Origin of the sequence: Bartonella sp. AC158YNML, assembly GCF_042196725.1 — a bacterium.
In the GTDB taxonomy this organism is placed as follows: Bacteria; Pseudomonadota; Alphaproteobacteria; order Rhizobiales; family Rhizobiaceae; genus Bartonella.
The window spans coordinates 57,672-115,342 of sequence record NZ_JBHIQU010000008.1 but is presented as its reverse complement, the minus strand read 5'-3'; the positions used below and the strand labels follow the sequence as shown (position 1 = coordinate 115,342).

42 protein-coding genes and 1 pseudogene (2 of these 43 cut by a window edge) are annotated in these 57,671 nt (G+C 35.9%); 19 read left to right on the top strand and 24 right to left on the bottom strand.

Going from position 1 to position 57,671, the window contains the following annotated elements; genetic code table 11:
* The 4 genes from ACFIM1_RS06170 to sodC form a co-directional block, all read left to right on the top strand.
* Window positions 1–701, top strand: the 3' portion of a protein-coding gene (locus ACFIM1_RS06170) for a UbiH/UbiF family hydroxylase (protein ID WP_375609477.1). Its footprint begins 526 nt before the window's first position; the window shows 701 of its 1,227 coding nt (coding positions 527–1,227); its start codon lies beyond the left edge, outside the window; its stop codon occupies window positions 699–701.
* A gap of 1,110 nt (window positions 702–1,811) precedes the next feature.
* On the top strand, window positions 1,812–2,156 hold the full coding sequence (locus ACFIM1_RS06165) for a hypothetical protein (protein ID WP_375608363.1): 345 nt from the start codon (window positions 1,812–1,814) through the stop codon (window positions 2,154–2,156).
* Complete coding sequence (locus ACFIM1_RS06160; RefSeq protein ID WP_375608364.1) at window positions 2,134–2,490, top strand: hypothetical protein; 357 nt, start codon at window positions 2,134–2,136, stop codon at window positions 2,488–2,490. Before ACFIM1_RS06165 ends, ACFIM1_RS06160 begins: the two co-directional genes overlap by 23 nt.
* A gap of 384 nt (window positions 2,491–2,874) precedes the next feature.
* Window positions 2,875–3,402 (top strand): superoxide dismutase [Cu-Zn] SodC, encoded by a 528-nt coding sequence (sodC, locus tag ACFIM1_RS06155; RefSeq protein WP_375609476.1) that lies wholly within the window; start codon window positions 2,875–2,877, stop codon window positions 3,400–3,402.
* Between the two features lie 637 nt (window positions 3,403–4,039).
* Here sodC and ACFIM1_RS06150 read toward each other — a convergent pair.
* The 10 genes from ACFIM1_RS06150 to ACFIM1_RS06105 form a co-directional block, all read right to left on the bottom strand.
* A complete protein-coding gene (locus ACFIM1_RS06150) occupies window positions 4,040–4,978 on the bottom strand; it encodes a COG2958 family protein (protein WP_375609475.1) in 939 nt (312 codons plus the stop codon).
* Window positions 4,979–5,404: 426 nt separating this feature from the next.
* Window positions 5,405–8,155 carry a DEAD/DEAH box helicase gene (locus ACFIM1_RS06145; protein ID WP_375609474.1) on the bottom strand — a complete coding sequence of 917 codons (2,751 nt, stop codon included), beginning with the start codon at window positions 8,153–8,155 and terminating at the stop codon, window positions 5,405–5,407.
* A gap of 22 nt (window positions 8,156–8,177) precedes the next feature.
* Window positions 8,178–9,818, bottom strand: a complete 1,641-nt coding sequence (locus tag ACFIM1_RS06140) for a site-specific DNA-methyltransferase (RefSeq protein ID WP_375609473.1) — start codon at window positions 9,816–9,818, stop codon at window positions 8,178–8,180.
* A gap of 22 nt (window positions 9,819–9,840) precedes the next feature.
* A complete protein-coding gene (locus ACFIM1_RS06135; protein ID WP_375609472.1) occupies window positions 9,841–11,481 on the bottom strand; it encodes a site-specific DNA-methyltransferase in 1,641 nt (546 codons plus the stop codon).
* 83 nt (window positions 11,482–11,564) lie between these two features.
* Entirely contained in the window at window positions 11,565–11,966 is a 402-nt protein-coding gene (locus tag ACFIM1_RS06130) for an SUF system Fe-S cluster assembly protein (RefSeq protein WP_273787976.1), read from the bottom strand.
* On the bottom strand, window positions 11,959–13,203 hold the full coding sequence (locus ACFIM1_RS06125) for a cysteine desulfurase (RefSeq protein WP_375606859.1): 1,245 nt from the start codon (window positions 13,201–13,203) through the stop codon (window positions 11,959–11,961). Before ACFIM1_RS06125 ends, ACFIM1_RS06130 begins: the two co-directional genes overlap by 8 nt.
* A gap of 10 nt (window positions 13,204–13,213) precedes the next feature.
* A complete protein-coding gene (sufD, locus tag ACFIM1_RS06120; RefSeq protein ID WP_375606858.1) occupies window positions 13,214–14,476 on the bottom strand; it encodes a Fe-S cluster assembly protein SufD in 1,263 nt (420 codons plus the stop codon).
* 11 nt (window positions 14,477–14,487) lie between these two features.
* Entirely contained in the window at window positions 14,488–15,243 is a 756-nt protein-coding gene (sufC, locus tag ACFIM1_RS06115; RefSeq protein ID WP_375606924.1) for a Fe-S cluster assembly ATPase SufC, read from the bottom strand.
* A gap of 159 nt (window positions 15,244–15,402) precedes the next feature.
* The gene (sufB, locus tag ACFIM1_RS06110; protein WP_375606857.1) at window positions 15,403–16,914 is read right to left on the bottom strand and encodes a Fe-S cluster assembly protein SufB; all 1,512 of its coding nucleotides are present in this window, start codon (window positions 16,912–16,914) and stop codon (window positions 15,403–15,405) included.
* Window positions 16,915–17,053: 139 nt separating this feature from the next.
* Window positions 17,054–18,229: a cysteine desulfurase family protein gene (locus ACFIM1_RS06105; RefSeq protein ID WP_375609471.1), complete on the bottom strand. Its 1,176-nt coding sequence runs from the start codon at window positions 18,227–18,229 to the stop codon at window positions 17,054–17,056.
* Window positions 18,230–18,389: 160 nt separating this feature from the next.
* Here ACFIM1_RS06105 and ACFIM1_RS06100 point away from each other — a divergent pair, with 160 nt between their 5' ends.
* The 3 genes from ACFIM1_RS06100 to ACFIM1_RS06090 all read left to right on the top strand — a co-directional run bounded on the left by ACFIM1_RS06100 (window position 18,390) and on the right by ACFIM1_RS06090 (window position 21,343).
* Window positions 18,390–19,070, top strand: coding sequence for an alpha/beta hydrolase (locus tag ACFIM1_RS06100; protein ID WP_375606855.1), 681 nt, complete (start codon window positions 18,390–18,392; stop codon window positions 19,068–19,070).
* Between the two features lie 320 nt (window positions 19,071–19,390).
* Window positions 19,391–20,644, top strand: a complete 1,254-nt coding sequence (gene tyrS / locus ACFIM1_RS06095; protein WP_375606854.1) for a tyrosine--tRNA ligase — start codon at window positions 19,391–19,393, stop codon at window positions 20,642–20,644.
* A gap of 213 nt (window positions 20,645–20,857) precedes the next feature.
* Window positions 20,858–21,343, top strand: coding sequence for a peroxiredoxin (locus ACFIM1_RS06090; RefSeq protein ID WP_375608374.1), 486 nt, complete (start codon window positions 20,858–20,860; stop codon window positions 21,341–21,343).
* A gap of 193 nt (window positions 21,344–21,536) precedes the next feature.
* Here the strand turns inward: ACFIM1_RS06090 and ACFIM1_RS06085 are convergent.
* The 4 genes and pseudogenes from ACFIM1_RS06085 to ACFIM1_RS06070 form a co-directional block, all read right to left on the bottom strand.
* Window positions 21,537–21,965: pseudogene (locus tag ACFIM1_RS06085) on the bottom strand (hypothetical protein); the annotation flags it as partial.
* 462 nt (window positions 21,966–22,427) lie between these two features.
* Window positions 22,428–23,556 (bottom strand): peptide chain release factor 2 gene (gene prfB / locus ACFIM1_RS06080; RefSeq protein ID WP_375606852.1). Its coding sequence is split into 2 segments (ribosomal slippage): window positions 22,428–23,486 and window positions 23,488–23,556, totalling 1,128 coding nucleotides; the frame shifts between segments, so codons are not numbered across the junction.
* A 167-nt stretch (window positions 23,557–23,723) separates the two neighbouring features.
* The gene (locus tag ACFIM1_RS06075; protein WP_375609470.1) at window positions 23,724–26,189 is read right to left on the bottom strand and encodes a penicillin-binding protein 1A; all 2,466 of its coding nucleotides are present in this window, start codon (window positions 26,187–26,189) and stop codon (window positions 23,724–23,726) included.
* Window positions 26,190–26,360: 171 nt separating this feature from the next.
* Window positions 26,361–27,590, bottom strand: coding sequence for an N-acetylmuramoyl-L-alanine amidase (locus ACFIM1_RS06070; RefSeq protein ID WP_375609469.1), 1,230 nt, complete (start codon window positions 27,588–27,590; stop codon window positions 26,361–26,363).
* A gap of 606 nt (window positions 27,591–28,196) precedes the next feature.
* On the opposite strand from ACFIM1_RS06070, the gene ACFIM1_RS06065 reads away from it, so the two are divergent.
* On the top strand, window positions 28,197–30,827 hold the full coding sequence (locus ACFIM1_RS06065; protein WP_375609468.1) for an Rne/Rng family ribonuclease: 2,631 nt from the start codon (window positions 28,197–28,199) through the stop codon (window positions 30,825–30,827).
* Between the two features lie 74 nt (window positions 30,828–30,901).
* On the opposite strand, the gene ACFIM1_RS06060 is transcribed toward ACFIM1_RS06065, so the two are convergent.
* The gene (locus tag ACFIM1_RS06060) at window positions 30,902–31,513 is read right to left on the bottom strand and encodes an invasion associated locus B family protein (RefSeq protein WP_375608379.1); all 612 of its coding nucleotides are present in this window, start codon (window positions 31,511–31,513) and stop codon (window positions 30,902–30,904) included.
* 636 nt (window positions 31,514–32,149) lie between these two features.
* Between ACFIM1_RS06060 and ACFIM1_RS06055 the strand changes: the two genes are divergently transcribed.
* Together ACFIM1_RS06055 and ACFIM1_RS06050 are read left to right on the top strand one after the other, a co-directional pair.
* On the top strand, window positions 32,150–33,364 hold the full coding sequence (locus ACFIM1_RS06055; RefSeq protein WP_375606660.1) for an NADP-dependent isocitrate dehydrogenase: 1,215 nt from the start codon (window positions 32,150–32,152) through the stop codon (window positions 33,362–33,364).
* 115 nt (window positions 33,365–33,479) lie between these two features.
* Window positions 33,480–34,907 carry an MFS transporter gene (locus tag ACFIM1_RS06050; protein WP_375609467.1) on the top strand — a complete coding sequence of 476 codons (1,428 nt, stop codon included), beginning with the start codon at window positions 33,480–33,482 and terminating at the stop codon, window positions 34,905–34,907.
* Between the two features lie 44 nt (window positions 34,908–34,951).
* On the opposite strand, the gene ACFIM1_RS06045 is transcribed toward ACFIM1_RS06050, so the two are convergent.
* The 7 genes from ACFIM1_RS06045 to ssb form a co-directional block, all read right to left on the bottom strand.
* Window positions 34,952–36,151, bottom strand: coding sequence for an MFS transporter (locus ACFIM1_RS06045; protein WP_375606662.1), 1,200 nt, complete (start codon window positions 36,149–36,151; stop codon window positions 34,952–34,954).
* Between the two features lie 1,295 nt (window positions 36,152–37,446).
* Window positions 37,447–38,565 carry a tRNA guanosine(34) transglycosylase Tgt gene (gene tgt / locus ACFIM1_RS06040; RefSeq protein WP_375609466.1) on the bottom strand — a complete coding sequence of 373 codons (1,119 nt, stop codon included), beginning with the start codon at window positions 38,563–38,565 and terminating at the stop codon, window positions 37,447–37,449.
* 2,393 nt (window positions 38,566–40,958) lie between these two features.
* Complete coding sequence (locus ACFIM1_RS06035; RefSeq protein WP_375606665.1) at window positions 40,959–41,471, bottom strand: peptidylprolyl isomerase; 513 nt, start codon at window positions 41,469–41,471, stop codon at window positions 40,959–40,961.
* Window positions 41,472–41,489: 18 nt separating this feature from the next.
* Window positions 41,490–42,083 carry a peptidylprolyl isomerase gene (locus tag ACFIM1_RS06030; protein ID WP_375609465.1) on the bottom strand — a complete coding sequence of 198 codons (594 nt, stop codon included), beginning with the start codon at window positions 42,081–42,083 and terminating at the stop codon, window positions 41,490–41,492.
* Window positions 42,073–42,591: a pantetheine-phosphate adenylyltransferase gene (coaD, locus tag ACFIM1_RS06025; protein ID WP_375606667.1), complete on the bottom strand. Its 519-nt coding sequence runs from the start codon at window positions 42,589–42,591 to the stop codon at window positions 42,073–42,075. Before coaD ends, ACFIM1_RS06030 begins: the two co-directional genes overlap by 11 nt.
* Window positions 42,592–42,615: 24 nt before the next feature.
* Window positions 42,616–45,399, bottom strand: a complete 2,784-nt coding sequence (gyrA, locus tag ACFIM1_RS06020; RefSeq protein ID WP_375609464.1) for a DNA gyrase subunit A — start codon at window positions 45,397–45,399, stop codon at window positions 42,616–42,618.
* Window positions 45,400–45,640: 241 nt separating this feature from the next.
* On the bottom strand, window positions 45,641–46,147 hold the full coding sequence (gene ssb, locus ACFIM1_RS06015) for a single-stranded DNA-binding protein (protein ID WP_375609463.1): 507 nt from the start codon (window positions 46,145–46,147) through the stop codon (window positions 45,641–45,643).
* A gap of 330 nt (window positions 46,148–46,477) precedes the next feature.
* On the opposite strand from ssb, the gene uvrA reads away from it, so the two are divergent.
* The 4 genes from uvrA (at window position 46,478) to ACFIM1_RS05995 (ending at window position 52,955) form a co-directional block, all read left to right on the top strand.
* Window positions 46,478–49,393 (top strand): excinuclease ABC subunit UvrA, encoded by a 2,916-nt coding sequence (uvrA, locus tag ACFIM1_RS06010; protein ID WP_375694509.1) that lies wholly within the window; start codon window positions 46,478–46,480, stop codon window positions 49,391–49,393.
* Between the two features lie 1,052 nt (window positions 49,394–50,445).
* Complete coding sequence (locus ACFIM1_RS06005) at window positions 50,446–50,784, top strand: P-II family nitrogen regulator (protein WP_375606671.1); 339 nt, start codon at window positions 50,446–50,448, stop codon at window positions 50,782–50,784.
* 59 nt (window positions 50,785–50,843) lie between these two features.
* On the top strand, window positions 50,844–52,253 hold the full coding sequence (gene glnA, locus ACFIM1_RS06000) for a type I glutamate--ammonia ligase (RefSeq protein ID WP_375606672.1): 1,410 nt from the start codon (window positions 50,844–50,846) through the stop codon (window positions 52,251–52,253).
* Window positions 52,254–52,409: 156 nt separating this feature from the next.
* Entirely contained in the window at window positions 52,410–52,955 is a 546-nt protein-coding gene (locus tag ACFIM1_RS05995; RefSeq protein WP_375606673.1) for a hypothetical protein, read from the top strand.
* 375 nt (window positions 52,956–53,330) lie between these two features.
* On the opposite strand, the gene ACFIM1_RS05990 is transcribed toward ACFIM1_RS05995, so the two are convergent.
* Window positions 53,331–54,113, bottom strand: coding sequence for an ATP12 family chaperone protein (locus ACFIM1_RS05990; protein ID WP_375694508.1), 783 nt, complete (start codon window positions 54,111–54,113; stop codon window positions 53,331–53,333).
* A gap of 941 nt (window positions 54,114–55,054) precedes the next feature.
* On the opposite strand from ACFIM1_RS05990, the gene ACFIM1_RS05985 reads away from it, so the two are divergent.
* Window positions 55,055–55,342, top strand: a complete 288-nt coding sequence (locus tag ACFIM1_RS05985) for a hypothetical protein (RefSeq protein ID WP_375694506.1) — start codon at window positions 55,055–55,057, stop codon at window positions 55,340–55,342.
* A 40-nt stretch (window positions 55,343–55,382) separates the two neighbouring features.
* Window positions 55,383–55,538 carry a hypothetical protein gene (locus ACFIM1_RS05980; protein WP_375608388.1) on the top strand — a complete coding sequence of 52 codons (156 nt, stop codon included), beginning with the start codon at window positions 55,383–55,385 and terminating at the stop codon, window positions 55,536–55,538.
* On the opposite strand, the gene ACFIM1_RS05975 is transcribed toward ACFIM1_RS05980, so the two are convergent.
* Entirely contained in the window at window positions 55,532–55,735 is a 204-nt protein-coding gene (locus ACFIM1_RS05975; RefSeq protein ID WP_375609460.1) for a hypothetical protein, read from the bottom strand. The two genes, ACFIM1_RS05980 and ACFIM1_RS05975, sit on opposite strands and share 7 nt — an antisense overlap.
* 32 nt (window positions 55,736–55,767) lie before the next feature.
* On the opposite strand from ACFIM1_RS05975, the gene ACFIM1_RS05970 reads away from it, so the two are divergent.
* The 3 genes from ACFIM1_RS05970 to ACFIM1_RS05960 all read left to right on the top strand — a co-directional run.
* Window positions 55,768–56,286 (top strand): hypothetical protein, encoded by a 519-nt coding sequence (locus ACFIM1_RS05970; protein WP_375609459.1) that lies wholly within the window; start codon window positions 55,768–55,770, stop codon window positions 56,284–56,286.
* 235 nt (window positions 56,287–56,521) lie between these two features.
* Window positions 56,522–57,469 (top strand): DMT family transporter, encoded by a 948-nt coding sequence (locus ACFIM1_RS05965; protein WP_375694504.1) that lies wholly within the window; start codon window positions 56,522–56,524, stop codon window positions 57,467–57,469.
* A protein-coding gene (locus ACFIM1_RS05960; RefSeq protein ID WP_375694502.1) for an acetyl-CoA carboxylase biotin carboxylase subunit family protein crosses the window boundary here: on the top strand, window positions 57,466–57,671 show its 5' end (the start). Its footprint extends 1,057 nt past the window's final position; only the first 206 of its 1,263 coding nucleotides appear in the window; its start codon is at window positions 57,466–57,468; its stop codon lies beyond the right edge, outside the window. Before ACFIM1_RS05965 ends, ACFIM1_RS05960 begins: the two co-directional genes overlap by 4 nt.

Genomic DNA, 57,671 nt, shown 5'->3' with positions numbered 1-57,671 from the left:
TAAGTGTCAAACAGTGGAATTATCCACAAAAAGCACTTGTTCTCAACTTTTCTCATGAGTTTTCTCATCAAAATACATCAACTGAATTTCATACAGAACACGGTCCATTTACACAGGTTCCACTACCAGGACGAAGATCTAGTCTTGTATGGGTTGTTCATCCTTCCCTTGCTGAAGAATTATTGAATATAGAACCAAAAACAATTGCAAAAATGATCGAAAACAAAATGCAATCAATGCTTGGAAAGCTAAGCTTAGAAACATCAATTCAAGCATGGCCGCTTTCAGGGCTTCTTGCTCATCATTTTGCTGCTAACCGAACAATTTTAGTCGGTGAAGCCGCTCATGTTTTCCCCCCTATTGGAGCACAGGGATTGAATTTAGGATTGCGTGATGTCCAAACTTTAATTGATATTTTACCCAATAAAATATCCAACTCTAACACTGAAATGATTGTTGCACATTATAACAAATGCCGCAAACCAGATATATTAATCCGAAGTGGAGCTGTTCATACACTGAACTCTGCTCTACTTTCTCATATGTTTCCTGTTCATATCGTACGAAGTGTTGGGCTTGGTCTATTACATAATTGCTCGCCATTACGTAATTTATTTATGCGCGAAGGAATGTATCCAGGTTACGGATTCAAGGAAATTATGCAAATATTTCCAACAAAATCGCCTAAACAGCTCTATTGAAAAATAATGGATAATAACGTAAAATGAATGCCATTTTGTGTCTAACTTACTAATGAAAACTAACTAAATAGAAATAAATGCATAATATATAAATAACCCAATAAATAATTATTTTTAATAATGCGTTTTGAAAATAAATTTATTTAGTAAAAAAACAATATTCTACTATACATTTTTTGGTGTCAATTCTTTAGAAGGGTAATTATGCATAACAAAAATGAATTGTTTAATTCTTTAAAAGTTAATATCATTTAGAGTATCTTTACAGCTTTTGTAAAAAATTCATACGAGAGTGTTCATTTTATTAATTTATGCACTTGTTTAAAGCAAAATCTGACACCTAAAGCCGTTTCGCAATGACACCCCTGTAATGATGATATAAAAGGAAAGCTGTTAAACATTATCATTTTTACACTTATCAAGGAACAAGCTGGCACACATTATATTATTATGTGGCCATCCTCTACTATTTTTCCCCTTATATTTGAGAGCCTTTCTAAGAATCACTTTAATATTTATTCCTTTATAGCTTTTTACTCATACGCAAGCCTCTTTTATGATTTTCATTCTTCAGAATAAAAACAGATTTGAATGAGAGAATTATACGATATTCGTGACGCTTATTTAACATACAAAACAATGAATTATCATTATAAATCTATGTGTTATCAATGAGCAATAATAAGCAATATAATCTCTCTATAGTTTAATATTGCGTTTTGGAGCATATCTATTACTGATGTGATAAATATCATTTATTTTCAAGTTGTTATTAAACATTTAAATTTCAGTGCTATTTTATTTTTTATACTGTTTTTTTCTAATAAAATAATAAATTATATTAAAGCTATAAATAATATTTATTTTAATTTATGTAATAATATATATTATTAGTATAATATTCTTATATATCATCTTTTTAAATAATATTAATAATATTTATTTCAATATTATAAATTATTAATAATAAATAATAAAAAATATTTTTATTTAATCAATAAATTTTTATAACTTTTTGTTATTAAGTATAATATTAAAAATAAAACCATCTTGGGAACCTATTAGCAATACAAAGGTTAATAAAGTGTTGTTTCAACAGCAGGTGACAAGATGAAACTAAATAACTTTTTAAAATTAAGTGTTTTTATTATGATGATTGTATCTGTCTCGTTGATAGTCACGACTTCAATCAGTGACGTTTTTCACCTTCCTTATTGTCAAACCTTTACCTATACCTCTACTCAAAATATCACTAAAATAGGTCAGAATTCATTTACTGCCTCACAAATTAAAAACTGTCTTATGCAAAATGGTTTTGAGAATATTAAACGATTACGTTTAGATGACAAAGGTATCTGGCGAGCTTTAATAAAATTTAAAAACTCTCATTTTCTCGTATCCATTGATTATTCAGGAACCGTTACCATTCAAAATGAAAGAAAAAAATATGATTGATTTTAAAACTTACAGCTCTGTTTCTTTTCATAATTATAAGACAAATTTTTTCAAAAATTGCTGGCATTCCATTAAAGAATTTGCTTTCATCGGGGTATTAAATGGTAGCCTATCAGGAGCAATCGCAGCAGCTCTTGCAGCTTATGGTTATATTGCTCTTCCAGGATTTGGTCCAGTTATTGCAATGGGTATAGGGGTAGCACTTTCTGCCGGAATGATAATAGGAGCACTGATAGGATTAGGAATGGGGGGGAGTGTCGGTATATGCTGTATTTTATGGGAGAGTTATATGAACCATAATAGTCCTTTCTCTTATAAATTTCACAATGAATAGAAAAGTTCTCATTTTTGATGAAAAGATCATCATATTATAAATGAAATAATAGCTAACTTATTAAAATTCCTTATTTAATTTCTTATTATACCTCAAAAAGTAGATTTTTTTAAAGCATCTCTTGAAGAAATGTAAGTGAGATATAATTATCCACCTATAAACGCTACATTATTTGTAAATAAATTTTATAAATAAAAAAATGAGATATATGTTCAGAAATATACTTTAATTTATTTACTATTTCTAAAAAGTAATATTTATTTATGAAGTATTTTTCTAAAAATCAACTTTAGTAAATTATAAATATATCCAATTAAGCATAATATAGAATTAATAATTATTTTTATAGCTAAAAATTATTTAAATTAAATATAAAGGTATTTTATGAGAAAAATATTATTATCATTATTCGTTTTTATGGCATTTTTAATTCATAAAAACTCTGCATTAGCGATATCGACACAAGTAAATATTTATAAACTAGAAGCTAATAATTCTAAAAAGGCTATTGGTAGCATTAAAATTGAAGAAAATACATACGGTTTAGTTTTCATACCCAATTTATCTACTTTACCAGAAGGGATGCATGGTTTTCATGTACATGTAAACCCTTCATGTGATACAAAAGATGGCATAATAGGTGGAAGCGCGGGTGGACATTATGATCCAGAGCATACTGGGAAACACTTAGGACCCTATAATATCAATGGTCATCTTGGTGATTTACCGGCACTTTATGTTGATAAGCAAGGAAATGCCGTAATGAGCGTTCTTGCTCCACGATTAAAAACAATCTCTGAAATTAAAGGGCGCTCATTAATAATTCATTTAGGAGCTGATAATCAATCAGATAAACCATTACCGCTTGGCGGAGGTGGAGCACGTTTAGCGTGCGGTATTATTGAAAAATAAATAGAATATTATGTTACACACACTCTCTTGAGCATAAGATATGATAGAAATTTATTTTTTAAATCCATTTCAAGAAATGAAATAAACTATGTGAATATTTTATAAAATTGATATTTCTTTTTAAATATTTAATGCAGAGAATAAAGAACTTAATAATAATCAGAACGAACAGAAATCGGAAACAAGGAAAGAGCAGAATAAATTTTCTGTAAGAAACTTCAGTATAAGGAGGAAATTTTTTCAATGCTTGATGTTATGTTAAACAGAAACAACAAAGTTTAATTTTACTTTCTACAATACAAAATATGTAATGAATTATAATCATTAAATCTAGTATCTAATGGGATCACATCTCTTGCACAAAATAGAACACTCCAAACAGAATTTCCACACGCCCCTTCCCTATCGCCTCTCTCGTGAGATGCACGAAAACAACCTTGATTGATTAACACCAATATAAGATAGTTTAAAATGATTGAATGCTATGATATTCAGAATTCTCATTTAAGTCAAAAATACCAATTATCATTATAAATCAATGTATTACCTAAATATAATCATCAAATAAAACCATGAAAGTAATTTTTTATCACTCTACAAAAAGAGCCTTTAAACAATAGAGCTTTTTTAATACTCCTCATGGATCCGTATGATCCCAATCCAATGGACGCATTTCACCAGTTTGATAAAATTGACGAATGAGTTTAATATAATCAAGAAAGTCTTTATTTTCTACCACTAATCTATTAGCAGTATCCCAATCAATATCACTACGTTCTTTCGCTGGAATTATGATCTCACTCTCGGAAGAATTTTCTTTATCAAGCCTTATAAATCCAATTCCATGCAAACTTGAAAGCATCCGAAGCTCTTTTAATGTATCAATACCTTCAATTTCACTAGCAACTAAATAGCTCAAATTAGCCCATGAAGAATTGCTAACTGTTTGAAAAAATGCTTTCCGTAAATTTGAACGATTAATGAGAATTTTAACTTCAAAAGACCAAAGCTTTGTCTTTTTATCAAAATATTGCAAAATACAGTCTTTGATTTCGCGATTCCATTCCCTGCTTAAATCTTGCATCCCTACGAGATCTGGATAAAGCCATTTATTGCCGCCCGCACCATGTTTATTACGAGAACATTTCTCATTAATGCGTTTGCTGTAAACAGCAAGCTCTGTCCATAAAAATTTAGATAATAACGGATAAAGATCATGCTCTTTAACAGAGCCATCTTCTGGCCTATAATCTACATTGTCCTCTGCTGCATCAATTTCAGCGCTATCTGTTTGTTTAGTAAAATAATACTGCCGCGGTCGTCCTTCAGTGGTTTTAATTTCTGGATAACGCTTTTGTAATTGAGAGCGCAGAGACCCTATTTCAGCAACAATTTGCTGAATAAGAGCTGCATCACTATGAAGGGGAGAGATTATTGCCGTTGAACGCTTTTGTTTTTGGCGGCATTTTTCTGGATAATTCTCAAATATCCATTGAGCAATTTCTCGAGCTGTAAATTTTTTTGTCGGGTTTTTCTTTAAAAAATTAAAAACAGTGTTTGTTAAATTCAAAGTCATATGTAAAGTAGCCTACTTTTATCTTCTGGATATTCCATTATATTCAGATATTTCAAAAGAGAACACAACAAACTGTCTATTTTTTTTGAAAAAAGCTGTCTATAAAATTAAAATATTTTTTCTGAATTTGTGACTACAAATTCAAGGTTTTGTTTCATATAAAGAAAGTAAGCTTCTATTTTTATCAAAAATCATAAATGGGCTGAAAATCCCCATAAAAAAGCATAATATTGTATAATTTCCCTATAAATTTTTCCTTTTACTTTAAGTTAGTTAGAAAAAAATAATAATTTCATGATTTAAGAATTAGCTCATATTCTTAAATTAATGGTGCAACAGGGAACAAAATTAAAAATAATATTCAAACATTTGATTATTTCTCGCATCGACCAGTTAAAAAACTTATGTTTTTTTTAAAGCAAAAAGTTATGTGCTCTCAAGTATAGATTCTGAAATGGTAAATTCTGCACACAAACCTTCAAAACTACTATTTGCTTTAATAGCATCATGGGGAATAAGAACATAATACCATTTTTTACCACCGTAAGTAGCTGCATAATGCGTTGCATGACAACACCATTGAACTGCAGCTTGTTTCTTTTTTAAAACAATAGCGTTTTGTATTTCAGAAGCTTTTTTAGGTTCACAAAGATATTTGGCATCCTTCGTTTCTACAACAAAATCTGGTTCATAGGCTGATCCTTTATCATATTCTATCTTGAAAAAACCTCGAGCGGGTTTCATCCATTTCAATACTTTTGCATCGTCTTCTAATATTTGAGCAAATCGTAATTCCCCTTCTACTGAGTCAAACTTTTGCAAAGGATAACAACATTTCCTAAAGCCGCTGAATATAAGTTTCTTAATGTCTCTTTTAATGGCAGGAATATTACGAAAATCAATAGGAGATGTTCCTTGCGGCAAAACATAATGGATAGGTGTTAAAGTTGTAAAACCTCGTGTAACTTTAATCTCATAATCTTTTTGTGTTTCCCATTGATGTTTTCTTAATTGCGCAACAATAAAAGTATTAATCTTATGCTGATAGTGAATTAATACGTTCTCAACAGCTATATCATTGGGTAAATAAGATTGGAAATGCTCTACCATCTGACAAGCCAATTTTCGTAATAATGGCGTATGGCTATCATAATCGATAAAATCATTATCAATAAAACCACGAATGATGTAATTTTCAAGATGAGGTTCTTTAATATATTTATCTTTAGAAGTGAGAAAAATGCTTTTATGGGTACGCAATTCTCGAATTAAAAGTTCTTTACTAACAGGTTGCAAATTTAAACTTTCTAGATTCTCCAAATCAAAATCAGAAAAACCATAAGTAACCTCACGCGAAGGAATGAGTACAATATTAGGAATATCTATGATCAGTTCTGGTAATTGTTTTGTCAGAATTGTAACCACTTTTGACACAAGAGACTTTTGTGCTAGCGGTATAATACTCATAATTTTATTATTCATTTTTTCTTGTATCGGTGCAGAACAAAGCATTTGAGAACTTGGTAAATTATCATTCTCTTTAATAATATCCCATGCGATAGCAGCAATTTCTTGTTCTTCAGAGGTTAATGTGGGTGAATCTGTATTACGTAACATGATACCGTGTAAATCAGATGTTCCATTTATATCGGAATGACGTGTTACTATCGTTTTTATAAATAAAGCTTCTGCTTGACTTGGAACTGCCACTATATCCGATTTTTCAGAGGATATATCACCCCCTGTTCCAATCTCAATATGCTTTTTTATAATTGAATTCGGATCGTTCGCACGATCAATAATATCTTGAAAACGATCATGCGCAATGATTGTTAAACGATCAATAGATTCTATGCCTGTTCTATGCCCATAAGGCAAACGCAATCCACGCCCAATTGTTTGTTCTGTTAAAATTTCTGAAGCCGATGCACGCAACGGTACGATAGTATAAAGATTGCTAACATCCCATCCCTCCTTTAATTTATTAACGTGAATAACAATTTCTGTTGGCTCATGAGGATTCTCAATCACAATGAGTTTTTGAATATTTTGATCTTCCTCTATATTTGACTGTTTTGTATGAATCTCTATAACTTTTCCCTTATAAGCTCCTGCAAAAAAATCATCTGATTCCAATAAATCACGCAATTTCTGTGCATGATTTGTATCTTGAGCGACAACTAAAATAAAAGGCTTAACAAATTTTTTGTTATAATCTTTGGCATAGGCAATTAAATCTGCTTTCACGTTTTCATGGGCATGAATTGCATCTTGTAATTTAATATGTTCTAATTGTTCAGATGTATAATTTTGAAGATGAAAGTCTTTACGTGTAGCAACAGCAGGCTCTTTTACAAAACCATCTCTCATAGCCTCTGCAAGTGAATAACTGTAAACAACATTTTTAAAATCTACAGGTTTTGCACCTATTGTTTTCGGTGTCGCTGTAAGTTCTATTCCTAAAACAGGTTTTAACTCATTAATTGCTGCTGCACCAGCAGACGCTCGATAACGATGCGCTTCATCCATTAACAAAACTAAATCAGGAAGATTTACGAGATAATCAAAATAACTTTCACCAATCGTTTCTTGTAAGCGTTTAATTCGCGGAATACTAGATTTTAGTGTGCCTTTTTTATTATCCGTTGTATTAATTTTAGAAATATTAAAAATATTGATAAAGGCCGTATCCCGATTTTCAAACAAACGTTTTTGTCCGTAATAGTGGTGTTCATCAGCGCGAATACCTTTACCACTTTCATAATCTTCACCTGTAATAATAATGGGTCTATTTGCAATGAATTCACTTATTCCACTGAAAACATACTTCGGACGTTGAGGACTAAAATCCTGTTTTAATTTTTCATAAATAGTCAAGTTTGGCGCTAAAACAAAAAAATGTCGGCTACGACCTGTTAAATAAAGATAGCTAATAAAAGCTCCCATAAGTCGCGTTTTTCCAACTCCCGTTGCTAAGGCAAAACAAAAAGAGGGAAAGCTTCGTTCAAAATCTTGTACAGAAGGATAGAGACTTTTTATTATTTCTAATTTCGAAACTAAATCAGCATTTTTAGAAAGCTCTATATTTTCTAAAATTTTCACCAAAATATTTAATGATTCACGTTGAGGATCACGCAACGATAAGCGAGCTGAAATCCTTTTTTCAACACTGTTCATAAAAAACTCCGCTTTTTATATATTATTCAAATAGATCTAATTCTTGTTGCGCAATATCTTTATCTTTGTCGCTTTCTTTTACCACAATCATTGGTTCAAGATTGGCTACATTTAAACTATAATCATCCCTTCCCCATTCGCATTTTTCCAATACTGCACGGGGGATTTTTGTAAGTGTAAGATTCTCAAAGGATGATGATTTTGTATCAAAGGCTGTACAACAAATCAGCAGGGTCCGATGAGAGCCCACTTCTTCGCTCATGATACGGAGTTGTTCATGGGTCATGGCGCTCGTTGTGACATAAATATAATCCGTTTCCGTTGAATATCCCTGCATCCAATAATGATTTTCATCCGGCGCATAGGTAAATCCCATATGTTTGCACATAGCTTCTGAAAGCATCGCAGCATTATATTCGCGACTAATAATCCATTGTCCCCATGGATCTTTCTGCAACAGAGAAGGTGCAAGGCGATAATAGCGAAATCCACCGCCACCTTGCCAATTGATACTTTTAGAAATTCCCCCTTGATCAGTTCCATCAATTACTTGTTTTAAACGAGGAATAATGTGCGTATGACAATGTTCACCAAGTTCAATCATAATCCACTTGCGGCCCATTTTATGAGCAACAGCACCGGTCGTACCAGAACCAGCAAAGGAATCCAAGACAAGATCACCAGGGGTGGTGGCAAGTTGAATGATGCGTTCCATTAATCGCTCAGGTTTAGGAGTTGTAAAAACATTATCAGAATTAAAGGCTTTGACTTCTTTTTTGGCGTCTTGGTTGTGCCCTACTTCCGTATAGGGCCAAATCGTCATTGAAACCATGCCATTCTTTACTTCTGATAAAAAACGTTTGATTCTTGGTACTCCGCCATTATCTGTTCCAAACCAAATGCGATTATCCTCTAACAGCTTGGCAAACTTTTCTTTACTAACCCGCCAACTAGCCCCAGCGGGAGGCATAACTTTGCGTCCAGAAGGTGTAATGATTTCATAAATATCCTTAGGTGTTACTCTTTTCGCAGACAGATTATCCGATTGCCATAACCCACGAGGATCATTATCAGGATTTTTATAGCGCGCATCCATATCGCTTGAACGAGGAAGTAAATTAGGACGCCAAATCGTTTTATCTTTGGCATAAACCATTATAAAATCATGGTTATCGGAAAGCCATTTTGTATCATTCTGTGGGGCATATTTCTTTTGCCAAATTATATTGTTGATGAAATTTTGGCGACCAAAAATTTCATCCATCATCACTTTTAGATAGGCTTGTTCATCATCATCAATGGAAATCCAAATACTTCCATCTTCCGCCAGTAAACGATGTAACAATTCTAGCCTGTCTCTCATAAGGCTGAGCCATAGGGAATGCTCCAAACCATCTTCATAATGTTCAAAGGCATTGCCTGTATTATAAGGTGGATCTATGTAGACACATTTTACCTTCCCCGTATATTCTTGCTCAAGTGCCTTGAGTGCGAGTAAATTATCACCAAAAATAAGTTTATTATCAAAAATATCCTGTGATGATATTTGATGCGCGGCATGATAAGATTTTTCAAGATCTTCTAACAATATACGAGGTTCCAGTTTGGGGCGTTTTTCTTTTCCAATCCAGTTAAGTTCTAATTTTTGTTTATTACGGCTCATTCGTAACCTGCCTCGTTGATATTTATCCAAATAGATCTAATTCTTGTTGCGCAATATCTTTATCTTTGTCGCTTTCTTTTACCACAATCATTGGTTCAAGATTGGCTACATTTAAACTATAATCATCCCTTCCCCATTCGCATTTTTCCAATACTGCACGAGGGATTTTTGTGAGTGTAAGATTCTCAAATGATGCTGTTTTTATATCAAAGGCTGTACAACAAATCAGCAGAGTGCGATGAGAGCCCACCTCTTCGCTCATGATACGGAGTTGTTCATGGGTCATAGCGCTCGTTGTGACATAAATATAATCCGTTTCCGTTGAATACCCCTGCATCCAATAATGATTTTCATCCGGCGCATAGGTAAATCCCATATGTTTGCACATAGCTTCTGAAAGCATCGCAGCATTATATTCGCGACTAATAACCCATTGTCCCCATGGGTCTTTTTGCAACAGAGAAGGTGCAAGGCGATAATAACGAAATCCACCTCCACCTTGCCAATTGACACTTTTAGAAATTCCCCCTTGATCAGTTCCATCAATTACTTGTTTTAAACGAGGAATAATGTGTGTATGACAATGTTCACCGAGTTCAATCATAATCCACTTGCGGCCCATTTTATGAGCAACAGCGCCGGTCGTACCAGAACCAGCAAAGGAATCCAATACAAGATCACCAGAGTTGGTGGCAAGTTGAATAATGCGTTCCATTAACCGCTCAGGTTTGGGAGTTGTAAAGACATTCTTAGAATTAAAAACTTTAACCTCTTTTTTGGCATCTTGGTTATGCCCTACTTCCTCATAAAGCCAAATGGTCATTGAAACCATACCATTCTTTACTTCTGATAAAAAACGCTTCAAAGAAGGAACATTGCTTCCTGTGGGGCCAAACCAAATACGATTATCATTCAATAATTCAAAGAATTTTTTTTTATTCATAGCCCAACTTCTACCATTAGGAGGCATTACCTTGCGTCCAGAAGGTGTGATGATTTCATAAATGTCCTTAGGTGTTACTCTTTTCACGGATAAATCTCCCGATTTCCAAGGACCACGAGGATCATTATCAGGATTTTTATAGCGCGCATCCATATCGTTTGAACGAGGAAGCAATTGAGGGCGCCAAATCGTTTTATCTTTGGCATAAACCATTATAAAATCATGGTTATCGGAAAGCCACTTTGTATCATTCTGTGGGGCATATTTCTTTTGCCAAATAATATTGTTGATGAAATTTTGGCGACCAAAAATTTCATCCATCATCACTTTTAGATAGGCTTGTTCATCATCATCAATGGAAATCCAAATACTTCCATCTTCCGCCAGTAAACGATGTAACAATTCTAGCCTGTCTCTCATAAGACTGAGCCATAGGGAATGCTCCAAACCATCTTCATAATGTTCAAAGACATTGCCTGTATTATAAGGCGGATCGATATAGATACACTTTACCTTCCCCATATATTCTTGTTCCAGCGCTTTGAGCGCGAACAAATTATCACCAAAAATGAGTTTATTATCAAAAATATCTTGGGTAGATACTTGGTGCGGAGCGTGATAAGATTTTTCAAGATCTTCCAATAAAATACGAGGTTCCAGTTTGGGGCGTTTTTCTTTTCCAATCCAAGTGAGTTCTAATTTTTGTTTATTATAACTCATGCGATCGCCCTTAAATTTAAACGCTTGTGAAAAGTAAACAGCTTATTCATGAATGGCTAGATTAGAGTCTCTTAACAATACTTTTAGTACCATCCGACAGCAATTTGAGCTTCTTCTGACATACAATCAGGTGTCCATGGTGGATCAAAAGTCATAGTGACTTCAACATACGAAACCCCTTCAACTGCACTAACTGCATTTTCTACCCACCCCGGCATTTCACCTGCAACAGGACATCCCGGTGCTGTAAGAGTCATTTCAATTTTTACTGAACGATCATCTTCAATATCAATACGATAAATCAGTCCTAGCTCATAAATATCAGCAGGAATCTCTGGGTCATAAACTGTTTTGAGAGCAGCAATAATATCATTTGTCATACGATCAATTTCGTCTGCTGGAATTGCTGATATGTAAGATTTTTTATTTTCGCTTACAGTTTCAACGGATTCTGTAGAATGACGCTCTTCAATTGATTCAGCCATTAAAAAATGTCCTTGTTTCTTGCAATGCTTCTACTAATTGATCTATATCCTCTTGAGTGTTATACATGGCTAACGATACGCGGCAAATAGATGCTAGACCAAAGCGCTGTAATAAAGGCTGAGCACAATGAGTTCCGGCGCGGATTGCAACTCCTCTTCTATCAATAAACATAGCGATATCATGGGCGTGAATCCCTTCAATTGTAAATGATATAATAGCTCCTTTATTGGGAGAATGACCATAAATACGCAATGACTCAACCATTTTAAGTTTTTCCTGCGCATAAGCTAAAAGGGACCTCTCATGGGCATGAATCGTGCTACAACCTTTCTCTTGTATATAATCAATAGCCGCTGCTAATCCAATAGATTCAACGATAGGAGGAGTGCCTGCTTCAAAACGGTAAGGAGGAGCATTATAAAAAACCTTATCGGTTGTTACCTCCTCGATCATTTCCCCTCCCCCTTGAAAAGGACGCATTTCTTCTAATCTATCTTCTTTACCATACAGAACACCAATACCAGTAGGTCCATAAAGCTTATGACCTGTAAAGACATACCAATCACAATCGAGATCTTGCACATCAACGGTTAAATGTACTGCCCCTTGAGAACCATCAACAAGAACCGGAATAGAATTTTGATGTGCTCGCTTAATAATCTCTTTAACAGGAGGCACAGTTCCTAATATATTGGACATATGCGTTATAGCAACAAGCCGCGTTTTTTCGCTTAAAGACTTTTGGAAATCTTCAATGTGCAGAACACCATTTTCATCGACAGGAACAAAAATAAGTTTAACACCTTTTTGTTCCCGAAGAAAATGCCAAGGAATAATATTTGAATGATGTTCCATAATCGTTAGAACAATCTCATCACCTTCCTTGAGTTTAGGCATAGCCCAACCATAAGCAACAGTATTAATAGCTTCTGTTGCATTTTTCGTAAAAACAATCTCCTCCGCTTTTTGTGCATTTAGAAAAACACGAACGGTTTCACGAGAATTTTCATAGGATTGCGTTGCTGCATTGGCTAAAAAGTACATTCCCCTATGCACATTAGCATAACTATAGTGATAATAATTATTCATTGCACTGAGTACTGATTGTGGTTTTTGGGCAGAAGCAGCACTATCAAGATAGGCTAATCGCTTTCCATAAACTTGATGGTGCAAAAGAGGAAAATCACGCCGAATTTCTTCTACATTATAAGTAAATGTTTGTACGTTATTTTCCATTTTTTCCACCTTAAACATTTTTTTCAAGCCATTTACCAATGATATTCTCCAAAATAATCTGAATATTATCTTGCTTGATGTCATCAATAAGCTCAGAGATAAATCCTTTAATTAAAAGTGCACGAGCCGTTTTAAATGGAATACCGCGCGCCATGAGATAAAAAAGATAATCATGATTAATATTAGCAACTGTTGCACCATGACCGCATGCAACATCATCAGCAAAAATCTCTAATTCAGGCTTTGCATTAAATTCTGCATCATCTGAAAGAATAAGGCTATTACAAGCCATGCGTGCATCTGTTTTTTGCGCTTTTTGAGAAACACGTATTATTCCTTGGAAAACACCAACAGCCTTATCTGTAACCACATTGCGTATAATTTCGGTTGATGTTGATTTTTCTTCCACGTGACGAACAGTCATTGTAAGATCACTATGTGTTTGTCCTGATAATAAATTTATGACGCGTAATTGAAAGTCAGATTCTTCTCCCTGTAATTCAATATCGATTTCTTGGCGATTTAATTGACTCCCTATATTAATGACATAAAGTGATAACTTCGCTCTTTGATCAAGAACAGCACAAAATCGACCAAATTGTGTAGAATTAAAATCACGATTGCGAATGAGAATCCACGTAACATCACTATCAGCAGCAACATTTAATGAAAATATTGAACTGACAAAGGTATCTTTATCATTGCCAACCTGATGTTCAATAAACATAACTTGACTATTTTTATCAACTTTTATATCCGAAAAAATATGAGATTGTCCCCCCATTTGTATATTTTGTAACTCAATGGGGATATTTAACTTTGTATTCTCAGGGATGTGAAAAAGCCAACCATCTGTAACAAAAGCTGTATTTAACTGTCCAATAAAATCTTCATCAGAAATGTTTTGATTTATCTGTAAAGAATTATCTTCTAATGCATCTGAAAGGCGTTTTACTGCAATATTGTCTATCTTTGACTCTATCGATGTTTTTCCATTGTTTATGGAGAAAACAGCACTTTCTGAAAGCAATGCATCAACCAATTGATTGTCTTGAACTTTTGAAAAATTGCTAATAGACTTCAGTAAGGTACGCAGATTGGTATAATGCCAACTTTCGATTTTACGGGAAGGAAGCCGTGTCGTTTGAAACTGCTCAATAGTTTTCTTGCGGATTTCCTGTACAGCTTTATCACCAGGTAAGTGGTTTACATACTGATTAAAATTACTGAGTATATTTTCTTCAACCGCTAACAAGTTTTGCTGTGCATTCATATTTAATAACCTCAAACCGCTTCCCTAATAAGATCAGCATACCCATTTTGCTCTAAATAAAGTGCTAAGGATTTATCACCGCTTTTGATAATTTGTCCTTTATAAAGAACATGTACCGTATCAGGAATAATATAATTAAGCAGCCGTTGATAATGGGTAATCACCAAAAATGAACGTTTTGAATCGCGAAGTTTATTAACACCATCTGCAACAATTTTTAGCGCATCAATATCTAAACCAGAATCCGTTTCATCTAAAATGCAAAGTGTAGGCTCAAGAAGTGCCATTTGTAAAATTTCAGCGCGTTTTTTTTCTCCACCTGAAAAACCTACATTTAATGGACGCTTTAGCATATCCATATCTATTTCAAGTTTGGCTGAAACTTCTTTAACACATTTTATAAATTCAGGAATTTTAAGTTCTTCGTCACCTCGCGCTTTGCGTTGAGAATTCATCGCAACTTTTAAAAATTCCATTGTTGCTACCCCTGGTATTTCCATTGGATATTGAAATGCAAGAAAAACACCATATGCAGCACGTTCTGCTGGATCCATTTCTAAAAGTGATTGTCCATTATAGAGAATATCTCCTTCTGTTATTTGATAATCATCACGACCAGCAAGCAAATAAGATAAAGTTGATTTTCCGGCTCCATTTTGTCCCATGATAGCGGCAACTTCTCCGTCTTGAACTGTCAAGTTTAAACCACGAATAATTTCTGTATCGGTTTCAGCAATACGGGCGTGCAAATTTTTGATCTCTAACATCATTTAATCCTGTTTTGGCTGTTTTTCAGATATCAATGCGTATTATTTTACCTTAGCATCCATCTACTTTTGTAATTACCATAGAGGTCATTTTTAGCATTATGTGCTACCGTTACAGCCTTGTTACATAAAGTCTTCTATTTATCTCATTAAATAAAATTATCCAACACTACCTTCAAGGCTAATACCAATAAGCTTTTGCGCTTCGACAGCAAATTCCATGGGAAGTTTTTGAATGACCTCTTTTACAAAACCATTTACAATTAATGCGATAGCTTCTTCTTCAGGAATTCCTCTTTGCATAACATAAAAAAGTTGGTCATCGGAAATTTTTGATGTTGTGGCTTCATGTTCAAACTGAGCTGTTGCATTTTTTGCTTCAATATAAGGAACTGTATGCGCACCACAATCATTCCCGATTAACAAACTATCACATTGCGTAAAGTTACGCGCATTTTGTGCTTTTCTATGCGCTGTAACTTGTCCTCGATACGTGTTATTTGAAAAACCAGCAGAAATGCCTTTGGAAATAATACGACTGGATGTATTTTTTCCTAAATGAATCATTTTTGTACCGGAATCAATTTGTTGATGACCGTTTGCAACGGCAATAGAATAAAATTCTCCACGCGCGTTCTCACCGCGCAGTAAGCAGGATGGATATTTCCAAGTAATCGCAGAACCGGTCTCAACTTGTGTCCATGAAATCTTAGAGTTATCACCTCGACAATCTCCACGCTTCGTCACAAAATTATAAATACCGCCCTTTCCATCTTTATCGCCAGGATACCAGTTTTGTACTGTAGAATATTTAATCTCTGCATTTTCAAGCGCAATAAGCTCAACAACAGCAGCATGAAGTTGGTTTTCATCACGTTGGGGTGCTGTACACCCTTCAAGATAAGAAACATAGGAATCTTCAGCGGCGATAATCAATGTTCGTTCAAATTGGCCAGTGTTGCGTTCATTAATCCTAAAATAAGTTGAAAGCTCCATAGGACAACGAACCCCTTTGGGAATATAAACAAATGAACCATCTGTAAAGACAGCTGCATTTAAAGCAGCATAATAATTATCACTTATAGGTACAACTGTTCCTAAATATTCTTTAATAAGCTCAGAATGTTCAATAATCGCCTCTGAAATAGAACAAAAAATCACACCAGCACGTGCCAGTTCTTTTTTGAATGTTGTTACAACAGAAACAGAATCAAAGACTGCATCAACAGCCACCTGCCCCGATACAGACATACTGTCATCAAAAGTGGAGGGATCAGACTGTTTTCTTACTCCTGCCAAAATCTCTTGTTCTTTAAGAGGAATGCCAAGTTTTTCGTACGTTGCTAATAACTCAGGATCCACTTCATCCAAAGATTTTGGTCCTGTATGATTTTTTGGAGCAGCATAATAATAAAGCTCCTGAAAATCAATTTTAGGATATTCAAGACGCGCCCAATGAGGCTCTTGCATTGTCAGCCAACGGCGGTAAGCTTTTAAGCGCCATGTTAGCATCCATTCAGGCTCATTTTTTTTAACGGAAATAAATTTGATAATATCCTCATTTAAGCCTTTTGGAGCTTTATCGGTTTCAATATTGGTTTCAAAACCATATTTATATTGGTCAACATCTATTTCACGTACTTGGCGTATCGTTTCTTGTACTGCCGGCATAAATTTTCTCCATTTTTTGGCGTCAAAAACCGGTAACTAAAGTCTTGTTTTTTACAAGATTAAAGTAAGCAAGTTATCTCCTAGGCTATAGGTAAAGTGCAAAAATTTCAATCAAACTTATTTTATTTTTAAAATAATTCTAATTTTTATAACTTTCTGATGATAAATCTTCTTCTTTTTTCCTGCTTATAATTTGAGAAAAAAACGACAGAAAATCATCAATATCTTCAGAAGTTGTACCACGCCCTAGCGAAATGCGAATGGCACCATTTGGAACATGATACCCCATTGCCTCCAACACTTTGCTTTGTTTTACTTTTCCCGAAGAACAGGCAGAACCAGCTGATACAGAAAACCCTTCTAAATCAAAAGCAATTTGCATCGTTTCAGCTTTTATATTTTTCACGGTAAAGTAAGTTGTATTTGGCAAACGTTGAACTCTTTTACCAAAAATTTCAACATTTTTACTTATTTTTTGTAGTCCATCTTCTAATTTATTGCGTAAATATATTAATTGTTTTCTTTCTTCTTGCGTGAAACAATCAGCCATTGCTGCTCCAAAAGCAGCTATAAGAGGCAATGCTTCTGTTCCTCCCCGTAAACCTTTTTCCTGTCCTCCCCCGACAATAAGAGGATGTGGAGTGAGAAGATTACCAAATGAAACAAAAGCACCTATCCCTTTAGGACCGCCAATTTTATGGGCAGACAGTATAAAAAAGTCTCCTCCTAGCTGATGAATATCAACAAAATTTTTATCTACATATTGTGTCAAATCAACAACAAGAGTGCCTCCTAAATCGCGAACAACAGCAGCTATTTCTTTTAATGGTTGAACAACACCAGTTTCACTATTTGCAGCTTGAATAGCAACAAGAGGTAAACCTTTTGTTTTATCGTGAGCCGCTAAGAGTGATGTTAATTTATCTTGTTGAATGAGCCCATCTTGATCAACAGCAATGACGCTTATCAACTCTTTAGAAAAACGTCCTCCCTCTGCAACAGAGGGATGTTCAGTCGCTCCAAGGTAAAGATGAGAAAATTTAACTTTTGCTTTCCCAATATTGTAAAAGGGTGTTAACAAAGTCATTGCAGCTTCACTCGCACCAGAGGTAAATACCACGTGATCTGGATCTGTTTTAAGATTTTCAGCGATTTGCCGACGGGCCTTTTGCAACAAAGTTTTAGCCGCACGCCCTTCCTTATGAACCGATGATGGATTACCAAATATCTCTAAAGATTCTAGTAGCGCCATCCGTGCCACTTTTTTGAGTGGTGTTGTTGCGTTATGATCAAAATATCGGCGTTTTATAACCATTTTACATCGCAATCATTAATCTTATGAATTGATTAAAAAAATAGCGCAATTTTCTTGAAAAGTGCACTAAAAAAAGAATATCTAATAATTATTTAAGAGATTCTATGGTAAAAGTCGACCAGGGTCAAAGAGAGCCTTTTATTGCATTAAGGAGCATTTTATGCCAGAAATTATTTTTAACGGTCCTGCGGGTCGGCTCGAAGGGCGTTATCAACCTTCACAACAAAAAAATGCACCCATTGCGATCATTTTGCATCCTCATCCCCAATTTGGTGGAACTATGAATCATAAAATTGTCTATGACCTCTTTTATATGTTCCAACAACGTGGCTTTACAACTTTACGTTTTAACTTTCGTGGTATTGGTCGTAGTCAAGGTGAATTTGATTATGGAATAGGAGAACTTTCAGATGCTGCTGCTGCTCTGGATTGGGTGCAAACACAACATCCAGACTCTAAAAATTGTTGGGTAGCAGGATACTCATTTGGAGCATGGATTGGTATGCAGCTTTTAATGCGCCGACCGGAAATTGAGGGATTTATCTCAGTTGCTCCTCAGCCTAATGTTTATGACTTTTCATTTCTTGCACCTTGTCCATCTTCTGGACTTATCATTCATGGCGGTATCGATAAAGTTGCCCCTCCAAAAGATGTTCAAATACTTGTCGATAAATTAAAAACACAAAAAGGTATCATCATCACACAAGAAATATTGGAAGAGGCTAATCACTTTTTCAGTGGATGTCATGAAGAACTTATTGAGCGATGTGCCCACTATTTGGATAACCATATCTCCAATGAACTTCTCGCTCCTCCTTCTGAAGTACTTTCACTAACTTAGGAAAATACGATAGATTTATAAAAAATTAGCAAAAATCGTCCCTGATCATAACAAAGTATTTTTTCAGTCTATATTAAAACTTTTCTAAATTTTATTTCAGGATAGAAATGAGAGTAACAGAATACCTTTTTTCTATTACTAAGAAGGCTCTTTTTTAGCGTAAAAAAGAAATAATACCTGTGTTATTATCTTTATACTACCAATATGTCTCTTTCTCTTGTGAGGTGTGCGTCAGTTATGATAGATAACACATTAATAACTTATTATATAATCGCCTGTTATATACAATAAATGCACTCTTAAATTAGGAAATTAAATCTGTGTTTGCCTTTAAATCTGATTTTTTACATATTATGAGCGAACGTGGTTTTATCCACCAAATTTCAGATGAAAAAGGCTTAGATGATCTTTTTTCAAAAGAAACTGTAAGCGCTTATACTGGATTTGATCCAACAGCATCAAGTTTACATGCTGGAAGTCTTCTTCAGATTATGATGCTTTATTGGTTACAAAAAACGGGTCATCGCCCCATTGCTTTAATGGGTGGAGGGACCGGATTGATTGGTGATCCTTCCTTCAAAGACGAAGCGCGACGCCTTCTGACACAAGATGATATTGCTGCAAATATTGATGGTATTAAAAAGGTATTTGCTAACTATTTGACATTCGGTGACCGAGAAACCGATGCTTGTATTGTGAATAATGCTGAATGGTTATGCAATTTAAACTACTTAGAATTTTTGCGTGATGTAGGAAAGCATTTTTCTGTCAACCGTATGTTGTCATTTGATTCTGTCAGACTCAGACTTGAGCGTGAGCACTCTTTGTCATTCTTAGAGTTTAATTATATGATTCTGCAAGCTTATGACTTTGTTGAACTTTATAAACGTTATGGGTTGCGTATGCAAATGGGCGGCTCTGATCAGTGGGGCAACATTATTAACGGAATTGAATTAGGGCATCGTTTAGGAACACCGCAATTATATGCGTTAACATCACCATTGCTGACAACCTCTTCCGGTGCCAAAATGGGTAAATCATTGAATGGGGCTGTATGGCTGAATGCGGATAAGCTTTCACCTTATCAATTTTGGCAATACTGGCGCAATACAGAAGATGCTGATGTAACACGATTTCTAAAGCTCTATACTCCATTACCGATGGATGAGATTCTTAAACTTTCTCTATTACAAGGAACTGAAATTAACGAAGCAAAAAAAATTCTTGCAACAGAAATTACAGCAATGTTGCATGGACGCGCTCTTGCCGATGAAGCTGCAGAAACGGCTCGCAAAACGTTTGAAGAAAAAACTCTGGGAGAAAATCTTCCAACTGTTGAAATTAATTCCTCAAAATTAAAAAAAGGTGTTGGATTGCTCACTCTTTTAGTACAAGCAGGACTTGCTAAATCTAATAGTGAGGCACGCCGACACGTTCAAGGTGGGGGCGTACGTGTTAATGATCAAATTATTGAGGATGAAACACACCTTATTATTGAAAAAGATGTGACAGCAGAAGGAATCATTAAACTTTCTTTCGGAAAGAAAAAACATATTTTGATCAAACCGCTATAATCTATTGATTTCTCATTCATTCTATATTTATATCCATGATATTGATCTTTCTTACGCTTTCTTCCCTCATTTTTTAATTTAATTCTTATGACAGAATAATTTTATATGATGGCGAAAAAGTCTTTAAAATAATTCTATTTTAGAGAGTTGAAACTTTATTCCTTCTCTGTATGCTAGTGATTCATCTTTGCGCTTAAAAAGAAAGATAAAAAAATGATAAACTCAATGAAAGGTACTCTTGCTCCTGATTTTAATTTACCACGCGATGGAGGAGAGACAGTATGTCTTTCTGACTTTAAAGGAAAAACTGTTGTTTTATATTTTTATCCCAAAGATGATACCAGTGGATGCACAAGCGAAGCGCTTGATTTTACAAAATTAAAGACAAAATTTGATGAAATTGGTGTTGTTGTTATTGGAATCTCTCCAGATAATGTAAAAAAACATGATAAATTTAAAGTAAAACATGAACTTGATGTTATCTTGGTTTCTGATGAAGAAAAAAGGACCCTTGAAGCTTATGGTGTTTGGGTGGAGAAAAGTATGTATGGACGCAAATATATGGGTGTTGAACGGAGCACTTTTTTAATTGATGCACATGGAATAATAACAGAAGAATGGCGCAAAGTAAGTGTATCTGGACATGCTGAGAATGTTTTAGCTGCTGCAACACTTTTACATAGTAATGGTGACTTGTAAAGAGAATGCTTGATTTATCTTAAAAAGCAAAAGTTTTCCTTCCCAATTGATATTAATTTTTCCAATGGTTTCAATTTTTATAATATATTGCTTTATAAGAACAACTGATTATTCTACATTTAAATTATCCTCCTGAATATCGTAAATTCTTCTTATTTTGAATGAATCAAAATCAATTCACTTGCATCCGTCATAGTGCAGCAGCATGTTTGAGACAACGATTGAAACGAAATGAGAGCTTTGTAAGCAGCGCCAGCTTTTGTATGCCAAATAAGAGCAAGATATTGTGTATCTCTGTTTGTGTAATCTCTGAAACGGAAATACAGCCTAATTGTGGGAGAATTAAAGCCGTAAATATAAAAACCATTTGCCACCTTTGCCATCATTCTTTAGTTCGGTTTTACGACTTTCAAAAGTCTCTAGAGCAATATCTTTTAAATAATGGAGATTGCTTATTATCTCACGCTTTTGTTTATTGCGTTCTTTAATAGGATCACGCCCCTCACGTAAAACAGAAGCGCCATTAGGGTGCACATTCACAAGCTTGTTTTAAAGAGACATCTGCCTCCAAAATCCATTTCACGACGACACCTCGTGAATGGTATAATGATAAATCTCCCATGAAATAATAAAAAATCCATTGAGCACCCCCATCTTTACGCTTGTGAAGAAACAAGCCGGCACCATCACACACTTTGCCAGCTCGTGGATGATTGAGATCGCTCCTAGTACTTAAGACAGTTCATAAGAGCCATTTTGAGTCCTTTTTTCTATAATTTTTATCCACACACTCATCCCGTTTGTTATGTGAAAGTAGTGATTTTGATTGATTCAACATAAACAAGTTTGAAATGAAAGAATCTTACGATATGCGGGATTCTCATTCAATAGGCAAAACAGTGAATTATCATTATAAATCAATTCGTTTATATAGCAGGATTGGCGTGTGAGAAAAAACTTGAAGAAAGGAAAAAAGAGAATACCTCTTTGAACCTCTCAAGTATCAAGAGCTACCGTAAATCACAACCTCAGTAAAATGAACAACTTAAGAAACAAATTTGCATCCTTGAAGGATGATATATAATTAATTAATATCTTCAATTTCTTTATCTTGTCCATAAATGCGTCGAGCAAGCGCTGCTTCTATAAATACATCTAAGTTACCATTAAGTACAGATTGTGGATCAGTATTTTCAATTCCTGTACGCAAATCTTTGACAAGCTGATAGGGTTGAAGAACATAAGATCTAATTTGATGTCCCCATCCGATTTCTGTTTTAGAAGATTCAGCAGCATTGGTTTCTTCTTCTCTTTTTTTAAGCTCTTCTTCATAAAGCCGTGCACGCAACATCGACCAAGCCGTAGCGCGATTTTTATGTTGAGAACGCTCTGTTTGACATTGAACAACAATACCCGTTTTTATATGTGTGATGCGAACGGCAGAATCTGTCGTATTAACATGTTGCCCTCCTGCTCCTGATGCACGATATGTATCAATCCGCACATCTGCCTCTGAAACATCAACCTCAATATTATCATCAATAACCGGATAAACCCAAATGCTTGCAAAAGAGGTATGGCGCTTTGCATTCGAATCAAACGGGGAAATCCGCACTAAGCGATGAACGCCTGATTCTGTTTTTAACATTCCATAAGCATTATGCCCTTTTACAAGAATAGTCGCTGACTTTATTCCTGCTTCTTCTCCATCATGAATTTCTAAAACTTCAACCTTCATTGCATGCTGTTCAGCCCAGCGCATATACATGCGTAAGAGCATAGAAGCCCAATCTTGGCTCTCAGTTCCCCCTGCCCCAGCATGAACTTCTAAATAGGTATCATTTGGATCCGCCTCTCCTGAAAGAAGCACATCAATTTGCTTTTTATCTATCTCACTTTTAAGATTACGTATTGAATTTTCTGCTTCAGCGATAATTTCAACATCACTTTCTTCTTCGCCCATCGCGATAAGCTCAATGCATTCTTCAAGAGTTTTTGTAAATGATAAAAGGCCATTAATTGAATCATCAAGACGCTGACGCTCACGCATCATATCCTGTGCTCGTTGCGCATCATCCCATAAGGATGGATCTTCCGCTTTTTGATTAAGATATTCGAGACGTTTTAGTGATTGATCCCAGTCAAAGATGCCCCCTTAGCAATTGAATTGCTTTCTGGATTTCATCAACTAATGTTTCTATTTCTGCTCGCATAATTTAACACCGTATTTTTTAATACTCTTTCTGGTTATGTCTCTTAGCATTTTATACAAATTTAAAAGCAGCTATCAGAAAATGGTAGGGTTTTATCATTCTATTTACGGAACCGACATTGTAAAAAATAGATAAAAACCATAACTCATGGCAAAAAAATTTATCGATTAATACAGCCCACCCGTCCCACTTTCAAGAGCTTTATTGACTTGTGGAGAAGTGGTTACTGCAGGAACACCTTCTTGAAAAGAATTCGTACTCCCAATGACTTGATAGATATCAGCAGGACCAGTCCCTGGTTTAAATGCTTCTATAATGACATCTTGATCTCCTCTTTCGGCAAGCATTCCTGTTTTTCGATTAATTGGCATTAAAATCATACCCTTTGGCATCTTAAAGGGAACATCTTGCTTCCCTTTAAGAGCATCTACCATAAAATCACCAAAAATAGGTGCAGCTAATGAACTTCCTGTTCCATTATATCCTAACGGAGCTGGTTGATCATAACCGACAAAAATACCAACGACAATGTCAGGAGTAAATCCCATAAACCAGACATCCTTAGAGTCATTGGTTGTTCCTGTTTTAGCGGCAATATGTCGATTAAGATAACGTAAACGTGCCGCAGTACCACGCTGAACAACCCCTTCCATCATCGATGTAATTTGATAAGCCGTCATAGGGTCAAGAACTTGATCTCGCTCATCAATCAATGTGGGCTCACTTTGATTATTCCATGAATTCGTATTACAATTTTCGCAAATACGATCATCATGACGATAAATTGTCTTCCCATAACGATCTTGAATTCTGTCTATCAGAGAAGGTTTAATAGAGCGTCCGCCATTGGCAATAACGGAATAAGCTGTAACCATCCGTAATACTGTTGTTTCACCAGCCCCTAAAGCCATGGGAAGATAAGGCTGCAATTTATCTACCACCCCAAAACGTTCTGCATATTCAGCGACAAGAGGCATTCCCATATCATTGGCAAGCCGTATTGTCATAAGATTACGAGAATGCTCAATACCGTAACGCAACGTTGAAGGTCCTGCAAAGGTACCACCATAATTTTTGGGTTGCCAAACTTCACCATTATATTGACGAACTTCTATGGGGCCATCTAAAACAACGGATGCTGGTGTATATCCGTTATCAAGAGCTGCTGCATAAACAAAAGGCTTAAAAGCAGACCCCGGTTGGCGGTAAGCTTGGGTTGCACGATTGAATTCAGATTCGGCAAAAGAAAATCCTCCCACCATAGCAAGAACACGCCCTGTATGAGGTTCCATAGCAACAATTGCACCTTCAACCTTTGGAATTTGTTGTAAACGATAAGTGTTGTTTGTATTGGATAGTTTTTCAACAAAAATGACATCCCCAACTTGCAGAACATGAGATAAGTTCTGAACAGTTTTTCGATAACCATTTTCTTTTACAACATGGAGAGCCCATTTTGAATCAGCTTCAGATAAAACAGCAATTTCCCGTTTTTGGGATAATATACCTGAAGCTTCGTGCTGTGGCTGTAAACCAATCTCTACTTTGTTGGGATTAGTAGAAAGAACAACAGCTAAACGCCATTCAGGAACATCACTTAGCCCTGTGATATTTGCAAGTTCTGTCCCCCAATCACCTTTCTCATCAATATGCGCATAAGCTCCACGCCATCCTTGCGCATGATCAAATCTAATTAATCCATTGTGCAAAGCACGTCGTGCAATAAGTTGTAAATGCGGATCAAGCGTTGTACGAATGGAAAGCCCACCTTCATAAAGTGTTTTAGCCCCATAGCGATGTATTAAACGACGCCGCACTTCTTCAGTAAAATAATCAGCCGCAAAAACATAGCTATCACTCCCACGTATTGTCGCTCCTAAAGGTTTAGCTTTCGCTTTTTCACCTTGTTCACGCGTTACATATCCATTTGCAATCATACGGTCTATAACCCAATTACGCCGTTCAATAGCACGTTGTGTATTCTTAAATGGATCATAATTTGCTGGTCCTTTTGGAAGAGCAGCCAAATAAGCACATTGTTCTAGCGTCAGATCATTAACGGATTTATTAAAATAAGTCAAAGAAGCTGCTGCTATACCATAAGTGCCACGACCCAGATAAATTTCATTGAGGTAAAGCTCGAGAATATGATCTTTTGAATAAGTTTTCTCAATACGCATTGCTAAAATAGCTTCCTTAAATTTACGTTCTAACGTTGTTTCTGAACTTAAAAGGAAGTTTTTAGCGACTTGTTGCGTTATAGTTGATGCACCCTCTGGACGTCTTCCAGAACCAATATTACGAATATTATTGATCAAAGCGCGAGAAAGCCCTTCGGGATCTAAACCAAAATGATGATAAAAATTCTTGTCTTCAGCCGAAACAAAAGCATCTATAACAAGCTTTGGTATTGATTGAATCGGCAAATAAAGACGGTGTTTTGTTGCAAACTCTGCCATAAGACGACCATCAGAAGCATGGACGCGGGTCATTACTGGCGGCTCATAAAGTGAAAGAACTTCATAATCAGGAAGTGCATTTGCTTGACCACTGGTCATAACACCCCACATTATTGCACCACAAAGTCCAATAGCAACAAAAAAACGAAGAAGATATCTTAAAAAAATCATCATAAAAACGGCTATCGCTTTCTTAAGAATTAATCAAAGAAAAAAATACGTTATACTTCAAACACACCAAGTGGATAACACCACAAGATTGAGATCAAGAGAAATTGTTTTCTATCTTTTATTTATACTAGGGTACACTAGAAGCCCCTATTGATACTCTATTTTCTCACAAATTTAAAGAGGCTGTATCATTTTCTGCCTATAATCAGCAAATTGACGAATAGAATGAGCAATAGAGGCTGCCATTTGTTTTCTCCAATGAGGATCATTTAATAACTTTTCGTCCTCTTTATTGGATAAATAACCTATCTCTATCAAGACTGAGGGTATATCTGAAGCTCTTAAAACTTGAAAATTAGCGTACCGATGTGGGTTATTAATCAAGTTAATATGATTCTTTGATAAACTCGAAATAACACTATTTGCAAAATTAACCGAAAATGTATGTGTTTCACGTCGTGTAAGATCCATCAAAATATCTGTAACTTCGAGCGTTTCATCTGCAGGCAAACCATCAAGCAAATCAACTTTATTTTCATTTTCAGCTAAAGATTTTGCAATGGCATCAGAGGCTTTGTCTGATATGGTATACACTGTGGCACCGCGAAGAGAATGTAGATCAATCGTATCCGCGTGAATAGATATAAAAAGATCAGCATCAAACTCTTGCGCTTTTTTAACTCTTTCACTTAGTCTTAAAAAAATATTGGAATCTCGTGTTAAAGCAACGGTAATATGAGAATCCTTTTGTAATTCGTCTCGCAATGCACGCGCAAAGTCTAAAGTCACATCTTTTTCTAAAATTCCAGTAACACCCCGTGCACCACCATCAATACCACCATGACCAGGATCAAGGACAACACGGAAATTATATGCTGGCATTAACTGTGTTTTTGTATCAAAATTGCTTCTTTGCTGTTTTTTTAATATCTCATCAAATTTTTCTTGTGTACTTTTACGAATATCAATCAGCAACTGCCATAAACCATTATTTAATTTTTTTACGACATTTTTTTCAACCACAAAAGCCGTTTTACTTGTCAAAATAATGCGTGAAGTCTGTATGTCAGAGAAAGCATAACGAACATCTGAAAGCATAACAGATAATGTATTCCGTTTCTTTAAAGGCGTATTTTGCATCGAAAAGTCAATTGTAGGTAAATTGATAACCAAACGTGCGGGCCTGTCCAAAATCTGTAAACGAACATTTGGTTTTGAATTAAAAACCGCAATAATACGCGTATGAACACTATCACCAATGGTTCGAAAATTAATAAGTCTCAGAGGATCTGCGGCTTGAACACTAGTTTGGAGTAGCAAAAAAGATAATAAAAAGTATGTGACGAGCACAATAATATCCCCATAAGCTGTTTTCAGCTTTTTGGTAAAAAAAACTTTTATCATAAGCAAAATACTCTACATTACCTTTGTAATAATTTATCTTGGTTACATAAAACGATACACCAATTTATCTCTATTTTTCAATAAAAGCTAAATAAACACCTCAAAATGGAATTAAGGTCATAAAGATATTATAATTATACATGATTTACATTGTTACTTGCCAAATTTACATTGTTACTTGCCAAACGCATGATATCAACATAAAAGAATATTTATGCTTCCTAGCTGATAATAGTCATCTAAATTATCTACAACTCATATTAAGTTGTCTTTAGAGGTTTTTTGTCTATTATGCGTTGAGACTTTTTTATGGATGAAAAATTTCTATGTTGTAACATTAGGATTGCATTACTTAAGATTCGTTGGTTCGGATATCCGAACTGTTTTAAAGATTATTTTACCGGAGACTTTTAAGAAATATGAGTCATAAAAAACAGATGGAAATAATGATGAGAAATGGTGTAAATGCAGTCATGCCTTTGCACGTGGTGTTCCGTCCTGTTTTTCTGGTACCTCCCTTTTATGGCAGACAGCCTTTTATGTTTACGAATAGTTATAGCATTCGTTTGAATAAAATTGTGCATGTCGCCTTCAGGATATTAACTTATGTCAAACAAAATGCTTATAGATGCCTCCCATCCGGAGGAAACACGTGTTGTTGTTGTTCACGGCAACAAAATTGAAGAACTTGATTTTGAATCAGAACATAGAAAACAGCTCAAGGGGAATATTTATCTCGCACGTATTACGCGTGTAGAACCGTCTCTCCAAGCAGCTTTTGTTGAATATGGTGGAAATCGTCATGGTTTTTTAACATTTTCTGAAATTCATCCTGATTATTATCAAATTCCTATTGCTGATCGCCTTGCTCTTCTTGAAGAAGAAGAAAAAGAAGCTGTAGGAGAAAATTCTATAGATACCTTTACGGAAGAAGCAACTAAAAATAAAAAACGCTCCAGAAGAACAAAAAAAAGTGAAAAAAACAATGTTATAGCAGCCGATATTGAAAATGATATCACATCTGAAGCGACAATAATTGATAATACAGAAGAAGTATTAAATATCGATGCCTCTTATGATGAGATCGAAATGGTCGGTGCTGAGGACATCCGCGAAGAATTCCCAACTTATCAAAAAAAACAAGGACGCCAATATAAAATTCAAGAAGTGATTAAACGACGTCAAATTTTGTTAGTACAAGTTATCAAGGAAGAACGTGGTAATAAAGGAGCTGCGCTTACAACATATTTATCTCTAGCAGGTCGTTATTCTGTTCTAATGCCCAACACAGCACGCGGTGGTGGTATTTCACGAAAAATTACGAATGTGCAAGACCGTAAGCGTCTTAAAGAAATCGTAAAAGAATTATCCGTTCCAAAGGGTATGGGCGTTATCTTACGAACAGCTGGCGCCAATAGAACAAAAGCTGAAATTAAACGCGATTACGAATATCTTATGCGGTTATGGGATACTATTCGCACTTTGACACTCGAGTCAACGGCACCATGCCTTATCCACGAAGAAAGCAATCTCATAAAACGTTCTATAAGAGATCTTTACAATAAGAACATTAGTGAAATTCTTGTCTCTGGAGACCAAGGATATCGTGAAGCGAAAGACTTTATGCGTATGCTCATGCCAAGTCATGCAAAAGTTGTGCAACCTTACCGTGATCCTATACCCATTTTTGCAAGAAATAATATTGAAATTCAACTTGATAAAATGTTGCAACCACAGGTTTCTTTAAAATCTGGAGGTTATCTTGTTATTAATCAAACAGAAGCACTTGTTGCTATTGACGTAAATTCTGGCCGCTCTACGAGAGAATTTTCTGTCGAAAAGACAGCCTTACAAACTAATCTTGAAGCTGCAGAAGAAATAGCGCGTCAATTACGCTTACGCGACCTTGCTGGTTTAATTGTAATTGATTTTATTGACATGCTTGAAGAACGGAATGTGCGACTGGTCGAAAAAAAATTAAAAGACTGTTTAAAAAATGATCGTGCTCGTATTCAAGTTGGTCATATTTCACACTTCGGCCTTTTAGAAATGAGTCGTCAACGTATTCGCATATCGGTTTTAGAAAGTACAACACAGCCCTGCCCACATTGCGCAGGAACAGGAACTATACGTTCTGAATCATCAATTGCTTTACATGTCATGCGCTCAATTGAAGAATATCTTCTTCATAATTCGCGATATAATATTATCGTGCGTACACCGGTAGCAACAGCCCTTTATGTATTAAATCACAAACGCAATATTCTTGTTAATTTAGAAACACGCTTTAAACTTAATATTAGTATTGAGGCAGATGATAGTATTGGAACGCAACATCTTATTATTTCTAAAGGCACAATAGCAGAGAATATTTCTGAATCTCCATTGGAAGATGACAATAAGCAAGAAATTGAAGGTTTTGTTTTCATAAAGAGTGAAACTATTGAAAATTCCTCTCCCACTGAAACAAACTCAAAGCGTCGGCGCAAAAATCATCATGATGAAACTACTGATCTTTCTTCCTCCACCGTTCATAAAAAAGAAGACACGTTGAGTGATGATGCTTATCGTCGAGGACGTCGCCGAGGACGTCGAGGTGGTCGACGCAATCAAGATAGTAGTTTTCCTCAGCTTCGTGTTCCTTACGCAGAACCAGTGGGAGACTTTGCTAAGCAAGCTTTAGCAGAGATTAAAATAGCGCATCGTAAACGTCGTGTTCCATCTTCTAAGTGTTTTGAATCTGAAGAAATAAGAAATGATATACAAGCTCTAGATATACAAAAACAAGATGAAACGACAAAAGTTGACACAAGTATTAAACCTAAAAAACGTAAAACACGTTCTTCAAAAGCAGAAGAAAGTCAACTTTCTCTAGAGAATGATCAAAATGTCACAGGACAAAAATCTCTTGAAGAAAAGCCTAAAACCAATTCTGCACGTAAACTTAAAACAAAAAAAGCAGATAAATCTATTCATGAGTTAGAGGGTAAAACTCCTGAAAATAGTAAAAAATCAACACGTAGAACACGCAAAAAGTCATCCTCTAAAGAGATAATGCAAATACAAAAAACATTAGAGAAAGAAACTGCAATAGAGATGAAGAAAGTTGTCGAATCCTCTCTTTCCCAAATTGCAGAAACAATCAATCAACCCGTTGTTATCTCATCAACATCTAACGATAATCCCAAAACTGAGCGTATTGGTTGGTGGAAACGTAGAACTCTTTCAAAAAATTAAGAAAATAAAAACCGCCACAAAAAATGTGGCGGTTTAAATAAACAATTATAAAAAAGTTTTAACCAATTCTATGGTTATTTTTGTTTTGCTTTTTCTTGCTCAGCCCGCATACGCTCTTCAATTTCTTTTTGCTTTGATTGAATAGCCTGCTGAAGCTTTATTTGTTCTTGTTGGAAATCTTTTTCTTCCATACCAGGACCGGTATAAGCAGCTGTAAATCCATTCAGAGAAAATTCAATAGGATTAGCTGAACCACGAAAATTAACTGTAGTTACAACCATTTTTGTACCACTTTTCATAGCTGCTATAAGCTTATCATCTAAAACATCATTGGCAATACAACTTGGTCCATTACAAATCACATAAGGGATTTTTTTAGAGAAATCATCACCAATTTTAATGTGAACACCTTCTGGCAAAAAACGACCTGTCGGCACTTGAATGCCTATACGTTTTTCATTTTGCTTTCCTTTTATTTCAACAAGATTAAAAGCCGTTAAAGGTTGTCCCGTATTCGATAATACAGTATTCATTGTATTACAAATATCAACATCATGCTGCTTACTACAAACTTTGTACCAACCTTGCGATAAAGTTTGCGCATTTGCAGAAATGCCAGCTATAAGAAAAAGGGCAGCGGCTCCAATTAATACTGAAACAGCAGAATAAATATTTTTATGCGACATGATTAAGTTAATCCTTTCAACGCGCTCTTAAGTAAATTCAAAAAAATATTAAATATAATTCTAACTTAAATTTATTAAATTATAATGAAATAAAACTATTTTATTGCTTTTACTTCAATATTTAAAAAAAAGTCAAATTTAGAGAAAAAATTATGACGAGCCCTTTAAACTTTTATATACCCATCAGCTTTCCCCTCTTTATCACACTGGTGTTTAATGTAATTTATCCACAAAACACCTCTGTGCATTTAAACTAAGATTACACAAACGAATCAATATTGCAATATCAATTAAAATAAACTCTCATGCTCCTTAAAAAACTTACTCATTTAAACTTTTTACACTGATTACTCTCCACATTAAGTTTATGAAGCTTTAGAAACAAGTATTGTAATGCATGAAACTCCAAAATGTCAGATAAAGCAATCTTTATAAAAAATTAAGGCTATTCTCCAAATAACTTACCTTTTTAATTTGAAATTATGACTCCACTACTAAAAAAGAAAAGATGATTTTTTTCTTTCAAATTACTCTATTGTTAATATCGTTTTTGAATGCTCTTTTCCCCTTGTTTTTACTTTTCATTATAAATCTAAAAGTGCTATAAAGTGATATCACTTAAAAAAAGGACTTCTAATGGTAAAGATCAAAGTAGAAAACCCCGTTGTTGAACTTGATGGGGATGAGATGACCCGCATCATCTGGAAATATATCAAAGATAAATTAATCTATCCCTACCTCGACATTGATCTAAAATATTATGATCTTTCCGTCGAAAATCGTGATGCAACCAATGATCAGGTAACTATCGATTCTGCCAATGCTATCAAAAAATATGGGGTTGGTATAAAATGCGCAACCATCACACCTGATGAGGCACGCGTTAAAGAATTTAACCTAAAAAAAATGTGGAAATCACCTAATGGCACAATCCGCAATATTTTAGGAGGAGTCATTTTTCGCGAACCCATTATCTGTAAAAATGTCCCTCGCCTTGTTCCTAACTGGACAAAGCCAATTATTATCGGACGTCACGCTTTTGGTGATCAATACAAAGCAACAGATTTTAAATTTCCAGGAAAAGGAAAATTAAGTATTAAATTTGTCGGTGATGATAATCAAGTTATTGAACATGATGTTTTTGATGCTCCAAGCGCAGGGGTTGCCATGGCTATGTATAACCTTGATGAGTCAATTCGTGATTTTGCCCGCGCATCCTTTAATTATGGACTACAACGAAATGTTCCAGTTTATCTTTCAACAAAAAATACCATTCTAAAAACTTACGATGGTCGTTTTAAAGATATTTTTCAAGAAATATTCGATACGGAATTTAAAACTGAATTTGAAAACCGTAAATTATATTACGAACACCGTCTTATTGATGATATGGTTGCTTCTGCATTAAAGTGGTCAGGTGGATACGTATGGGCATGTAAAAACTATGATGGTGATGTCCAATCTGATATTGTTGCCCAAGGCTTTGGTTCTCTGGGTCTCATGACTTCTGTTCTCATGACACCTGACGGCAAAATTGTTGAAGCAGAGGCAGCACACGGCACCGTAACACGCCATTACCGTCAGCATCAAAAAGGTGAAGAAACATCAACAAATTCCATTGCCTCTATTTTTGCATGGACGCGTGGACTAGCGCACCGTGCTAAACTAGATAACAATGAGAAGTTAAAAAACTTTTCCACGACATTGGAAGAAGTTTGTATTAAAACCGTCGAAGAAGGTTTTATGACTAAAGATCTCGCACTTTTGATTGGGCCTAAACAAAAGTGGCTTTCTACAACAGGTTTCCTCAATAAAATTGATGAGAATCTCAAAAAAGCAATGGGCAATTAAGTTATTACTCAATTAAAATTCAAAGCTCTGTTTAGAGCTTTGAATTTCTCTTGGCAAATTTAAAGAACTGCCTTATAAATAAAAAGAGGATAAATTTTATTAAATAGCAAAAACAGTGAAAAAACAAAGCTGGTCTGCGCTTTTATTAGGTAAAAATGGTCTTTGCTTTTTGACGTTTATAGGCGGTGTTGTGTTACACGCTACCAACGTTTATATTGTTATTACTATTTTGCCCTCTCTTATGAATCATATTGGCAATGAAATATATTATTCTTGGGTGGCAACTGTCTTTATTACAGCTTCACTTCTTGGGACTTCACTTGCAACAAAAATATTAGGGAAATTAGGTCCTCGCAACACTTATGTTCTCTCTGGACTTATCTTTACCCTAGGCACTTTCATGTGCAGCATTTCTTCATCTATGCCATTATTTTTAATAGGACGTTTTATTCAAGGATTTGGAAGTGGTTCTTTGTTATCCTTATCCTATTCCATGGTACGTATTGTTTTCAGTCCATCTTTATGGTCACACGCATTAAGTGTCATCTCTGGAATGTGGGGAATATCAACCTTGTTAGGACCAGCAATCGGAGGAATTTCTGTATATTATGGCATGTGGAGAGCATCTTTTTGGATCATTGGTGCATTAGCTATATTATTCTCACTCATAGCCTTTAAATTTTTACCCCAAAAGAATGAAAATTATATTCCAACAACCCCTCTCCCTCTGCTCCAGCTTCTCACACTCACCTTATTGATTTTTATCATTTCTGTTGGAGGAGCTATGGACACAACAATGGCCAAAATTTGCGGATTAGTTATCGGACTTAGTCTCCTCTTTGTCCTAGCAAAAATCGAATCATCTACCCTTCATCCTATGTTGCCACGCAAATCCTTTTCTTTTTCTTCTGAAATTTTTCCTGTTTACGCATTAATACTCGTTATGACGACAGTCGTATATAGTATGGAGCTTTATTTCCCACTTTTTCTTCAAGAGCTTCATGGACAAACTCCACTTCTTGCTGGTTACATAGCAGCACTTATGAGCCTAGGATGGACATGTGGAGCCCTCTCAAGCGCTGGTGTATCGGCAAAAAAAATTCGCAACATCATTATATACTCCCCCCTATTAAAACTATTAGGCATAGCTATTCTTTTATGGCTCATTCCAACAGAAGTTTCCACACTTGAATATATTTTTATGATCTGCTTAGCACTGTTTTCTATTGGAATCAGTGCGGGCATAGCATGGCCACATTTGCTCACAAGGATCTTACAATGTGCAAATGATGAAGATGCTCTCCGTGCCAGTGAATCCCTTACCTCTGTACAACTATTTTCAGCGGCCTTAAGTGCAACTCTAGCAGGAGTTATCACCAATCTTGCTGGCCTCTTTAATCCTGGAGGAACAATAGGAATGATCTTAGCAGCAAAAACTCTTCTTATAGTGCTTATGGGTCTTTTATTTTGTCTTGCTATTCCATTAGCACTGCGCATTTCTTACTGCATATTAAAAAAACCAACAGGACATTCCAATAACTAAAAATAAATATAAAAATTCCTTCTTCATTTAAAAAATGAAAAATATTAAGCATGCTTCTCCATATACCATGAGATGCAAAAAACCATTAATCCACACAAAGTTAGAACACTTCCTAAAACAGCTGTATATTCATAACTATAGCCCAATTTTAAAACTAATGCTCCAGATTCTGCACCAAGAGCGTTGGCAATATTAAAAGCAGACTGCATTAATGCTCCTGCCAAAATCTGTCCCTGTAGTGCAACATCCATAATTTTTGTTTGTATAGAAGGCATAGCAGCAAAAGAAGTTCCAACAAAAAAGCATCCTATTGCCGCTGTTAACGGAGCATAGGATAAAAAGAAAAAAAGAAAAAAAACAAATACGCTCCAAAGCATAGAAAAAAATATCATCGGCGAAATACCAATTTTAACGGCTAATTTAGGCCCCAAGAGATTTCCTACCACCATACCCAATCCAACTAAAGGCATGATAAATGGTACCAACTCAAGTGAAACACCAGAAATATGCATTAACGTTGGCTTGATATAAGTGAAAACAGAAAATAATCCTGACGCTCCCACCGAAACCATCAACAAAAGAAACCACACCTGCTTTTGCTTTAATGCACCCATTTCTTGCAAAGGATTCGTTTTTGGAAAAATTGAATCACAAGGAAAAAAATTCCAAATAAGCAAGCTACACAATAAAGCAATCATACCCACAAGGATAAAAGCAATCTGCCAACCAATAAGTTGACCAATCCAAGTAGCACTGGGTGCTCCCAAAACGGTTGCAATTGTTAAGCCGAGCATAACATATCCAACAGCTTTAGAACGTTCTTTCATTTCGACCATTGAAGAGGCAACCATAGCCGCAAGTCCAAAATAGATTCCATGGGGAAGTCCACTGAGAAAGCGTAATACGACTAATATGCTAAAATCAGAAAAAAAGGCACTAGCGATATTTGCTAAAGCATAAAAAAGCATCAATCCTATCAAAACAGTTTTGCGTGATACCTGAGCTGTTGCCACAGCTAAAAGAGGTGCTCCAATCACAACTCCTAATGCATAAGCAGAAATATATTGACCAGCGGTAGGAATATCAACATAGGAACTTCGTGCCATCTCTGGTAGTAGCCCCATTGCGACAAACTCTGCAGTACCAATAGCAAAACTCCCCACAGCAAGAGCTAAAATTATTAAACGCCGTATTCTCGAATCAATTCCCAATGCAAGAACCTTTTGTTGATAAAAATCCTTCATATCATCACTTCTGGATAGGAGTTTTAACTGTAGATATCTGTAATACACACAAACAAAAATTCAAAACATTGTTATACGCATGCCCAATAGTCCCCAATAAAATTTTATAAACATTTCGACATATAAAGCATTTTATAAAGATTTAAGTCAGATTCTTTAATAGAGAATCATTGTAAGCTTAAAGACTACAGATATATTCAACTATTTTTATCAACTCTGTCAGATCATGAACTTTGTCTATTCTTTTTAACCATTCCAAAATTCTTCTTTTTCTGTGAAACCTTTATTTTGAGATGATATACTATACATTCATCCTAAAATTAGTCGAATAATGAATTCCAAACAAGTGATCAATATTTCAATCATTATCTTGACACAAATATAAACTTTCTCCCAAACTTATTGTTTCTTTGTTTTTGTTACCAGAATGCACATCCTCCAAATCAATAAGCTATAATTTCAACTTTACGCCATCCTTATGAGCTATTTTAGAATCCTCTAAAAATTCTCATGATAATATTGCTTGATTTCTACATTTATGAAATAGTTCTATTTTAGGTACATTTACCCGTCACTCATCTAAATAACATCAAATAGTTTTTCATCTAAAGCACCATCTGTAAATTAAAATATTCATGTAATATATTATGATTATTTTCGAATAAATTCTATAAACATAATAAAAAGTAATATGATAAGTTTTTGTAAATATAATTATCGATATTTTATAAATCGATAATTATAGTAATTAAATTTTTTATTTTTATAAATTAATAATTTAAAATATTTTAACATAAAATTACATAAGAATGTTTCAAATAATACTTATATTAATATATAGAAATGAAAAAACTAAAATTTAAAAGTATATTTTTAAAAGATTGTAATATTATTTCATTTTTATCTTAATTTTCTAAGAGTTTATCTGTTCGACTGTCTATAAACCATTCTTTACCTTTAGTAATAAAAAACACAAAGTAGCTCATAAAAATACAATTTTCATATTTCTTTAAGAGTTCGCTAACGCCTCATTAACATTGTTGCTGTAAACAGTCATCAGAAACAGAAATAAACTGTTTTTCTCCGGATCAGGTAGCGCGTACCGGAGTAACAGTTTCTGTTTTATATAGTACTTAGAAAAAGAATATGTGCCCTATAAAACCGCACTGTTATATCTTAAGATAGTGGAATTTTATAATTTTGGAAGATGTTTCTAATTTCATATTTTTAGCTAAATTTGTAAGTGCGAGAATAAATTCAATAAAAAAATGAGGTGCTATATTTCGATTAATATTTTAGCGCCCTTGTGCCCATAGAGCACGCGTTTCAGCGCAAAAATCAGCATAACAACCTTCCTCAATGGCATCACGAACTCCCTGCATAAGTTGTTGATAATAAAAAAGATTATTCCAAGTCAACAACATCCCCCCAAGAGATTCACCAGATTTGATCAAATGATGCAAATAAGCACAACTATAATCATGTGCTGCTGGACAAAGTGACTGTGGATCAAGAGGATGTGGATCTTCTGCATAACGCGCATTACGCAAATTAATTCTACCAAAGCGGGTAAAAGCTAAACCATGACGTCCTGCACGCGTCGGCATAACACAATCAAACATATCAATACCACGAGCAACACTTTGTAAAATATCATCAGGTGTCCCTACTCCCATAAGATAGCGTGGTTTATCCTCTGGTAAAATCGGACAAGTAGTATCCAATACTGCTGTCATAACACTCTGCGGCTCACCAACAGCAAGCCCTCCAATAGCATAACCTTTTAAATCCATTTCTTTTAATGCTTGAGCAGAACGCTCACGCAGTTTCATATTATCACCCCCTTGAACAATCCCAAACAATGCTTTATCTGGCTGATCCCCAAAAGCTGTTTTACAACGCAGCGCCCACCGCAATGAAAGTTTCATAGCTTCTTCCATTTCTTTTTCAGTGGCAGGTAATGCAATACATTGATCCAACTGCATCTGGATATCCGCACCAAGAAGCCCTTGAATTTCGATAGAACGCTCTGGACTCATTTCATAGTAAGCTCCATTAATGTAAGAGCGAAAAATCACACCTTGTTCAGTAATTTTACGGATTCCCTCCAGCGACATCACCTGAAAGCCTCCAGAATCAGTTAAAATAGGTCCGCTCCAGCGTGAAAATTCGTGTAATCCTCCCAAACGTGCAACACGTTCAGCTCCTGGACGTAACATTAAATGATAAGTATTCCCCAAAATGATATCTGCACCAAGATCACGAATTTGATCCATATACATAGCCTTAACGGTTCCTGCCGTCCCAACTGGCATAAATGCGGGTGTACGAACGCATCCTCGCCCCGTTATAATTTCGCCTCGACGTGCATACCCATCTTGAGCAATTTTTCTATAATGAAATGTCTTTATCATAACTCTCGTCTTTTTGATTCCATCAATGCATATCTCTATAGAAAGAAAAAAGATATCCCCTTACGAGCATTATCATAAGCTTTATGAATTAATTTTTGATTCGCTCAATATTGTAATCAGCATCAAAAATTAAACGAGATAAAAGAACATTTCTTGTTAAGAAATCAACATAATAAAAGTGATAATCTAGCTCCAGAAAACAAGTAAAATCCTTATAATATCACGCCTCAAAATACCTATGCTTAACGCACTAAAGCCTTAACAGAACTGCAAAATTATTATCTCAACAATCTCATCTTTACGTACTTTCATAAGTAATAATTTCGTACGAATAGAAGAAAGTTATGAACGCATTGTACAACTTACAATATTCTTTAACTTTTACAGATAAAAAGTTTTCATCTATCGGGCACCGAGAGCCTTACGCTTAATAAAAGTGCAAATGCATATTATCATTTATCCGTTCACAACATTGAGATAGCCCTTGAGATAATTCATAAAAGGGAGCTTTTTCCAATAGTTTTTCCCCACGCCAATCTCATTTGTGACGAGCAAAAGGGATGATTTTGATTAATTCAACCGCATGAATAATCTGTAAGAGACCCCTACCGTGAAAAAAGAAAGGCTTACAAACCGACACTTGTAGAAAACTCACCCTTTAGGATGGAGAAGAAGTCAATATAAGAGAAATTGAAATAAGAAAATCTTACAATATTCAAAGCGCTCTTTCAATGGAAAAAATAATAATTTATCCATTATAAATCAATGTACTAATCTAGAAAGAAACCTATCTCTAAAGTTATTTAGATATAACTTCATAAAACAAAAGCCTAGAGATTACATCTTTGCTCCATTGCAATTGCAAATAAAAAAATCACGATTTTATTTTCATTATCTTGCGCAATATATTCGTATAATATGGCGTTAAAAGGCTCTCCAGATTGTACAAGACAACCAACATCACAAATGTAATACTCTATTTTAAAACCTTACCTTGTATCATCCACATTGATAGATTCATCAAAATTTTTTAAAAAGCACAAGCATGAAAAAATAATTCATTCAATCTAACAGGAAAAATCCTTAATTAAACTGTAAGATCATTACCCACATGGGATAAAAATAAAATGAACCACCTATTATGAAACGCAAAAACAATTTTAAAAAACGACGAACCCTATAAATAGTAAGCACAATAAAATGGGCTATTCATACTCAAATTACATTGAACAAACCGTATTAAAATGCAAAAGCCAAACTTTGATAGAATATTCTATTAACGACAATATTTAGAAACATCATCAATACATTGATTTATAATAATAATTCATTTCTATATGTTGAATGAAGAGCTAGCTTCTCTTATTGTAAATCTGTATATGTTAAAATAACTAAAATTATTTTCTTGCACATCACAAGAGAGATTAACGTGTAAATAAAAAAACTTTAAAAAAGCACTTTTATTTTTTTAAGATTCTCACATACTGTAGCTTATCATCGGGTTTTGCATCAATTTATTTTTTTTAAATGATTTTTAAGGGGCTCTCAAAGGGTCTTCAAAGGCGGTTTTCTGGGATTTCACAGACTTTTTAAAAATCTTCAAAGGATTTTAAAAGATCTTTCAAAGCCTTTTATCATTTTTGCTCCAAAATTCCAAATTTCGTTATTTTTAGCTCTTTTTGGCAATTTCAAGTGTCAAAATCCATTTTGACAAAATACGCATTTAATGCTAAATTTTATACATAAAATAGTAAATTATCACGCATTCCTAACTAATCCCACCTCTTCCCACTTACTGCGAAACTTACTGTCAAACTACACATACCAAAGGCTCTGTTATAACATTGGAGGCTGAAAAAAGCATATGATGATACTGGCTTGCTCCTTCACAAGCATAAAGATGAGGGAGTTTAAATGAATGTTGGCATACACTGAGAGATGTTTCTTTAAAAAAGCGCGTAAATGCGCAACTCTATTTGGGACGCTCTATTCCACGTAATGAGTGTTCCTCTTATTAAAAAACAAGAGGAACCAAAGCATAAGGCAATGCGTCATCTTCATTATTTAAAAGACATTGCTTTAGATACTTTTGAAAAAGTAAAGCTGAATTAAAAAGGAGAGAGCAAGATGAGCCTTTTATTTTCATCTTTACGTCTTCCACCCAATTGAGCGGTCTCTTCGTTCGAGAAAACACCCAAACAAATTACAACCTTTCCCCAATACAGCAAACAAAATTCTCTAAATCCATAAATTAAAAGAAACTTGGTAGAAAGAATAAAGGCATAGCAGCTGAACTCTGTTAGGAATTTAAGCTGTAATCACTGATCGCCACCCTATATCAGATAGGAGAATTTTCTCTTAGCAACTTACAATTGAAACTAGTATAATTTATACTATTCTACATCCGCAGCAATAATGGCTTTGGTAATTGAATCTGGGTCTGCAACAGGTTCACCACGTTTAATTTTATCAACATTTTCCATACCTTCAACAACCTGCCCCCATATGGAATATTGACGATCAAGCCACGGAGCATCTGCAAAACAAATAAAAAACTGAGAATTAGCAGAATTTGGATTCTGACTCCGTGCCATAGAAACTGTACCACGCTTATGAGAAAGATTTGAAAACTCTGCTGTTAAATTTGGTTTTTCTGCCCCCCCCATACCAGCACGTGATAAATTGAATTTTTCACCATCCTTCTTTCCAAATTGCACATCTCCAGTCTGCGCCATAAAGCCATCAATAACGCGATGAAAAATAACATTATCATAAGCACCTTCACGGACAAGTTCTTTGATACGTGCAACATGACAAGGCGCTAAATCAGCAAAAAGCTCAATAACAACTCTGCCCTTTGTTGTTTCAAGAATTAAAGTATTTTCCGGATTTTTATCCTCAATCATATGAAAAGCTCCTTTGCTTCATCTATCAACTTGTAAAGTAGCAGCATTAATAACATCTGGATTTTCTACAGATCCATTATTACTTGTGGTACCTTTTTTAATTTTATCAACAACATCCATCCCCTTTATTACTTCCCCAACAACCGTATACTGACCATTTAAAAAAGCAGCATCATCAAAACAAATGAAGAACTGAGAATTCGAGGAATCTGGATCTTGTGAACGTGCCATCCCAACAGTACCACGCTTAAATGGCTGCTTTGAAAACTCAGCCGGTATATTGGGATAATTTGATCCCCCCATACCAACGCGTTTCAGATCAAAATCTCTACTGCCTTTTTTTCCAAATTCTACATCACCAGTTTGCGCCATAAAGCCAGGAATTACACGATGAAACACAACATTATTATAGGCCCCCTCCTCTGTTAATCTTTTGATTTGCGCAACATGTTTTGGCGCCAAATCAGGACGCAGGCGAATAACAACATCACCGTTGTTGAGAGATAAAACAAGAAGGCTTGAATCACTCGCTGGACTAGAATTACCAGCGACAGCGGACAATGAAAAAAAACAAAATACACATATCAAAACAGCCAAAATTCTACGAAACACACTTATTCTCCTCTAAAGACTGGAATTTCGAGCGCAAAGCTTGTGCAACATTGGGCGGCACAAATGGTGTCACATCACCTCCCATAGAGGCAATTTGACGTACCAATGTAGACGTTATCGCACGCCCAGAAACACTTGCGGGCAAAAAAACAGTTTGCAATTCAGGAGCCAGAATGCCATTCATCCCTGCCATTTGCATTTCATAATCAAGATCAGTACCATCACGTAATCCGCGAACGAGAAATGAAGCACCAACTTCACGTGCCTTGTCAATGAGAAGGTTATTAAATGAAAGAACCTGCAACCGATTAGAATCTGCACCGAAAAAGTCTTTCCCTACTTGGGTAATAAAACCAACACGCTCTTCAAAGCTAAAGAGTGCTTTTTTGTCACCCTGTATACCTATAGCGACGACCACCTTATTAGCTAACACAAAACACCCTTTTAAAACATCAAGATGACCGTTTGTAAGAGGATCAAACGAACCTGCGTAAAGAGCAATTTTCATGATTTTACTCCTTCCTCTTAAAAATTACTTTTCTTCACTCATATCAATCGTATCAGAATGCTTCTCACCTTCATCATCCAATGAACTCGTATCATCTTCAGGCTCAGAAATACGTTCAACCGATACGACTCTTTCACCTTTGGCTGTATTAAAAATTGTGACTCCCTTAGTTGAGCGCCCAGCAGTACGAATTCCCTCAACAGGGACACGAATAAGCTGCCCCCCATCTGACACCAACATAATTTGGTCTTGCGCCTTCACCGGAAAAGCCGCTACTAATTTACCAATTTCAGCTGTTTTAGATGGATCTGTTGCACGAATCCCTTTTCCACCACGCCCCGAAATCCGGAACTCATAGGAAGAAGAACGTTTACCATAACCAAATTCACTCACTGTTAAAAGCATTTGTTCACGTGCATGAAGTTCTGCATAACGTTCATCTGTTAACTCTGTTTCAACACCCCCATCTTCATCATCCAGAATGACAATATCTTCAACATCAGCATCTGCACCAGCAGCACGCCGCTCATTCATGACACGTTTAATATAAGCAGAACGTTCAATGGACGTTGCCTCGACATGCTCTAAAATTGTCATTGAAATGACTTTATCGCCTTTAGCCAAATTGATACCACGAACTCCCACAGAATTACGCCCCGCAAAGACACGCACATCAACAACTGGAAAACGGATACACTGTCCATTCGCTGTTGTTAGAACGACATCGTGATGTTCTGTACAAGTTTCGACAGAAAGAATTTCATCTTCCTCATCAAGTTTCATTGCAATTTTACCATTACGGTTAACCTGAACAAAATCTGACAACTTATTACGACGCACAGTTCCACGTGTTGTCGCAAACATGACATCCAATGCGCTCCAGCTTGCTTCATCTTCAGGCAAAGGCATAATTGTCGTAATGCGTTCACCTTGTTGTAAGGGAAGCATATTGATCAAAGCCCGCCCACGTGATTGCGGTGTACCTAGCGGTAAACGCCAAACTTTCTCCTTATAAACAATCCCACGTGATGAAAAGAAAAGAACCGGAGTATGCGTATTGGCGACAAACAACCGTGTTACAAAATCCTCATCCTTCGTGGACATACCAGAACGCCCTTTACCACCACGACGTTGCGCACGATAGGTATTAAGAGGTACGCGCTTAATATAGCCACTATGGCTCACCGTTACGACCATATCCTCTGGCGCGATCAGATCTTCACTCTCCATCTCAGCGCTACCAAAACCAAATACGGTACGTCGCGGTGTTGCAAATTCCTCACGCAGAGCACTCAACTCGTCCTTAACAATACCCATAATGCGTACGCGCGATGCTAAGATATCAAGATAATCAGCAATATCCACACCAATTTTATTCAATTCATCAGCGATTTCATCACGTCCAAGGGCTGTCAATCGTTGCAAACGCAATTCTAAAATAGCACGTGCCTGTTCTTCAGAGAGATTATAAGTACCATCCTCGTGGATAATATGACGAGGATCATCAATAAGTTTAATCAAAGGCGCGACATCCATCGCTGGCCAGCATCGTTCCATTAATTGTGTACGTGCTGTCTGTGGATCAGGAGCTTTGCGAATAAGCGCTATAATTTCATCAATATTGGCAACTGCAAGGGCAAGACCAACCAAAACATGGGCCCGCTCACGCGCTTTACGCAAAAGATATTTTGTTCGCCGACTGACAACTTCTTCCCGAAAAGAAACAAATGCACGAAGCATATCAAGCAATGTCATTTGTTCGGGTTTTCCCCCATTCAACGCAACCATATTACAACCAAAGGAAGTTTGCAGCGGCGTATAACGATATAATTGGTTTAAAACAACTTCCGCAACAACATCTTTTTTCAACTCAATAACAACGCGATATCCATCACGATCCGATTCGTCACGTAAATCAGAGATTCCCTCAATGCGTTTATCGCGCACCAATTCGGCCATTTTCTCAATCATTGTGGCCTTATTAACTTGATAAGGGATCTCACTCACAATAATTGCCTGCCGACCACTACGAATTTCTTCAATATCAACTTTAGCACGCATAATAATTGAACCCCGCCCTGTTTCATAAGCTGAACGGACACCAGAGTGGCCAAGGATAATACCCCCTGTAGGAAAATCCGGACCAGGAATAATTTCAATTATTTTATCGAGTGTGATATCAGGATTATCAATCAAAGCGATACAACCATCAACGACTTCACCAAGATTATGGGGAGGAATATTGGTTGCCATTCCTACAGCAATTCCCCCTGACCCATTAACCAAAAGATTGGGAAAACGTGCTGGCAAGACAACCGGTTCACGCTCACGCCCATCGTAATTATCCTGAAAATCAACAGTATCTTTATCAATATCAGCTAAAAGTTCTTCTGAAACTTTTTCTAAACGACACTCAGTATAGCGCATAGCTGCAGGTGGATCACCATCAACGGAACCAAAATTCCCCTGACCATCAATCAATGGATTTCTCAAAGAGAAGTCCTGCGCCATACGCACCAAAGCATCATAAATTGAAGCATCACCATGAGGATGGAATTTTCCCATAACCTCACCAACAACACCAGCAGATTTACGATACGACTTATTGAAAGAAAGCCCCATCTCATTCATAGCATGAAGGATACGTCGATGAACAGGCTTAAGACCATCACGGACATCAGGGAGTGCACGCGAAACAATCACGCTCATCGCATAATCGAGATAGGAGCGTTGCATTTCATCAATAATACTGATTGGTTCAATACCGGTCAGCACATCACGTTCTGAGTGTGGAGTAAGATCGGTCACAATTTAAAAACTTTCAAAAAAGAATCATTTCACTTTATTTATATCGGTTTATATCGAAAAATACACAAAAATGCTAATTTCTCTCCCATAACAAAAAAGAAATTTAACAATATTTTTCAAGATGTTATTAATTTATATTTTAAATTACCAATAATAATTAACAACTTTCACTTTGCTAAACTTCAAAAATCTAAAACAAACAAACCATAAAGCAATCATAATACTGCAACTTTAAAGCCTCTTAAAAAGGAACATCATCATCTAATTTGTGTGAAAAACTTTCTCCTAATTGGTTATTATTTTGATCAAAAGTATTTCTTTGATTTGAACTACTATTAGCAAAGTCACCACTGTAACTCCCCCCTTGACTTGCTCCCTGCTCTCCACCCGCTGCTCCGCGCCCATCAAGCATTTGTAATTCACCACGGTATTTTTGCAAAACAACCTCTGTCGTATAACGGTCATTTCCATTTTGATCTTGCCATTTTCGTGTCTGTAACTGCCCCTCAATATAAATTTTGCTCCCCTTTTTTAAATATTGCTCTGCAACTTTGACAAGGTTTTCATTAAAAATAACAATACTATGCCACTCAGTGCGTTCTTTTCGCTCATTTGTATTCCGATCGCGCCAACTTTCTGAAGTAGCAATACGCAGATTTGCCACTTGATCACCAGAATTCAAACGGCGTATTTCAGGGTCCGCACCAAGATTACCAATTAAAATAACTTTATTAAGGCTACCAGCCATCGCATAAACTCCAAAATTTTAATTTGTAAAATACTCTGTTCTATAACAGTTATAACCATCTTGACCTTCAATTTACATGTCGCAATTGACCATCAATATAGGTATTGCTATCCTTTACCAATATTGTATTCAGTGTAATTATAACAAAAGATGATAAAAACGCATAGTTTATTCCACCTCGAGAGAATAAAAAGCTGCTTATTTGTATTTTTTTCACAAAACTTATACCTTCCTTTTGCATTAAAGCAGTTAAACACATTGTAATTCTAAAAAAACAGTTTTATTCCATTTTAGGTGCTCAATTTTTGCCACATATGCCAAGGATAAAGTATGACTCATCAAAAATATATCTCCATTCGCGGTGCACGTGAGCATAACCTTAAAAATATTGATCTCGATCTGCCTCGTGATAAACTCATTGTTATAACAGGACTTTCTGGATCAGGGAAATCATCCTTAGCGTTTGATACAATTTACGCTGAAGGACAACGTCGCTATGTCGAAAGCCTTTCGGCCTATGCACGCCAATTTTTGGAAGTCATGCAAAAACCCGATGTCGACCGCATAGACGGTCTCTCTCCCGCTATCTCCATTGAACAAAAAACAACCAGTCGCAATCCTCGTTCAACGGTAGGTACCGTTACTGAAATCCACGATTACATGCGTCTTCTCTTTGCCCGTATTGGCATTCCTCATTCTCCTGTGACAGGACTTCCTATTGAAAGCCAGACAGTAAGCCAAATGGTGGATCAAATTATGTCCTTACCAGAAGGAACGCGAATTTTTATTATGGCCCCTTTGGTGCGAGGACGAAAGGGAGAATATAAAAAAGAGCTAACAGAACTTTTAAAAAGAGGATTTCAACGCGCTAAAGTTGATGGAAAATTCTATGAAATCGCTGATATTCCACCTCTTGATAAAAAATATAAACACGACATCGATGTCGTGGTAGACCGCATTGTTGTACAAAAGGATATCACCTCTCGTTTAGCTGATAGTATAGAAACCTGTTTACAGCTAGCAAATGGGCTTGCCATTGCTGAAATGGCAGACCAACCCTTAGCACAAAAAGAAACGACAAAGGAATCTGCTCATAAATCAAAAAATGATACACACAAACGGCTCATTTTTTCAGAAAAGTTTTCCTGCCCTGTATCGGGTTTTTCTATTCCTGAAATTGAACCACGCCTTTTTTCGTTCAATAATCCTTTTGGCGCCTGTCCTCTCTGCGATGGACTGGGCATAAAAAAAGCAATGGATCCACTGAAAATTGTGCCCAATAAAAATCTTACCCTCAAGAATGGCGCCATTGCCCCTTGGGCTAAATCAGATTCACTTTACTATAAACAAACCTTAGAAGCATTAGGAAAAGCTTACGGTTTCAAACTCACAGATCAATGGTGTGAACTCTCTAATGAAGCACAACAGGCTATTCTTTACGGTACAAAAAGAGATGAAATTTCTTTTATCTATAAAAATAATTCTGGTTCGCATAAAACGACCCAACCTTTTGAAGGAATCATCCCTAATATGGAGAGACGCTGGAAAGAAACCGATTCTGCTTGGTCTCGAGAAGAAATCGAACGTTATATGTCTTCTTCGCCCTGTCCGGCTTGTCACGGTTATCGTTTAAAACCAGAGGCACTTGCTGTAAAAATCAACGGAATGCATATTGGGCAAATATCAGATCTTTCCATCTCACAAGCAGATGATTGGTTTGCCAATGTTCATCAATATCTCACAGAAAAACAACGTAATATCGCCGTACGTATTTTAAAAGAAATTCGTGAACGTTTGGCTTTTTTAAATCATGTAGGATTGGAATATCTTACCTTGTCTCGAAATTCAGGAACGCTTTCAGGGGGAGAAAGCCAACGTATTCGATTAGCATCTCAAATTGGTTCTGGTCTTACAGGCGTTCTTTATATTTTAGATGAACCATCTATCGGTTTACACCAACGCGATAATGAACGCCTTTTGGAAATGCTGCAGCATTTGCGCAATCTTGGCAATACAGTTATTGTCGTTGAACATGATGAAGATGCTATTCTCACGGCAGACTATGTTGTCGATATGGGGCCGGCCGCGGGCGTTCATGGTGGAAAAATCGTAGCACAAGGAACACCGCAGGAAATTATAGAAAATTCAGCCTCTCTCACAGGCCAATACCTTTCAGGAAAAATGGCTGTTAGAATGCCAACAGAACGGCGTAAAATATCAAAATCGAAAACACTTAAAATCATCGGTGCCAAAGGCAATAACCTCAAAAATATCAATGCAAACATCCCTCTTGGAACCTTCACATGCATAACTGGTGTTTCTGGAGGAGGAAAGTCAACATTTCTTATTGAAACGCTTTTCAAAGCAGCATCACATCATATCATGGGCTCTCATCACAGCCCTGCCAGCTATGACAAAATTGAAGGACTAGAATTTCTTGATAAAGTCATTGATATCAACCAGTCCCCTATTGGACGCACCCCACGCTCTAATCCCGCAACCTATACAGGTGCTTTTACACCGATTCGTGAGTGGTTTGCCGATCTTCCAGAATCAAAAGCCCGCGGTTACAAAGCTGGGCGTTTTTCATTTAATGTTAAAGGAGGACGCTGCGAAGCATGTCAAGGTGATGGAGTCATTAAAATTGAAATGCACTTTTTACCTGATGTCTATGTTACTTGCGATGTCTGTAAAGGAAAACGCTATAACCGAGAAACACTAGAAATAAAATTCAAAGGACAGTCTATAGCCGATATTTTGGATATGACAATTGAAAAGGCAGAAGAATTTTTCCAAGCTATTCCCGCTATTCATAATAAAATGGAAACTCTCATTAAAGTAGGATTGGGTTACATAAAAGTAGGACAGCAAGCAACCACACTTTCTGGTGGGGAAGCACAACGTGTAAAACTTGCGAAAGAACTTTCTCGTAAAACAACGGGACGTACACTCTATATTTTGGATGAACCGACAACAGGTTTACATTTTCATGATATTTCCAAACTTCTTGAAGTGCTTCACGAACTAGTCGAGCAAGGCAACACAGTCATCGTCATTGAACATAACCTTGATGTTATAAAAACAGCCGACTGGATTATTGATTTAGGACCAGAAGGTGGAGATCGCGGTGGAGAAATCGTTGCAATTGGACGCCCTGAAGACATTATTAAAATTCCCGCTTCCTATACAGGAAAATTTCTAAAAGATGTTTTACTGCGCCCATCCCTCTATAATTCCAATTCTTAAAAATGCTTCCCCTTATAAAATACAGCATACGAACAAAGCCTGTACTTTTATTGTTACCTGTAAACCAACACCTAATTCCAGTGGTGCAACATGTTGGAAGCAAAGACTAAAAACAATTTAGCGCTTTATAAGCTGTTTTATTTTAGTTTTTGTATTGTCAAATAGCGGCAAACATATTGCATAGCTCTATTGGGTGTAATCTCTGAAACGAGAAGACAACCTAATTTTGAAAGGATATGAAGTTTTAAGGGTATAAACCAGTTTCCATCTTTACCCTCCTCTTTTAATTCATCTTTACGATTTTCAAAAACATCCACAGCAATATTTTAAAAAGAATGAAGATTGCGCATTGCTTCACGCTTTTGTTTATCGCATTCTTTAATGAGATCTCGCTCCTCACGAAAAACAAAACGCCCCAAATAGAATATATTTGCGTTGCCAATTCACACGCTTGTTTTAAAAAATATTTTTCAACACTCCCAAATCCAGTTCACGACATCACCTGAGAATGGTAAATTAATTATTATACACCACTATCTTTGTGCTTTTAAGCAAGTGCAAACTAACACCTTCATTTCCAATATTTGCGCTCTCCCCTAATCTCTAATATTGTAATAACCTTTGGTTATCGAGAGCTTTCATAAAAAGCATTTATATTCCTTTTTCAAATGTTTTTATCCACACACTCATATCTCTTGATATACAAGGATATAGCTTTGATGAGACGATCTAAAATGAGAAAATCTTACGCTATTAGAATTCCTCATGCCATATAGAAAACGTCTAATTATCCTTATAAGTCAATGCATTATCCCCCAAAAAGGAAGCAAACTCTCTTAATGATATTATTTTGATTCGCTTATAAGGATTATAAGTTTTTTCCAAAACAATAATATTTCACTTTAATTTTACAAAAGAAGCGCCTCTCCAAGAATATATAGTATCATCATTTCCGACTTTTTGTGCACAAAGTATCTGTTGGACATCTTACAGTTGTCAATATAATGTGATGCAGTCTAAAAAGACAAAATAACGTTGGAGATAATTTCAGCATGAAAAAAATTGAAGCCATTATAAAACCTTTCAAACTTGATGAAGTGAAAGAAGCGCTTCAAAAAATTGGGTTACATGGTATTACAGTAACAGAAGCGAAAGGTTTTGGTCGTCAAAGGGAACATACAGAACTTTATCGTGGGACGAAATATGTTGTTGACTTTCTCCCTAAAGTAAAAATTGAAATTGTCGTGTCCGATGACAAACTGGAACAAACTGTTGATGCAATACGTAAAGCAGCCCAAACTAAACATATAGGAGATGGAAAAATATTTGTCTTTTCCATTGATGATGCCATTCGTATAGGGACTGACGAAACTGGGATCGATGCCCTTTAATAGATAACGAAAAAATTAGTCTTTTTATCCACCTCAACGCCACATTAAGGAAATTGAATATGACAACCGCATCAGATATTATCAAACAGATTGCAGACAACGAAATCCGTTTTGTTGATTTACGTTTTACTGATCCACGAGGAAAATTGCATCACATCACAATGGATATCGCAGAAATCAGCGAGGATACTTTTAGTGATGGTGTTATGTTTGATGGCTCTTCAATTGCTGGTTGGAAAACAATTAATGAATCTGACATGGTTTTAATGCCAGATCCAGCAACAGCACATATTGATCCTTTTTTTGCTCAATCTACTTTGGTCATATTTTGTGACGTACTTGACCCTGTCTCTGGTGAATTTTATCGTAGAGATCCTCGTTCTATCGCCAAAAGGGCTGAGGTTTATATGAAATCTTTAAACATTGGAGATACAATCAATGTGGGTCCAGAAGCAGAGTTTTTTATCTTTGATGATGTGCGCTATAAAACGGACCCTTACAACACAGGGTTTAAACTCGATTCAAGTGAACTTCCCTCCAATGATGATACGGAATATGAAACAGGAAATCTAGGGCATCGCCCACGAATAAAGGGAGGCTACCTTCCTGTTCCGCCAATTGATTCTTGCCAAGATATGCGTTCTGAAATGCTCACAGCACTCAAAGATATGGGTGTACAGGTCGAAAAACACCATCACGAAGTAGCAGCGGGCCAACATGAATTGGGTATTCGTTTTGATACACTTGTTCGCGAGGCTGACAAGATGCAAATTTTTAAATATGTTGTACATCAAATAGCAAACAGTTATGGGAAAACAGCAACCTTCATGCCAAAACCAGTTTTTGGTGATAACGGCTCTGGAATGCATGTCCACATTTCCATTTGGAAAGATGGCAAACCCATTTTTGCAGGAAATGAATATGCTGGACTATCAGAAACCTGTCTGTTTTTTATCGGTGGTGTTATTAAGCACGCAAAAGCAATAAATGCTTTTACCAACCCATCCACAAACTCCTATAAACGTTTGGTTCCTGGTTATGAAGCTCCTGTTCTTCTTGCCTATTCAGCACGTAATCGTTCTGCATCTTGCCGTATTCCAATGAGCTCCTCACCAAATTCAAAACGCGTAGAAGTTCGTTTTCCAGACCCAACAGCAAATCCCTATTTGGCATTTGCAGCCCTTTTAATGGCTGGTCTTGACGGTATCAAAAACAAAATTCATCCCGGACATGCTATGGATAAAGATCTTTATGATCTTCCCTTAAAGGAACTTAAAGAAATCCCTACTGTTTCAGGAAGCCTGCGTGAAGCGCTTGAAGCACTTGACAAAGATCGTGGCTTTCTTAAAGCTGGCGACGTTTTTGATGATGATCAGATTAATTCCTTCATTCAAGTAAAGATGCAAGAAGTCTTGCGTTACGAAACAACACCCCATCCTGTTGAATTTGATATGTACTATTCTGTTTAAACAATTAATACGCATTCTTTTGATTTTAAAAATGGAGGCAAAAGCCTCCATTTTTGTGGATATTCGTCTCATGCAAAAGCGCAAGAGGCTTTTTGCTCATCCGCTTTTCCTTTATAATGCGTTGAATCTCTTCAAATGAATTAACAAAGGTTTCTAATGCCGCGAATTTGTTTTCTTGTTCCCGTTCTTTTATGCATTGTCTTTATCACATCAACAACTAAAGCACATACAATAACCAACCAAAAGCTTACAACTCTTGAGAAAGCAACATCTGCTTATAGTAAAGCACTTAAAAATGCCGATGCAAATGCCATCTTAAATGCTATTCCTCCCCAAATCATCAACCGCTTAACCGCCAAAAAAAATCTTAATCAATCACAATTTCTACAAATTATGAAAAGCCAAATAGAACGGTTGGCAGAAAGTTACAAGATTGAAACAATCAACATTGATCAAAAACAAAAACGTGAAGGGACACTTGATAATGGCATTCCTTATTTTGTTATACCCGTGGAGCTTGTAACCGCAACAAATGCTGGAAAAAAATGCTCTATTCAAACTGAAATTATTGCCCTCCTTCACGATAATGAATGGTATTTTATCCGTGGTAATGACGAAGCAATCTTAAACATAACCAATGAAATATTTCCTGGACTTGAAAAAGTAAAAATCAATCCTCTCAAAATCACAAAAATAATGTAACAGCAAAAACAACACATTGATTTATAAATGAATTAGAAAGCTAAATATCGTAAAATTCTCTCATTTCAAATCTGTGTATATTGAATCAATAAAGACCATTTCCTTGTGCGTCAAAAACGGGGCTAGCATATGAGTAAAAACTGTACAAGAAAGAACTAAAAATGCCTCTTATGAACCCTCTCAAATACCAAGGACTGTTCGCAACACCTACGAGCTGGTAAAGTGTATGATGGTACTGGCTTGCTTCTTCACAAGCGTAAAGATGGTGGTGTTCAATGGCTTTATCGTTATACCATTCATGGTTGTCACCGTGAAATGGGCTTGGGTACTCTTTGAGAGATGTTTCTTTAAAAAGCCCACGGAAACAAAGAAATCTTATAAACATACTGTAGCAATTGTAACCGCAGCATTAAATTCAACTTTTTTATGAGTACGGCGTGCTATTGTTTCTTTATCCCTTCCCCATTGTTCCATCATCCAATCTTCATCTAAATGGGCAATAGACCATGCATGATCAGCATCAATCTTTCCCGCAGCAACCGCAAGAGCAATGAGAGCAGATCCCGTTAAGGTCGTCATCATATGAAGTGCAGCAAGCATATAAGGAGATTCAACTCTACGTAAATAATTACTGACTGCTTGAAGTGCTTCTGGTGATTGTTCCACATGCATTAGCCCTTCTGTCAAATAAAATCGCGCCCCCAATTTTTCTTCTGCCCAATCTAATAAAGGATCCCACTGTTTAGATTGTTTTTGCACCAGCTCTTTAGGTGTCTGCGCACGATAAAAGATCATATCACATGCAACGAAACGCAATAAATCTTCAAACACAGCCTGCATATCATCAGCGATACCATCAATAACTGTGTTAACCAAACGCGTCATCGGCATTTTTGCAGGATCAACAACGTGCTTTTGGCTCTCAAATTCCTGAGCAACGAATTCAGCAAACACTTGCGTTGGCACATAAAAATGACGCCTTGCGGGCGTTTTAACAGAACGTTCATCTAATAAGATAGTAAAACCTCTTTCCTCACAAGCAATTTTCACTTGTTTATAAAATCGTTTTGGGTGTGATTGGCATGAAAGATTTTGAGTCTGTTGAACAGAAATCTTTTTATTCAATGGCATATCAAAATGATCCAAAATCTCACGCATATTGTTTACCTCTGATCTTTTTAAGAAAGAGACTATTTTTTCTAAGTTTTATATATTTTAATAAGATTTAATCCACCCTTCCCACACCTCAAAGAAGGAAAAAGATTCTTGCCAACCTCACTCTAATTTAAGAATCATATTTCATCTTTCTTTCACAAACAAGCCAATGGTGATACCTTTTCCTATATTCAATACAGTTACAACTGTAGAATATTTTTTAAAAATATTATTTTAATTAAAAAGTTAAATATATTGAATGAGATGGTAAAAGCAATCGTGTTTTAACATTCTGTTCGTTATCCACCTACAATAGTGCACTCGATACGAACAGCTAAAAAATACTTTTTGCAAAATTTTAAAGTAGAAAAAAGCTTATTATCCCCAAAAGAACAGTGTGCTTTACACATCATCAACTTTTGCTTCACCATTCCAATAATTCTCTAACATATCCAATAAACACCCCCTGCATAGAATCTTTTCTCCCTAATAACTCCCCTAAATAACGATATTTTATGGCAATAGGGCAATGACAAGACAAAATTATAATCGTAAATTTTCTTTTACCTATACATATGTTTTCTAAAGCACTAAATTATTTAACTTATTTTTCTTAATATACTTCACATACTGCACTAGCTTAAATTTAATTGTATAATTATAGAGTGTAGAGGTCGTGAAACCTGAAAATAATACTTTAATACACTTGGCCCTGCAGAAACTAACTGTGCAACTGTGGCTTAATAGTGGCTTGACAATCATAATCAAAATATTTTTTCCTCTGATTCAGAATCGCGTATTATCTTATACGCAACTCTTGAAGAAGCCTTTGATGAACTCGCTCAGAAAAAGGATGGTTATCTCCTAAGCTGTGCGGCTTACCCCGACTTGCATACATTTATATTCACCCGTTTAGGTGACATGCAATTATTTAATAGCTTTTCATGCCTACCCATTCTATGGTTTTAGCTAAACACAATAAGGCTGATGAAATTAAAATCGTAGCGACTCATCCTACTCCGCAATCTCTAGTGGCTCCTCAATATGACAAAATATTTGCCAACAGCCATGCTGATGCAGCCGTTCTTTGTAAGGCTAAAAAAGCCGATGCTAGTATCACAACATCGGTTGCAGCAAACCGTTATAAGCTGAATATTATGAAAAATTTTGGACAAGTGTCAATGGCTTTCTTGCTCCATTCGCTAAAGTCAGCTCATTATAAAACAATCTGAAGCTCCTCTTTCTATTGTTAACTTGGTTGACAAATTCCGTATGCGTCAAGAACGAGATGGGAGCATTAAGGAACCAACTTCGGCAGATAGTAATATGATTAATGAATTGATCACTCTACTCAATCATCATGCAGATATAATTGACGGATTATCTCCGGAACTTTTGGTGACCACTTCTGATGATCTTCATCAGTGAATGCTCAGCGGTTTAACTACCCCTCCTAAACTTGATAACACCTTGACTGCTTTCAAAGCGCCATTACCAGATGCTCCCCTATTTTTCTTGGCTCCAATGCGTGCAACAAATGGTCCCGATCCAGAAGGATTCCGACTGGAATTAGACAGGATATCGTCATGAAACGGACTATCTTGCCGACGCCTCAAAATATACAAAGGATTATGTATCACCTTTTCAATGTATAAAAATGGGAAGAGCATCAAAAGGTTTTTTAGAAGGCAATTACATTGTTTTATTCCCAAAATCTGTGCAACTGCTAAAAAAATTGACAAACAAGCATTTGCTTTGTTTGTTCAGCAAACTCTTTGATATTTACAACAAGCAAACAATTGTGAAAGCTGAAAATTTACTCGGTCGAGATAGTAAATTCCTGTTCAGTCAATTGCATAGTCGTAACTTATCTAAAGAAGACATTTACGATGTTCACTGTTTATGGGGGTATTATCATGACTATGCACATCATACTGGACCGCAACCATTAAATAAGAATCTGTATATAAAATTAAATTGGTTTACAGATCTTCTAGAAGAAATTAAAGTTAACTTAGTTACAGTGCGTATTATGCTAGAAGACTGTTCAAAGTTTTGGAAAGAAATAACTGAATTTATCCTCTTAGAACGCATATTTCGTTATCCAAAAGATTCTGATCAGCATATGACATTCGATGCTGGTACAGGGATCTTGCTTTTTGAAATATTGATGTGAAACAAAGCATTGATTGAAACGGATCAAGGAGGTATCTTTAATTTGGAGCATCTCAAACAAGTAATAGCATTGATGATTGCAGCTATAAAGCACTTGAAGCATTAGATGATGATGCTTATTTGGCAGGAGCTAAGGATTATATCCAAGATAATCTTGGAAAACCACAGACCTCAAAGTCACGATTTAACTTTTCAACATCATCTTATGCACAGTACATTATTGGGGGATTAAATCATTGAGTTTCTTAAAAGGACGGTTATTCCTATTTACCTTTGCTATTCTAGCATTGTTTTCCATAAGTTGGTTATTATCTAAGAATTTGGTTAGCAATATACCCGTCATGCATGCGGTTGGACTTAGGTTGTTTGCCACCGCTGCCGCCTTATGGTTAATTGCACTATTTCGTGAGAAAGCCGTTTTCAGATCCCTACCATTGCTTTCCATGATACCTGCTTTTTTTATTCTCTCAGTGTTAGGATTCTCGCTGTATTTTGTATGCAGTTTTGGTGCATTAAAATCACTCAAAGCTAGTGATTTAACCATGGTGCTTGCTACTATTCCAGGGATTACTTATATATTAGGTGCATTGACAAATGTCCTTAAATTCTCATGGCTGAAGCTTAGTGGAGTGATAATTGTCAGTGTAGCAGCTGTAGCATTCAATATAAACAGTGGAGAAGGTGGATATTATAACCTGATAGGAGTAGGTCTTGCCTTAACAGCAGCACTTTCTTACTCTGCTTATGGCTTATTGTCTAAACGTTATCTTAAACATTTACCTTTGCTCACCTCACTGGCTTGGATTACAACAATTTCTGCCGCATCATTTATGCCATTATTCATTTTTGATCCTGCCCCACTCTTATATCTTAAGTTAGAAGATGTATTTAAGATATTGATTTTAGGAACTATTTGCTCGGCACCAGTTTACGTTTTGTACCAAAAAGTTTTAGCTGAGGGAGGTGTATTATACGCCAACACTATTGGCGTATTATCCCCTTTTGCAGTGGTTACATGTGAATGGATAATCGGCTCGAGCCCTTCTCTCAACATTATCAAAATAATTGCTATGATGATGGCTGTTATAGGAATGACATTCTTATTTATAGATGCATCAAAGGTATCTGGATGGCAACAGAAACGTCGTGCCAAAAATTCCAAATTTAATAAGGAAACAAAATGAAAAAACTCGCGTTAGTTTGCCAGCGCAATACAAAGCTCCCGTTTATATTTGAAGCAGCACAAGCAGCTAATATCGAATTAGTAATGATCTATGATACCGCTGAAAACGCCCCTATTCAACACCTCGCAGCAGTCAGTGAAACTTGGAAACTTCCTGTTTTTGATAAGCCAGAGGCAGCTCTAGACGCTTTTGCAGCAGGCGT

Bases quoted from the DNA above. Each gene is read 5' to 3' on its own strand.
- ACFIM1_RS06165 (WP_375608363.1), top strand. From the start codon at position 1,812: ATGAAACTAAATAACTTTTTAAAATTAAGTGTTTTTATTATGATGATT.
- ACFIM1_RS06160 (WP_375608364.1), top strand. From the start codon at position 2,134: ATGAAAGAAAAAAATATGATTGATTTTAAAACTTACAGCTCTGTTTCT.
- sodC (WP_375609476.1), top strand. From the start codon at position 2,875: ATGAGAAAAATATTATTATCATTATTCGTTTTTATGGCATTTTTAATT.
- ACFIM1_RS06150 (WP_375609475.1), bottom strand. From the start codon at position 4,978: ATGACTTTGAATTTAACAAACACTGTTTTTAATTTTTTAAAGAAAAAC.
- ACFIM1_RS06145 (WP_375609474.1), bottom strand. From the start codon at position 8,155: ATGAACAGTGTTGAAAAAAGGATTTCAGCTCGCTTATCGTTGCGTGAT.
- ACFIM1_RS06140 (WP_375609473.1), bottom strand. From the start codon at position 9,818: ATGAGCCGTAATAAACAAAAATTAGAACTTAACTGGATTGGAAAAGAA.
- ACFIM1_RS06135 (WP_375609472.1), bottom strand. From the start codon at position 11,481: ATGAGTTATAATAAACAAAAATTAGAACTCACTTGGATTGGAAAAGAA.
- ACFIM1_RS06130 (WP_273787976.1), bottom strand. From the start codon at position 11,966: ATGGCTGAATCAATTGAAGAGCGTCATTCTACAGAATCCGTTGAAACT.
- ACFIM1_RS06125 (WP_375606859.1), bottom strand. From the start codon at position 13,203: ATGGAAAATAACGTACAAACATTTACTTATAATGTAGAAGAAATTCGG.
- sufD (WP_375606858.1), bottom strand. From the start codon at position 14,476: ATGAATGCACAGCAAAACTTGTTAGCGGTTGAAGAAAATATACTCAGT.
- sufC (WP_375606924.1), bottom strand. From the start codon at position 15,243: ATGTTAGAGATCAAAAATTTGCACGCCCGTATTGCTGAAACCGATACA.
- sufB (WP_375606857.1), bottom strand. From the start codon at position 16,914: ATGCCGGCAGTACAAGAAACGATACGCCAAGTACGTGAAATAGATGTT.
- ACFIM1_RS06105 (WP_375609471.1), bottom strand. From the start codon at position 18,229: ATGGTTATAAAACGCCGATATTTTGATCATAACGCAACAACACCACTC.
- ACFIM1_RS06100 (WP_375606855.1), top strand. From the start codon at position 18,390: ATGCCAGAAATTATTTTTAACGGTCCTGCGGGTCGGCTCGAAGGGCGT.
- ACFIM1_RS06090 (WP_375608374.1), top strand. From the start codon at position 20,858: ATGATAAACTCAATGAAAGGTACTCTTGCTCCTGATTTTAATTTACCA.
- ACFIM1_RS06075 (WP_375609470.1), bottom strand. From the start codon at position 26,189: ATGATGATTTTTTTAAGATATCTTCTTCGTTTTTTTGTTGCTATTGGA.
- ACFIM1_RS06070 (WP_375609469.1), bottom strand. From the start codon at position 27,590: ATGATAAAAGTTTTTTTTACCAAAAAGCTGAAAACAGCTTATGGGGAT.
- ACFIM1_RS06065 (WP_375609468.1), top strand. From the start codon at position 28,197: ATGTCAAACAAAATGCTTATAGATGCCTCCCATCCGGAGGAAACACGT.
- ACFIM1_RS06060 (WP_375608379.1), bottom strand. From the start codon at position 31,513: ATGTCGCATAAAAATATTTATTCTGCTGTTTCAGTATTAATTGGAGCC.
- ACFIM1_RS06055 (WP_375606660.1), top strand. From the start codon at position 32,150: ATGGTAAAGATCAAAGTAGAAAACCCCGTTGTTGAACTTGATGGGGAT.
- ACFIM1_RS06045 (WP_375606662.1), bottom strand. From the start codon at position 36,151: ATGAAGGATTTTTATCAACAAAAGGTTCTTGCATTGGGAATTGATTCG.
- tgt (WP_375609466.1), bottom strand. From the start codon at position 38,565: ATGATAAAGACATTTCATTATAGAAAAATTGCTCAAGATGGGTATGCA.
- ACFIM1_RS06035 (WP_375606665.1), bottom strand. From the start codon at position 41,471: ATGATTGAGGATAAAAATCCGGAAAATACTTTAATTCTTGAAACAACA.
- coaD (WP_375606667.1), bottom strand. From the start codon at position 42,591: ATGAAAATTGCTCTTTACGCAGGTTCGTTTGATCCTCTTACAAACGGT.
- ssb (WP_375609463.1), bottom strand. From the start codon at position 46,147: ATGGCTGGTAGCCTTAATAAAGTTATTTTAATTGGTAATCTTGGTGCG.
- uvrA (WP_375694509.1), top strand. From the start codon at position 46,478: ATGACTCATCAAAAATATATCTCCATTCGCGGTGCACGTGAGCATAAC.
- ACFIM1_RS06005 (WP_375606671.1), top strand. From the start codon at position 50,446: ATGAAAAAAATTGAAGCCATTATAAAACCTTTCAAACTTGATGAAGTG.
- glnA (WP_375606672.1), top strand. From the start codon at position 50,844: ATGACAACCGCATCAGATATTATCAAACAGATTGCAGACAACGAAATC.
- ACFIM1_RS05995 (WP_375606673.1), top strand. From the start codon at position 52,410: ATGCCGCGAATTTGTTTTCTTGTTCCCGTTCTTTTATGCATTGTCTTT.
- ACFIM1_RS05990 (WP_375694508.1), bottom strand. From the start codon at position 54,113: ATGCGTGAGATTTTGGATCATTTTGATATGCCATTGAATAAAAAGATT.
- ACFIM1_RS05985 (WP_375694506.1), top strand. From the start codon at position 55,055: ATGCCTACCCATTCTATGGTTTTAGCTAAACACAATAAGGCTGATGAA.
- ACFIM1_RS05980 (WP_375608388.1), top strand. From the start codon at position 55,383: ATGCGTCAAGAACGAGATGGGAGCATTAAGGAACCAACTTCGGCAGAT.
- ACFIM1_RS05970 (WP_375609459.1), top strand. From the start codon at position 55,768: ATGGGAAGAGCATCAAAAGGTTTTTTAGAAGGCAATTACATTGTTTTA.